Origin of the sequence: Paenibacillus ottowii, from assembly GCF_050516475.1 — a bacterium.
Lineage (GTDB): Bacteria > Bacillota > Bacilli > Paenibacillales > Paenibacillaceae > Paenibacillus > Paenibacillus ottowii.
The window spans coordinates 3,672,677-3,730,347 of sequence record NZ_CP191577.1 but is presented as its reverse complement, the minus strand read 5'-3'; the positions used below and the strand labels follow the sequence as shown (position 1 = coordinate 3,730,347).

Sequence of the window (57,671 nt, the reverse complement as noted above, 5' to 3'; positions counted from 1 at the left end):
TGCAGCCGTAGCTCGATACCGTTCACGTATTTCTGGTCCATTGCTGGACCGAATTGATCTTCAGCTAGAAGTATCACAACCAAAGGATTGGCGGGAGGAAAAAGAATCCCTATCGTCTGCTGACATGAGAAAGCAGGTGTTGGCTGCTCGAGCAATACAAATCCACAGATACAGCAAGCTTCCTTTTTCATGGAATAGTGAGCTGTCCGGTCAGATGCTGCGTAAATATGCGGTATTGGAACAAAATGCAGCAGAGCTGCTTGACCAGACGATGGATGCACTTGGTTTAAGCATGCGTGCGTATGATCGAATTCTTAAGCTGTCCCGCACTATTGCAGACTTACATGAGTCAGAGAAAATTACGACTTCACATGTGGCTGAAGCAATCCAATACCGTCATATGGACAGAGCGAATGCCAATTTTCCCGAAATGTAGAATATGGTAATAATATATTGAGCATAAGTTGTCTAGGTAAACAAGGGTATCATCTTTTATGTAAAGGAGAGGAGTATAGCTATGGTTAATAAAGAAATAAGGGGCATGATTGAAAATTATCTTGAAGCATACAATTCATTTGAAATTGAAAGAATGGTTGAACTATTGCATAAGGACATCATATTCAGGAATATTTCCAATGGAGAAACCACAACGGAGACCAGAGGAATACAAGCATTTAGGGAGCTGGCCGAACAGTCGTCAATGATGTTCTCCAGCCGTTGCCAGACAATTACCGATTATAGGATTATAAATGACAAAGTAGAGGTCGGAATTGATTATGAAGGTATTCTTGCCGTGGATTTTCCTAATGGATTAAAGAGTGGAGATAAGCTGCAATTAAAAGGAAAGTCCACATTCGAGATTAAGGAAGGAAAAATCTCATTGATTGAAGATTACAGTTGAGTACACCACGCGTATTTTAGCTAACGGAGAACGTTAGTTCATTAAACAGCGACAGTCTAGGACTTGATTTTCTCGTCCTTGGCTGTCGCTGTTTCAATTTTGTAGGTTCAGTTTAATACGTTATTTTCTAATGTCATTTCTAAGAAAAATATGCAAGAGAAAATGGAAAAACAGAAAAAAGGGCAAAAAAAAAGCTCCAGGCAAAAAGACCTGGAGAAGAAAAAAAGATTATGACAATATTGATTATACTATGAGTATATCACTTTCGTATATACGATTATGCATCATCTCCCATGTTACTTGATGGAAAAACAACAAGCCCCTCGACCAATACGGTTTAGGGGCTTCTCATGAAATTCATTCTAATGTTAAGTTACAAAACATTCAGTTTCACTTCAATATTACCGCGGGTAGCGCGGGAGTATGGACATTGCTCATGTGCGCCTTCCACCAGTTTTACCGCCGTTTCATGATCAACGCCTTTAACCAGCACGTCGAGGTTAACTCCGATACCGAAGCCGCCGTCTTCGACTTTGCCAAAATGAACGGTAGCTGTGACTTCTGTACCTTCATGTTTGACACGCTGCATGCGAGCAACCATATTTAGAGCACTGTCAAAGCAAGCAGAATAACCTGCTGCGAACAGTTGCTCTGGGTTTGTACCTGCACCGCCGGCGCCACCCATTTCTTTTGGAGTATCAATATCTAAACGAAGTTCAGGAGAAGAAGACTCGATATATCCGTTACGTCCGCCAACCGCTTTTACTGTTGTTTCATACATTTTTTGTTGAATGGTCATCATAATTAAATCACTGCCTCTCACTCATATTATATTTTACACAATTTAATTTAACAAAATAATTATCGGTTGTAAAGTATTTTAGGCAATTAGAATGTACTTTGTTATATAATATGCTAAAATAATGATGAAAGTAGGTGACTAGACAGCATGGAAAACAACTCTGATAAAGATGCAGCGTTGAAACTTGATAATCAGTTATGCTTTGCCATATATGCATGCTCCAGAGAGATTACAAAGTTGTACCAGCCCCATCTGGAAAAGCTTGGCGTAACGTACTCGCAGTATTTGGTGCTTATCGTGCTCTGGGAGCGTGAAGAATGTACAGTGAAGGAATTGGGTGAGGCGCTATATTTGGATTCCGGTACACTAACTCCCCTATTAAAGAGATTGCAGAATGCCGGGCTGATTGATCGAAAGAGATCTACTCAAGATGAGCGTAAGGTGTTGATTTCTTTGACGACAGAGGGGAGAGCGTTGCGAGATAAAGCCCTGCCTGTTCCAGGATGTATAAAGGAAAAAACAAGTATGACTCATGATCAATTTGGGTCACTTTTGCATCAGTTCAATGATCTGCTCGATCGTGTCCATCAAGCGAATGTACAAATTGAAAAATCATAGTGTGTACTTTCAGCTGCTCTTGCGAATTATCGCACGAAGTTGTTGTTCACTGAAAGAAAAAATTTGAAGTCTAATAAAATAAAGTGCCTCTCGTTGCGGATTAGGTAATCCCATTTTGCAGAGGTGCTTTTTTGTGTGAATTTGTATTAAAAATAAATACCCAGTAATATCCAAGTATTCGATTTTGGGAATGATAATGATATCAAAATACTGTAATTCATGAGGTTAAATTATAAGGAAAGCGTTTTAAAAACATGTTACAATGATGTAGGTTTAGTATAGATTTCCTTGTGAACCGCCCTTGTTGCAGTCATGTTGATAGGAGGATTCCAGAATGAATATCCATGAATATCAGGGTAAAGAAGTATTAAAGCAGTACGGAGTGGCTGTACCGAACGGTAAGGTTGCCTATACGGTGGAAGAAGCCGTTGCGGCGGCAGAATCGCTTGGAAGCGCTGTTACGGTCGTAAAAGCACAAATTCATGCGGGTGGACGCGGTAAAGCGGGTGGCGTAAAAGTGGCCAAAGGCTTGGATGAGGTGCGGACTTTTGCTTCAGAGATTTTGGGTAAGGGGCTAGTGACACATCAGACCGGACCTGAAGGTAAAGAGGTCAAACGCCTTTTGATTGAGGAAGGCTGTGATATTCGCAAAGAATATTACGTAGGCGTTGTCGTAGATCGTGCGACTGGACGTATCGTAATGATGGCCTCCGAAGAAGGCGGTACAGAAATCGAAGAAGTGGCTGCAGCTACTCCGGAGAAGATTTTTAAAGCAGTTGTTGATCCAGCAATTGGGCTGCAGGTGTATCAAGCTCGTAAGCTGGCGTATGAGATTAATATTCCCAATGAGCTGGTAAATAAAGCGGTCAAGTTTATGCTGGCGCTTTACGAAGCTTTTGTGGACAAGGACTGTTCAATTGCAGAAATTAATCCCCTAGTCGTTACGGGTGATGGGAATGTACTGGCGCTGGATGCCAAATTGAATTTTGATTCGAATGCGTTGTTCCGTCACAAGGATATTTTGGAACTGCGTGATTTGGATGAAGAGGATGAGAAGGAAATTGAGGCATCTAAATACGATTTAAGCTACATCGCTCTGGACGGCAATATTGGCTGTATGGTCAATGGTGCTGGGTTGGCGATGGCGACGATGGATATTATCAAATATTATGGTGGAGATCCGGCCAATTTCCTGGACGTTGGTGGCGGTGCAACGACGGAAAAGGTAACCGAAGCGTTCAAAATCATTTTGTCCGATCCGAAGGTAGAAGGTATCTTCGTCAACATTTTCGGCGGAATTATGCAGTGTGATATCATTGCGAACGGCGTCGTGGAGGCTGCCAAGCAGTTGGGGCTGACTCGCCCGCTGGTTGTCCGTCTTGAAGGAACGAATGTTGAGCTCGGCAAGCAGATTTTAGCGGAATCCGGTTTGAATATTGTGGCAGCTGATTCCATGGCGGATGGTGCCCAAAAAATCGTTGAACTTGTTCAATAGCTTGTTTGCATTCCGATATGCCGAATAAACGATAGGGGATGTGAAGATCGTGAGTATTTTGGTCGATAAGCATACAAAGGTGATTACACAGGGGATTACGGGAAAAACGGCGTTATTCCATGCCAAAGGTGCACTTGATTACGGTACACAGATGGTAGGTGGAACCTCTCCAGGTAAGGGAGGAACCGAGGTAGAAATTACACTGGAGAACGGACAACAGGTCAAGCTGCCAGTGTTTAACACAGTAAGCGAAGCCAAGGAAGCTACGGGCGCAACTGCTAGCGTCATTTATGTACCGCCAGCTTTCGCAGCGGATTCTATTTTGGAAGCTGTGGACGCGGAACTGGACCTCGTGATTTGTATCACAGAAGGGATTCCGGTTCTTGATATGATCAAGGTCAAACGTTTTATGGAAGGTAAAAAGACCGTTCTGATTGGCCCTAACTGTCCGGGTGTTATTACGCCAGGAGAGTGTAAAATTGGTATCATGCCAGGTTACATTCATCTCCCAGGTCATGTAGGCGTTGTGTCACGTAGTGGTACTTTGACCTATGAGGCAGTACATCAGCTAACCACTCGAGGTATCGGGCAATCTTCCGCGGTGGGTATTGGTGGTGACCCCGTTAAAGGCTCAGAATTCATTGATATTTTACATCGCTTCAATGAGGACCCCAATACTCATGCTGTCATTATGATTGGAGAAATCGGTGGCACAGCCGAGGAAGAGGCGGCCGAGTGGATCAGAGACAATATGACGAAGCCGGTCGTTGGCTTTATCGGGGGTGTGACTGCGCCTCCAGGCAAACGGATGGGGCATGCAGGAGCCATTATTTCTGGCGGAAAAGGGACGGCAAAAGAGAAGATTGCTACGCTTGAAGCATGTGGAATCAAGGTAGCACCTACTCCTTCCGAAATGGGCTCGACGCTGGTAAGTGTGTTGGAGGAACGTGGTATTTTGAATTTATGTACGACACATTAATTCGTGTTTCTTCATTAATATACATGCTGTAAAACAGCATCGAAATTTGCTGCAGGCTAGTGTATAATAAAGGAAAGGTAAGCAACCTTTTTATCTTCTGAAACAGGGGATGAAAAGGTTGCTTTTTTTGCGTTATGACAGGCTTATCAGGGAAACGCTTGCAAAATGATTCGTTGTGCCACAAAATAAGGAAGGGTTCACTCTTCCATGAATGGGGGAACCACAGTTTGGAAGAAAGATGGCTTTTATTAGGTCTACATGAGTTAGAGGGAATCGGAAGGAGAACAATTCAGCGTATTTGGTCGAGTGATTATCGATTGCATGAGCTACTGCATTTTAGCGAACGAAAGTGGATTGAGATAGGCTTAAGCCCTACTCAGGCACGCATTGCGGCACAGTGTTACGATGAAGAATGGGTACATGAACGATATCAGCGAATTCAATCCAGTGAGATTGACATGGTAACTTATGTGGACGAAGATTACCCCTTATTAATGAAGGAAACAGTTGACCCACCTTGGGTAATGTATACAAAAGGGGATAAATTACTTTTGCACACATGTTCTGTAGCTATGGTAGGAACTCGCGTTCCTACTGCGTATGGTCGTAGAGCAGCGGAGATACTAACTGAAGAATTGTGTAGTGCAGGGATAACAGTGGTTAGTGGATTGGCGAAAGGGATTGATAGTATTTGTCACGAAACGGCCCTGCGCCGGGGAGGCAACACGATTGGTGTACTTGGAACAGCGATTGATCAAATTTACCCTCCCCAAAATGCCTCTTTATTTACAGAGATGGTTAGTAAAGGTCTGATCGTATCGGAGTATCCTCCAGGTACGAAGTCCCATCCAGGGATGTTTCCACAACGTAATCGCATTATTGCCGGTTTGACGAAGGGGACGCTCGTCGTCGAAGCAGATGCTAGAAGTGGTTCCTTGATTACAGCTGATGCTGCTTTGGAGGCAAATCGAGATGTATTTGCTGTTCCTGGACCCATTACGTCACCGAAGAGTAAAGGCACGCTGAACTTAATTAAGCAAGGGGCCAAAACGGTCACCGAAGCTTCGGATATTATTGAGGAGTATGAAGCAGATTTGCGTTCAAGGCAGGTTTCTTCATACAATAGAGAACAGAGTCTTAATCTTAAGAAGGTCTCCAATACATCAGAAAGCGAGACTTCTGAGGAAAAACATGTGGTGCTATTGCTGGAACAAGGAACCATGACACTGGATGAACTGCTGAATGCTACGGCATGGGATTTTGGACTTTTACACGCAGTTCTGTTATCGTTAATCATAAAAAAAGGATCGCTCAGCTAGCGGGCACAAAATACAAGCTTATATAGTAGTTGTTTTTGCCAAGTCCTTAGTTAGTCATTGCGCAAAATTCAATTTTAAACATAGGTGGAGGGAAATATGGCGTTTGTCCGCATCGCGGATTCCTACTCCTTCCCCACTTCCTGAAATGTGTTGAATTTATAGCTCGTACTAACGAACTAAGCTCACCACATTTCAGGAAGACTATCATATTCATGTGTGTAATTGAGAGGAGGAAGAGCCTATGGCGGACTCACTCGTCATCGTGGAATCGCCTTCCAAGGCGAAGACGATCGGCAAATACTTAGGCAGCAAATATATCGTCAAGGCTTCCATGGGTCATATCAGGGATTTACCTAAGAGTCAGATTGGCGTAGAGGTCGAAAATGATTTTAATCCCAAATACATTACCATTCGAGGTAAAGGCTCAATTCTAAAAGAGTTAAAGGATGCCCGAAAAAAAGTAAAAAAAGTATATCTGGCGGCTGACCCGGATCGCGAAGGTGAGGCTATTGCTTGGCATCTGGCGCATGCGCTGGAACTGGACGATACGGCGGATTGTCGTGTTGTGTTTAATGAAATTACGAAGCAGGCTGTCAAAGATGCTTTTAAAACACCGCGCAAGATCAATATGGATTTGGTTAATGCCCAGCAGGCACGCCGGATATTGGATCGACTTGTCGGTTACAAAATTAGCCCGTTGCTCTGGAAAAAGGTGAAGAAGGGTCTGTCAGCTGGGCGTGTGCAGTCGGTTGCAGTGAAAATTATTCTAGACCGGGAAAACGAGATTAATGAGTTTGTACCGGAAGAATACTGGACGATCACAGCTAAGCTAGCCATTAAAGACAGCACCTTTGAAGCGAAATTCCATAAGCTGCGCGGCGAAAAGAAAGAGCTTTCCAGCGAAGCGGATGTACAAGAAGTGCTGGAAGCTATCGGAAAATCGTCTTACAAAGTGCGCGATGTGAAAGAGAAGGAGCGTTTACGCAATCCGTCTCCTCCATTCACAACAAGTTCCTTGCAGCAAGAGGCGGCTCGAAAGCTCAACTTCCGGGCATCTAAAACGATGTCGGTAGCACAGCAGCTGTATGAGGGTGTGGATTTAGGTAAAGAAGGGACTGTGGGTCTGATCACTTATATGCGTACGGATTCCACACGGGTCGCCACTTCGGCTCAAGAGGAAGCGAAAGAGGTCATCATTCAAAAATATGGCGAAGATTTTGTACCTGAAAGTCCTCGTCAGTATTCAAAAAAAGCGGCCAATGCTCAGGATGCGCATGAAGCGATTCGTCCAACCTCCGCCTTGCGTGATCCGGAAACCGTTAAGCCATTTATGAGTAGAGACCAGTTCCGGTTGTACAAACTGATATGGGAACGTTTTATGGCGAGTCAGATGGCTTCCGCTATTATGGATACTATGTCCGTAGATATTGAAGCAGGCGAGACGATATTCCGGGCAGCTGGTTCGAAGGTTCGCTTTCCAGGCTTCATGAAAGTGTATGTGGAGGGGAATGACGACGGTAAAACCGAAGAAGATAAGCTGTTGCCGCCACTTCAACCAGGCGATAAGCTGAAAAAGGAAGCGGTTGAACCCAAGCAGCATTTTACACAACCGCCTCCTCGCTATACGGAAGCACGTCTGGTAAAGACACTGGAGGAATTGGGTATAGGACGTCCGAGTACGTATGCACCGACTCTGGAAACCATTCAAAAGCGTGGATACGTTGCTATTGAGGAGAAGAAATTCTTCCCTACAGAGCTGGGAGAGTTGGTCATCGAGCAGATGGAGGAATTTTTTCCAGAGATTCTAAATGTAGAATTTACAGCCAATATGGAAGATGATCTTGACCACGTCGAAGAGGGCGAAGGTGATTGGGTTAAGGTGTTGAGTGACTTTTACGAGTCATTCGAGAAGCGTCTGGAAGTGGCTGAGGAAGAAATGAAAGAAATTGAAATCAAGGATGAAGTATCCGACGTTATCTGTGATAAGTGTGGTAGTCCAATGGTGTATAAGCTGGGCCGTTTTGGTAAATTCCTTGCTTGTTCTGCCTTCCCGGATTGCCGCAACACTAAGCCAATTGTCAAGGATATCGGGATGAATTGTCCTACATGCGGTGAGGGACATGTCGTCGAACGACGAAGTAAAAAAGGACGTGTCTTTTACGGATGTGACCGCTATCCGGAATGTGATTTTGTATCCTGGGATAAACCGTCCATCAAGCCTTGTCCAAGTTGCAGTGGCCTAATGGTCGAGAAACGTACTAAACAGGGAACGAAGCTCAACTGTACCGTTTGCGATCACAGTGAAATGCTGGAAGAGAGCGATGAGAGTGTGGAGACTTCTTAAGAACAAAGATAGCAGGGGGATTTAAAAAGTGAGTGAACTACAAAAGGTAACGGTCATCGGAGCAGGTTTGGCGGGTAGCGAAGCTGCCTGGCAAATTGCAAGCCGTGGAGTGCCAGTTAAGTTATATGAAATGAGACCGGTTGTAAAAACACCCGCACATCATACAGATAAATTTGCCGAATTAGTATGTAGTAATTCCTTACGAGCGAACGGTCTGACAAATGCAGTAGGCGTACTGAAGGAAGAGATGAGAATGCTAAACTCTTTGGTTCTGAGTGCGGCAGATCGTCATGCTGTTCCGGCGGGTGGAGCATTGGCAGTGGATCGTGATGGATTTTCCGGTCATATTACAGATACGCTTCATCAACATCCTTTGATCGAGGTCGTTAATGAAGAACTGCAGGAACTCCCGCAGGATGGTATCGTGGTCGTTGCAACGGGACCCTTAACTTCTCCAGCTTTGTCAGAACAGATCAAAACGCTGATGGGAGAGGAGTATTTTTATTTCTACGACGCGGCTGCTCCGATTGTAGAAAAGGACTCCATCGATATGAGCAAGGTTTATCTGGCTTCCCGTTATGATAAAGGAGAAGCAGCTTACTTGAATTGTCCGATGAGCGAAGCAGAATTTGATGCTTTTTATGAGGCTTTGATTACTGCTGAGGTGGCACAAGTCAAGGAGTTCGAAAAAGAAATTTACTTTGAAGGATGTATGCCGATCGAAGTGATGATGCAGCGTGGGAAACAAACGGCATTGTTCGGACCGATGAAACCTGTAGGTCTGGTAAATCCGCATACAGGAGAACTACCCTATGCAGTTGTTCAGCTTCGACAAGACAATGCTGCAGGTACGCTGTACAATCTGGTGGGTTTCCAGACTCACCTCAAATGGGGAGAGCAAAAGCGTGTGTTTTCAATGATTCCGGGTCTCGAAGAGGCAGAGTTTGTACGTTACGGCGTGATGCATCGCAATACCTTTATTAATTCTCCACAGCAGCTTCATCCAACTTATCAGTTCAAGGGAAGAAGTAATCTGTTCTTTGCCGGACAAATGACTGGTGTAGAGGGTTATGTAGAGTCTGCGGCTTCGGGACTGCTGGCTGGTATAAATGCGGCACGAGCAGCACGTGATCAGGAAATGTTTGTGTTTCCTGCGGAAACGACACTAGGTAGTATGGCACGATATATTACAACTGCTGATTTCAAACATTTCCAACCGATGAATGCAAACTTTGGTCTGCTTCCAAAGCTGGAGATACGCATCCGTAACAAAAAGGAAAAGAATGAAGCTCTTGCTAATCGTGCGTTGGAAAGTTTGCGTGCTTATATCAACCAAACGGGAGTTATGTCAGCAGAAGTACAGGCATAAGGATGAAGGAAAAGGAGGAGCGCGTTATGGATATGTCCTTTCATGCTACCACCATCTGTGCTGTACGCCATAATGGCAAAGGAGCTATTGCGGGTGATGGGCAGGTAACGTTCGGCAACAGTGTTGTGATGAAGCAGACGGCTAAAAAAGTACGTAGATTGTATCGTGGTCAGGTCGTGGCGGGATTTGCGGGTTCAGTGGCTGATGCTATCACATTGTTTGAAAAGTTTGAAAATAAGCTGGAGGAACATCATGGCAATCTTCAACGGGCTGCTGTAGAACTCGCCAAAGACTGGCGGCAGGATCGTGTCTTACGCAAGCTGGAAGCGCTGATGATTGTGATGGATACAACCGGGATGCTGCTCATTTCTGGAGGCGGAGAAATTATTGAACCAGACGATGATGTGCTGGCCATTGGCTCAGGTGGTAATTTTGCATTGGCAGCTGCCCGTGCTTTCAAACGTCATGGCGATGGTATGGAAGCAAAGGACATGGCACGGGAAGCGTTAGAGGTTGCTTCAGAAATATGTGTGTATACAAACAGTCAGATTATCGTGGAAGAATTGTAAGTCGGCTCTGAGTATTCAAGGGTGGAGGAATGCAAAATGAATAATCAATCGTTGACGCCCAGACAAGTGGTATCCGAGCTGGATAAGTATATTGTCGGACAAAAGGAAGCTAAAAAATCTGTGGCTGTTGCCTTACGCAACCGTTATCGTCGTAGTAAGCTACCGGATGATATTCGGGACGAAATTGTGCCTAAAAATATTTTGATGATCGGACCGACAGGTGTGGGTAAAACTGAAATTGCCCGCAGACTTGCGCGGCTTGTAGGGGCTCCTTTTGTCAAGGTGGAGGCGACCAAATTTACAGAAGTGGGTTACGTCGGTCGTGATGTGGAATCCATGGTGCGTGATCTGATGGAAACCTCTATCCGTATCGTCAAGTCGGAACGAACAGAGAATGTGAAAGACAAAGCGGAGGATATGGCCAATGAACGGATTGTCAATATCCTTGTACCTGCAGAAAAGTCGAATAAATCACAACGCAATCCCTTTGAAATGCTGTTTGGCAATAACACAGGCCCTTCGGTAGAAGAAGAACCAACACAACACGACGGAACCCTGGCAGAGAAGCGACGTAAGGTTAAATTTGATCTGTTGTCCGGTAAGCTTGAAGATGATGTTATAGAGATTGATGTGGAGGATACCGCACCCAATATGCTCGATATGTTTGCCGGGCAAGGGAATGAACAAATGGGTATGAATATGCAGGAGATGTTCGGAAGTTTTCTGCCCAAGCGGACGAAGAAGCGCAAGCTACCCATCAAGGAGGCTCGCAAGGTACTGATTCAAGATGAAGCAGCCAAGTTGATCGATATGGATGATGTGATTCAGGAGTCTGTAAAGCGTGCTGAGCAATCCGGTATTATTTTTATTGATGAAATAGATAAGATTGCCAGTCAAGGCAAGGGAAGTGGGCCAGATGTGTCGAGAGAAGGAGTCCAGCGCGATATTTTACCTATTGTCGAGGGCTCTACCATTATGACTAAATACGGCCCAGTAAGAACAGACTACATTCTGTTTATTGCTGCAGGGGCTTTTCATGTAGCTAAACCATCAGATCTGATCCCTGAGCTTCAAGGCCGTTTCCCAATCCGGGTGGAACTAAGTAGTTTGACCTTGGATGAATTTGTGTCGATATTGACGGAGCCTAAAAATGCGCTGACCAAGCAATACACCGAATTGCTCCGTACCGAGGAAATAGAAGTCGAATTTTCTGCGGAAGCGATCCGTGAGATTGCTAGTATAGCCGAGTCTGTTAACCGCAACACCGAAAATATTGGCGCCCGGCGTTTGCATACCATCTTAGAGAAGCTGCTGGAGGACCTGTCATTTGAGGCCCCGGAGCTTACATTGGACCGTATGATCATTACACCGGAGTATGTGCGTGAGAAGCTGGGAGATATTGCCCAAAACAGGGACCTTAGTCAGTATATTTTATGAACTGAGTGTCTAAAAATAGGGTGTGAGGTCCAGAATAACACTATCTTGCACCGTCATTTAGTCCTAGACGCAGGTTAAGTTGATGATTTTTCTGTCTATTCCAAAAGTAGGACGTATAATCTTTTACAGGTGTAAAGTGCTAAGAAAACATTCATTTCCTTGAAAAAAACCTGAAAAATTTAACAATTTATGCATCTAAAGCCCTCTTTTTTAAAAAAGATAGGGCTTTTTTCTTATTGTAATTAGGTCCCAACTCTACGAAACTTAGAATATATGACAGAAAGTTAAGATTTTCTACTTAAGACCTAAAAGAAATGTATAATTATGAAATTTTATTGTCGAAAAAAAGTGAAAAATCTTGTTTTATTGAATCTTACTTTGTAGTAGACGCTGGAGGGAGGAGCTAAATGAATCTGCTGGGTGATCTAAGCTTTCAAAAGCTTCAAGCAGGTGTACAAGCGGCCAATACGAGACAACGTGTGATGGCTGATAATATTTCCAATGCGGACACTCCGTATTTTAAGCGTTCGGAGGTTTCATTTGAAGAACTGCTTCAGCAGCAAATGGACGGTGATGTCACACCACTGCGTGGAAAGGTAACCAATTCAAGACATTTTCAAATAGGACCTATGAACTCCATTCCTGATGCCACGGTCATCAAAGATGGGTACTCAGTCATGAATAACAACATGAATAACGTAGATATAGACAGAGAAATGAGTCTTATGGCTGAAAATCAACTAAGATATAATACCTACATCCAAGAAATTAATGATCGAATCAAAATGATGAGAACAGCGGTAGAAGGGAGATAGGACCAGGTGAAGATCAACAACGGTTTTGATATAAGTGCGTCTGCTCTTACGGCCCAACGGTTGCGGATGGACGTTATATCGAGCAACATCGCCAACGCAGAGACAACTCGGGCGAAGGTGGAGAACGGACAAGCAATTCCATATCGAAGAAAAACGGTTGTTCTGGAGCCGAACCAATCTGGCTTTGCCGATGTTTTGAAGGCTCAAATGGAAGGAAGCAGTACAAGCGCTGCTGGCGTTAAGATTGCTCAAATTCAGGAAGATCAGTCACCTTTGAAGCCAGTGTACAATCCGGGTCACCCGGACGCTGATAAAGATGGCTATGTATATATGCCTAATGTAGACATTATGAAAGAAATGGTCGACATGATTTCCGCAACACGCTCATACGAAGCCAATGTAACAGCCCTGAATGCTTCAAAGGCGATGGTTTCCAAAGCGCTTGAAATTGGTCGCTAAGTTTTAGGACTACCAACTACTTAATAGGGAGAGTAAAACATGATTCAGAACGCCATGTTTAATGTACAGACACCGGTAATACAGCAGATTCAATCGCCTAACAATGAGTTGACGAAAGCGACGCCTTCCGAATCCTTGAAGGATTTTGGCTCCTTCCTAAAGGATGCTCTCAATGAAGTAGGGCAGCAGGAAGCCGCTACACACCAGATGTCCGACCAATTCATGGCAGGCAAAGTTGATGTGGATCAGGTCATGATCACTTCACAACAAGCGCTGCTTTCCCTGCAGCTTACTACACAGGTCCGAAACAAAGCGATCGAAGCCTATCAGGAGATCATGCGTACACAGATGTAAAGTGGGGGTTTAGCAAAGTTTCGGATGGGGTGACGGAGTGAACGAGAGAATCGCCCAATATCGGGATAAGATTTCCGGTTATTGGAATAATTTCAGCAAAAAACAGAAGATATTACTTGTTTCGACATTAGCATTCATCATAATCGCAATTGTAGTGCTAACGATGCAGTTTACCAAAACAGAGTATGAAGTGGCCTTCCGGGATTTAAATGCAAATGATGCTGCCGGAGTCATTAAATATCTCGATTCTGCGGGTATACCGTATCAGCTTAACGCTGGTGGAACACAAATTTCAGTCCCAACTGCAAACGCGGATAAGGCGAAAGTAGATGTTGGGTCTCAAGGCCTGATTCAGAAGGGGTCAATCGGCATGAGTGCCTTTGATCAGTCCTCATCGGCCATTGGCATGACGGAGAACGAGTTCAATGTGAAGTACAACAACGCATTGAACGGCGAAGTACAGCAACTGTTGGAACGGATGGATGGTGTCCAAAGCTCCAAAGTTGTCATTAATATGCCGAAGGAAAACATTTTTGCCGGACTTGAAGAAAAGGACAAAGCCTCTGCTTCGATTCAAATGGAATTCGAACCTGGTTTTACTCCCAATCAACAGGCAATCGACGGATATTTTAATCTGGTTAAAACGGCTGTACCGAACTTGCCAGTAGAAAACATTACGATCACCAATAAGGAATATGAGTTGATTCCAACGGCCAAGGGCGGCCAAGGTGGACTCACGAGTGATGTTCAGGAAAACATGGCTCTACAGAAGAAGTTTGAGAGCGATGTAAGGAACAATGTTCAACAATTTTTGTCGAAAATTGTTGGAGACGACAAGGTAAACGTGCTGGTTATGTCCCAACTGAATTTCGACAAAGTAACATCCAAGGAACAAATGGTCACGCCTGTTGACCAAACGAAAATGAAGGGTATTGAAATCAGTGCCCAACAAATTCAGGAAAGTTATACGGGTAGTAGTGGACAAACCGGAGGAGTTGCAGGGACAGGAACGCAGGATGTCCCGGGTTACCCTGGGGGAGCCAATTCCGGCAATACCAGCTCGGATAAGAGCTCAAGTACGATTAACTACGAAGTTAACCGCATTGCAAGGGATATAATCCAAAGTCCGTACACTGTAAAAGATTTAACCATTAATGTAGCAGTTGAACCACCAACAGGTCAGCAAACGTTGGATACTGCAACTCAGACAGCAATTCAAAATATTTTGGTTAATATTGTAAGAGCATCGCTGGCGAATTCCGGTACTACTTTTACAGACGCAGATTTGGCTAAAAAGGTTTCAGTATTCTCGCAAGTTGCTCCGGCGCCTACGAGTACCAATACATTCTTCTCAGCTTCCAACCCGTGGATGTGGGGCATCGGAGCTGCAGTTCTGGCACTGTTGGCGGGTGTAATCTTCTTCATCGTACGCAGTCGTCGTAAGCAGGAAGAAGAGTTGGATGAAGAATTGCAACTGATGCCAACGCCGACGGAATTCCCGTCCATTACGATGGAAAGTGTGACAAATGAAAGTCAAGTGCGTAAACAGCTTGAAAGTCTGGCGAAAAAGAAACCCGACGAATTCGTCAATCTGCTTCGTACATGGCTGGCTGACGAATAGAGGTGAGTTCATTGGCAAAGGCAAGCAGTCAAGGTTTAACGGGAAGACAGAAAGCAGCTATTCTTTTGATCACAATGGGGCCAGAAGTATCTGCTCAAATATTCAAGCATTTGCGTGATGAAGAGATCGAGCAACTTACATTGGAAATTGCTAATGTACGGAAGGTCGATGCCATTGAAAAAGACTCCATTATGGCCGAGTTTCATCAAATTTGTCTGGCTCAGGAGTACATTTCCCAAGGCGGTATTAATTACGCCAAAGAAATATTGGAAAAAGCGCTCGGATCGCAAAAAGCAGTTGAGGTCATTAACCGTTTGACAGCGACATTACAGGTGAGACCTTTCGATTTTGCTCGTAAGGCTGATCCGAACCAAATATTGAATTTTATACAGAATGAGAATCCGCAAACTATTGCTCTCGTGCTTTCATACTTGCAGTTTGAGCAAGCAGCGGCAATTCTATCGTCCCTGCCACAGGAAAAGCAGGCGGATGTGGCCCGGCGCGTTGCTGTCATGGACAGTACATCTCCGGAAGTCATCTCTCAAGTGGAACGAGTATTGGAGCAAAAGCTCTCGGCAACTGCGACGCAAGATTACACGAATGCAGGCGGTATCGAGTCTATCGTTCAGATTTTGAACGGTGTAGACCGTGGAACCGAGCGTACAATTCTCGACTCGCTTGAAATTCAAGATCCTGAACTGGCTGAGGAAATCAAGAAAAGAATGTTCGTATTCGAGGATATCGTCAATGTGGACAACCGGTCCATTCAACGCATTATCCGCGACATCGACAATGCAGACTTGCAATTGGCGCTTAAAGTGTCCAGTGAAGAAGTTCGCGATGTAATTTTCCGAAATATGTCGAAACGTATGGCAGAAACCTTCAAAGAGGAAATGGAGTACATGGGACCGGTGCGGCTGCGTGATGTGGAAGAAGCACAAACACGTATCGTATCAACGATCCGCAGATTGGAAGAGGCCGGTGAGATTATAATCGCACGCGGCGGAGGAGATGACATCATTGTCTAACTTGATTAAATCTTTCCAATATGTGCCTGTAGAGGCTTTGAAAACGATTGATGTGGCACATACGTATGTGCCAGAAACGACAGATGAAGAAATTTCAACCGAATATACGGAGCCAGAACCCAAGCGAGATTATGAGGCAGAACGGCTCCGAGATGAAATGCTGAATGATGCTAAGGACTTTGCCGAACGTCAGGTGCGCGAGGCGGCTGAAGAAGCGGAACGAATGCTTCAGGAAGCACAACAGCAGATTGAAGATTGGTGGCAGGAACGACGCGAGCATGACGATCAGTTGATTCAGTCGATAAAAGCAGATGGATTTCAACAAGGATATGAAGAAGGCCAGAAGCTGGCCGAAGCCGAGCTTCAGACGAAATCGGAGCAGATGATGGAAGAAGCACAAGATATTCTGCGTCAGGCCTATGAGATTAAGGAACAGCTGATTCAGGAAGCCGAGCCCTTTCTGGTTGAACTGAGCAGTGCAATTGCCGAGAAGGTTATTGAAAAACAGCTCAGTCTTGAGCCGGAATATACGATTGAGTTAATTCGAAAAAATTTGGCTCGTAAGCGAGAAAAAGGAATCATTACACTGTGTGTATCGCCTCAGCATTTCGCATTTGTGCAAGGTGCACGGGAAGAATTGTCATTATCTGTCGATTCGCAGGCAGAACTGCAAATTATTCCGGATGGTACCGTAAAAGATCGCGGTTGCGTCATCCGTTCTTCCTTTGGAAGCGTGGATGCGCGAATCGATACGCAATTAGCTGAGATTAAAAAAGAACTGCTTCGTCTAGCACATGAAAATGAGGAGCGAAGACATGAAGGGGCTTAATGCGCAGCGCTACATGGATCATTTGCGACAGCTGGACCCGGTTCGGGTGAATGGCAAGGTTACACAGGTTATCGGCTTGATGGTTGAATCGGAAGGTCCTGACGCCAGTATCGGGGATGTTTGTTATATTTATCCCGGCAAAGCGGCCAAGCCATTGCAGGCAGAGGTTGTTGGCTTCAGAGACAATAAAGTGCTTCTGATGCCACTTGGGGAACTACAATCCATTGGTCCTGGTTGTGATGTTGTAGGAACAGGGAAGCCGCTGAATGTACAGGTTGGATCGGAGCTGCTAGGCAAAGTGCTGGATGGTTTGGGTCAGCCTTTGGACGGTTCACTGATTCCCTCGCGAATGGCGAGATATTCAACTTTCAATATCCCGTCCAATCCGCTGAATCGTCCACGTGTGCAGGAACCCATTAGTATCGGAGTACGTGCAATTGACGGATTGCTTACGATTGGTAAAGGACAACGGGTTGGTATTTTTGCAGGTTCGGGTGTAGGTAAGAGTACTTTGATGGGTATGATTGCCCGTAATACGGAAGCAGATGTGAACGTAATTGCCTTAATCGGAGAACGTGGACGCGAGGTGCTGGACTTTATAGAACGGGATTTGGGTCCAGAGGGACTAGAACGCTCTGTAGTTATTGTGGCCACTTCCGACCAACCGGCGTTGATCCGCATTAAGGGCGCACTTATTGCAACGACGATAGCGGAATATTTCCGGGATCGCGGGTTGAATGTCATGCTGATGATGGATTCAGTTACCCGGTATGCGATGGCCCAGCGTGAAGTCGGTTTAGCGGTAGGGGAGCCGCCAGCAATGAGAGGATACACACCTTCAGTGTTTGCTAGTCTGCCTAAGCTTCTGGAACGTGCAGGAACAGGTCCTACTGGCTCCATAACCGCATTTTATACAGTGCTGGTTGATGGTGACGACATGAACGAGCCGATCGCGGATGCGGTGCGTGGGATATTGGATGGACACATTGTCTTGAACCGTGGGATTGCAAACAAAGGACATTTTCCTGCGATTGATGTGTTAGCAAGTATTAGTCGGGTCATGAAGGACATTGCACCAAGAGATCAGATAGAAGCGGCCGAAAATATTAAGCGCTTGATGGCCATTTACAAAGATTCAGAGGACCTCATTAATATTGGGGCTTATCAACAGGGCTCGAATGCAGAAATTGACGAATCTATGGAGCGCATACGGGATATATGGGATTTTACAAGACAAAGAACAGATGAAAAGGCCGAACTGGACGAAGTACGGGAACGTTTGATTTCTGAATTTACGAGGAGATGAAGGTTGAACGATGAGATTTCAGTATTCCTTTCAAAAAGTTGTAGACTTGAAAACGAACGAAAAGTCACAGGCTGAATGGATGCTTTCCAGTGCAGTTGGACAATTGCAGGCTGAGGAGCAGACATTAACACAGCTTATAGGCGAAAGGAATCGGGTCATATCAGCCATTCAAAAGGCTGCCGAAGATTGCGCGCCACTCTCTAGCATTCAGGAATTACAGGCTTATGTCAATCATCTGGACCAATGTATTACACGCAAGCATAGGGATGTTCAATATGCGCAGCAAAATGTGCAAAGCAAACAAACCGTTTTGACCGATAAAATGCTGGATGAACAAGTTTGGCTGAAAGCAAGAGAGAAGGCCAACGTGAAATTCCAACAGGAAATGCTCCTGCGCGAGCAGAATGAGCTGGATGAAATGGCTTCCGTGCGATTTGCCATGAAAGCCCGGTAAGCGGAACGTCATAGGATACGCATATCAGCTGCCTGAGGAGGAAGACGATGGCACAGAAGTTAGCAGATAATGAACTGGATATGGATTTAGAAAAAGAATCAGGCGGTGGATTTGAACGGTTTTTGTTTTTCCTGATTCCGATTGTTTTCACAATTGTTCTGGTCGGGGTCCTGCTTACATTGTTCAATATGGACTTCAGAAGTGAAATGATTTCGTTAGGGAGTAAAATTCCAGTTGTTAAAAATTGGATACCTGAACCAAAGGACAAAGCGACCCAAACAAAAGAGGCTGATCAGAAGGCACAGTCTGAAAGTTCTGAAGCAACCATTCAGCAGTTAAAAGCAGATTTGGCCAAGCAGACGGAAGAACTCAAAAAGGCGACTGCGGCTAAGACGACACAGGATAAGAAGGTTACTGAACTTCAGAATCAGGTTAACACGCTTCAAACGCAACAGGGACAACAGTCGCAGACGGGTCAACAGGGACAGGTCAGCCAGCAAGCGCAAGTAGGTATGCAAACTACAGATGGAACAACAAATGAAGATCCTTATGTAAAACAGACCAGAGAACTTGCCAGCATGTATGAAGGAATGACGGCAAGTAAAGCGGCACCGATCATGGAGAACCTGACTACGGAAGAGACTGTGCAGCTATTAAGCTACATGGACCCTGCGAACAGTGCGAAGATTTTGCAAAAGATGGATGCTAAAAAAGCAGCGGATATTACGATGGCTCTGAAAAACGTAACGCCATCTACGGATTTATCGGTAGCTGCGTTGCAGTCCCGTCTGAAAAAGGATCAAGGAACTACAGCCGGAACGACGGGTAAAAGTCTGCAAAGCACTCAAATCAGCAGTACATTTGCGTCGATGGACAAGAAAAGTGGTGCCGAACTTATTTTACAAACTTACAAAATCAGTCCGGATAAGGCATTACACATATTAAATACAGTAGATGATTCGACGCGTGCTTCTTTACTGCAATATATGTCTGCCAAGGATGCAGGCCAGACCGCGAAGATTTTGAATAAACTGATGGGCAATAAGTAGTTTGAATTGAAGGGAGGTGAAAAAAATATGACTCTGATTTCTCAAAGTGTATCTCTTAGCTCTAGTCAAACAGCTAGCGGTACGACAGCATCAACAGCGAGTGCAACCACGGCTGCTGGAGCAACCACGGGTGCCTTTAATCAAACACTGACACAAATGATGACAGGCGGGCAAACGGGCTCAGCAGGAACAGATTCAAATGGTTCTCCATTAGTTATGGTGCTACCACTTATTGCAAACGGAGAATCTGCGGAAGCTCCAACTGAGCCGCTGGTTGAAACATTGGCTCCTCTGCTGCAAAATCTCGAAAAGTTGGATGATCAGGTAGTGGCTGATCCTGCTCTGCTTGCAACTTTGCAATCGTGGATTCAGCAAGTGCAGCAGTTTTTGCAAGGCAGTGGAATAAATCAACAAGCAGACGGCGTGGAAACAACAGAGGCTACAGGCTTGACAGCCTTGGCAGCTAATCCTGCAACTCTTCGGTTTGCACTACAGGACGCTTTATCACAACTTGCAAATGTAGCAGAGCAGGCTTCGGGCGATCAAAAGTCTAAGGTGACACAGTTACTACAATCGCTTCAAAGCGCAACGGCTGGGACGGGGGCTATTCCCGATGAACAGTGGAATGGGGTAATGAAAGCTGTGGAACTTGCTGATCGTGGGGATTCACAAGCGGTTCAGCCTTCTGCACAACGGGCAAATGGTGCTCAGACATTAACTGCAACTCCTACAAATAAACAGGTTGCTCCTCAGCAGCAAGCAAGTCAAGGTGAAACGAATCAGCAAGGCGCAGAAGGACAACGTTCATCAACGAATCTTCTCGTTCAGTCCGCAGTTAAAACGACTGCAGCAGATGAAGCAGGTACATTCGTAGATGCAGCTGAGCAAGCGGATCCGGCGACAACTGATAATCAGACTCCGGTGATCACGACTGCAGGGCAGCTTTCAGTGCAAACACAAGGAACCACACCTTCGGCTCCAGCTCAACCCGTCGTACATGTAAGGCAATTTGCCAAGGAAATGACTGAGTTTGTGGTGCAGAAACTTGATATTGTAAAGCACACGGGTTTGACAGAAGCGACTATCATGCTTCGTCCAGATCATCTGGGCCAGCTGGAGGTTAAGCTGACAATGCAAAACGGACATTTGGTTGCACAGTTCATGACTGAGCACAGTGGGGCGAAGGACTTGCTGGAACAGCAAATGTCGCAGTTGCGTGCAAGCCTTCAAAACCAAGGCATCCAGGTAGATAAAGTAGAAGTAACACACAATGAGTCGCTATCCTCTCATATGTATCAGGATGGCCGCGGTTCTGGAGCTAATCAGCAGCAGCAATCTAACCAACGTTCAAAAGCTCGAGGCAGAGAAGAGAGCGAGGATGCTCTGAAGGTAGCTGAAATGACAGAAGAGCTTCGTAACTGGACAGCAGAACAACGTGCAGATGACATGAATCGGACAGGCTCCTTTACAGCACAAGCGTAATGATGGAGGTGAGAACACAATGACGACTACAGACAACAATGTATCCACCAGTAACGTCTGGCCGAATTACAATGTAAATAATGTTAAAACAGCAAGTGCCAAGGATACGAAAACGATGGGTAAAGATCAATTTCTAAAAATTTTGATCACTCAGCTACAAAATCAGGATCCCATGCAGCCTTTGGAGGATAAAGAATTTGTCGCCCAAATGGCACAGTTTTCCTCGGTGGAACAACTGATGAACATTTCTACGCAGTTGACTGCTTTGGGACAGTCTTTGGGTACAGCTTCCGGTTTGATCGGAAAAGAAGTCAGCTGGATTGAGCCAGGTAAAAAGGATCCTCTTACAGGTGAAGCAGGCGCAGGTACTGTAAAAAGTGGAATCGTAGATTCCATCGTTGTTCGCGACGGTGTGCAGTATGCCAAAATGGGGGCGGCTGAGGTGGCATTAAAAGATGTAACATCGGTAAGCCAGGCCAACACAACGGCTCCTGCTACAGAGACGTCAGGTACTTCAGATACTTCATCTTCTTCCTCCACTGGAAGCGGTGAGAATTCATGAATGACAGGATAACGGTCGGACGCCTTTTTCCTACCAACGTTCCTCCGGCAGCGGTCACTCAAAACCGAGTAAATTCGGTAACAAAGGATACCAAACCGTTCGGTCAGGTATTGCAGGAACAGGTGCTCAAGCTCAGCAATCATGCTGCCAAGCGGCTGGAACAGCGGGGAATAGAGTTAAAAAGTGACCAAATGGAAAAAATCAACTCTGCTGTGGATAAGGCTGCTGCCAAAGGTGCCAAAGAATCTTTGATTTTAATGCAAGATATGGCTTTGATTGTTAGTGTGCCTAATCGAACAGTTGTTACTGCGATGGACAAGCAGTCCATGGAGGATAACGTATTTACGCAGATAGATAGTGCTGTAATTATTTCATAAAAATATACGAAATGGCTGGCCCGAATTAGGAAAGCCATCATAAAAGCCGCGGATCGACTGATGCGGTCAACTAAGCAACCAATCAGAGGAGGATTTATACTCAATGTTGAGATCAATGTATTCAGGTGTATCGGGCATGAAGGGCTTTCAAACAAAGCTGGACGTTATCGGTAACAACATTGCAAACGTAAATACTACAGGCTTCAAGTCCAGCCGAGTGATGTTCAAGGATATTTTGAGCCAAACCAGCTCGGGCGCAAGTGCACCTGATGCTACGACAACCGCAGGTCAAAATGCCAAGCAAGTTGGTCTAGGGGTGTCCGTCAGCTCAATTGATACGATGCATCTTCCAGGTAGTGCAATGACTACGAACAATCCAACGGATTTACGGATTAACGGTGACGGCTTCTTCCTGGTGAAAATGAGTGATGCACAGGATGTCCCTTATCTGACTCGTGCGGGTGATTTCCACGTAGACGCTAACCGGAATCTGGTTACTTCCGATGGATTTTTCGTAACAGGTTTAGGTGGCGATCCAATCACACTTGCTGACAATGTGACATCGTTCTCCATTCAACAGAATGGCACAATTGTACAACAATTGGATGACGGAACAGTTGACAACGGCACGCAAATTGCATTAGCAAAAGTCACAAACCCAGAGGGATTGGAAAAAATCGGTGGAAGCTTGTACCGTACTACGGTCAACTCAAATATCGATGCAATTGAGCCAGGAGTAGCGAATGAAAATGGCCTTGGTGCTATCATCTCTGGTCAGCTGGAAATGTCCAACGTTGATCTGACTGGGGAATTTACCGAAATGATCGTAGCTCAGCGCGGATTCCAAGCGAACTCACGTATCATTACGACTTCGGATGAAGTGCTTCAGGAAGTTGTAAACTTGAAACGATAATCTCATTTAAACGCGGAGGAGTAGAGGCTCCTCCGCACCTATCAGGAGGTTGGTGTTACGATGATCCCGTTAACGCGGCTGAACGGCTCGCCTATGTGGCTTAATGCGCTGCTCATTGAGACTGTGGAGGAAACACCGGATACATACGTCACTTTGGTGACGGGGAAACGGTTGATTGTATTGGAAAAAGCGGCAGATGTCGTCTCCTTGATCAAGGATTACAGCCGTGAAATCGGCATCCATGCCGCCACGATAAAAGTGCAACAAATGGAGGAAGACGAATGAAGAAGATGCTGCCATGGCTCATTACAATTTTACTCGCGATTACTTTGATTGCAGGCGCGGCCTTTGTACTTATACCAGCGCTTAGCGGGAAGAAGTCGGAAGTCATACCAAATGCGCAAGCCGCTCAAGCAGAACAACTTCCAAGATTGTCAGCAGATGAATTGGTGGAAGTAAGCTCTGAAATTACCGGTATCAAAACAAATTTGGCAGATGCAGATTACATTGTGCAGATGAATCTTGCTTTTCAATTGAACGACGCCAAAGCAAAAGAAGCGTTTGAAAAAATCAAGGACATTAGTATTAAACCGATCGTTATTCAATTACTTGCAGACACCAAACCTGATGAGCTCAGAACGGCTAAAGGCCGGGATCAGTTCAGTGACAAGCTGACGGATCTCATCAACAAGTCGCTCCCTGAAGGTCACCTGGGGAACGCCAAAATTACAGACTTTTTGCTGGCAGCCATTTGATTCCAGGTGATTTTGTCAGGAACACGTAAGGGGGTGAATAACATTGGTGGATGTACTGTCACAAGGGGAAATTGATGCCCTTTTAGCAGCTCTCTCGTCCGGTGAAATGGATGCGGAAGAACTCAAAAAGGAAGAGACCCAAAAGAAAGTTCGCGCTTATGATTTTAAAAGAGCGCTTAGGTTTTCCAAGGACCATATACGAAGTCTGACACGGATACACGAGAACTTTGCACGGTATCTGACCACTTATTTTTCAGCACAACTTCGTACTTTTGTCCAGATTAATGTCGTTCAGGTGGAGCAGCTTCCATATGATGAATTCATTCGCTCCATTCCGAAAATGACCATACTAAACATTTTTGAAGCTGAACCACTGGAAGGCCGAATGGTGCTTGAGGTTCACCCGAATGTAGCTTATGCCATGCTGGACAGGCTTCTCGGAGGAACAGGTTCGGCACCAACCAAGGTTACCGCATTGACCGAAATCGAGACGACGATCATGGAGCGAATTTTCAGCCGTACCTTTGATAGCCTGCAAGAGGCTTGGAAAACGGTACTGGACATTGAACCACGCCTAGAGGCTATGGAAACGAATCCGCAGTTCATGCAGATTGTTTCGCCGAATGAGACGATTGCTCTGATTTCGCTTAGCACCAAAATTGGTGATACCACAGGGATGATTAACCTCTGTATCCCGCACGTGGTATTGGAACCTATTATGGCCAGACTGTCCACGCACCAGTGGTTTACATCCGAAAAGAAATCAAGGGCGCCTGAAGAGATCGACGCCTTGAGATTACGGGTCACCAAAGCAGAGCTCCCTATTATTGCGGAGTTGGGTGAATCCCGGATAAATGTAGCCGAGTTTTTGGGCCTTTCGGTAGGAGATGTCATTTCATTGAACAAGCCTGTCAAAGAAGGACTATCCATCCGGGTAGGCGAGAAATTGAAGTTTATGGGAAGTCCCGGCATGGTAAGAGATCGTGTTGCCGTACAAATTGATGAAATTGTCAACGAAGGAGTTGAAGAAATTGACGAGTAAAGACTATTTGTCCCAGGAGGAAATTGATGCCTTGCTGAAACAGTCTGAAGCGGGGACGGATTCTACTCCCGCAGGCAAGACCGTTGACGATTTTCTGACTTCTCTAGAGCAGGATGCTCTCGGGGAAATCGGTAATATAACGTTCGGCAGCGCAGCTACGGCTCTTTCCACACTGCTCGGTCAAAAGGTGGATATTACGACACCTAAGGTTTCAATTATTACACGTTCTGAATTTGAAACTGCATTTCCAAAGCCGCATGTAGCCGTACATGTGAATTATGTCGATGGATTTGAAGGCATTAACTCGCTCGTAATTAAAAAGCGTGATGCGCAGGTTATAGCAGATTTAATGCTTGGCGGTGGAGGAAACCCGGCAGATGAAGAATTGAATGAAATTCACATCAGTGCTGTGCAGGAAGCGATGAACCAGATGATGGGATCATCTGCGACCTCCATGTCTACTATGTTTAATCGTTTTGTTAATATCTCACCACCAGGGATAGATATATTGGACCCTCTGCACGGCGATGGAGTATCCAGCCTGCCAGATGAAGAGACGTTGATTACCGTATCCTTCCGGTTATTGATTGGAGATTTGATTGACTCCACGTTGATGCAACTGTTACCTGTTAATTTCGCCAAAAAGATGGTGAGCATCTTAATGAATGGCGGAGAGGATGATGAGCAACCGCAAGCGTCCGCACAGCAGGCAGCTGCAACGGCTGCTCCCGAAGCGCCGAAACAAGCTAGCACTCCGCAGCCGCCGTCTGCACCAGCCTACCAACAGCCGCCTGCAGCCGCGCAGGCGCCGCAAGATGCAGGCTATGGACAACAACCGCCAATGTATCCTCAAGACCCGGGATACGGGCAGCAGGGCGCTCCAGGGTATGGAACGCCGGGTTATGGAATGCCAGCAGGTGTACCGCCGCAAGCGCCTTATGGAACGCCTCATCATTACGGAGCCGTACCGCCGGGACGTAATGTAAATGTGCAGCCTGTGCAATTCTCTAACTTGCAGTCCGGTGGATTTCCGCAGGTGGATGAAAACAATTTAAATTTATTGATGGACATTCCCCTTAGAGTCACCGTAGAATTAGGAAGGACCCAAAAGCAAATTAAAGATATTCTGGAGCTCTCACAAGGTTCAATTATTGAATTGGACAAGCTTGCCGGGGAGCCGGTAGACATTATGGTTAACAACAAACTGATTGCCAAGGGCGAGGTTGTCGTAATTGACGAGAACTTTGGCGTGCGTGTAACGGATATTGTAAGCCAATGGGACCGAATTCAAAAAATACAATAAAAGGATAATTTAGGGAGGATTTATTTCAGATGGCAAACCGTATTTTGATCGTGGACGATGCTGCATTTATGAGAATGATGATTCGGGACATCCTGTCCAAAAATGGATTTGAAGTAGTAGGAGAGGCCCAGGATGGATCACAGGCCATTGAAAAATTCAAGGAGCTTCGTCCGGACCTGATTACGATGGATATCACGATGCCTGAAATGGACGGCATTGCCGCTCTGAAGGAAATCAAACAAATTGACCCGAATGCCAAGGTTATCATGTGTTCCGCGATGGGTCAGCAAGCTATGGTTATTGATGCCATTCAAGCTGGAGCAAAAGATTTTATCGTTAAGCCATTCCAATCGGATCGGGTTATCGAAGCCATCAACAAAACACTGGGTGTGTAAGGCGCATTCAGTATGGATACACAACAGGGTGCCTCTGACGCTTTGAGTACATCCAGCAATATAGGAAACATTGCCTGGGTCCTTTTCGTGCTAATCTTTATCATCGTACTGATCGTGTACTTGATACGGTTTTTGAGTAAAAGAAATCAGAGCTGGTTCAGCAACCGCTCCGTTCGCATACTGGGAGGCGTGGGGCTTGGCCCCAATAAATCCCTTCAGCTTGTTGAAGTTGGTAGCAGTGTGTACCTCATTGGTGTGGGAGAAGATATCCGGCTTGTTGACAAAGTGTCCGATCCTGAAGAAGTGGAGCAAATTTTGGCCGCACTGGAGCAGGAAGCTTCCCTGCAGCGCGGCCCGATTGCCCCGCTATTCGCTAAAATTGCGGATAAGCTTCGCCGGAACAACGCGGCACAGCAGCAGCAACCTGAAGAGGAGACGTCTTTTCATGAGATGTTTGAATCCAAGCTTCGGCAGATGCCGAACCGCAAGGACAAACTTGAAAAGCTGCGCAATGAGGAGAATACTACAGATCGGTCGGGAGATTCATGAGAAAAAAGATTATACTAGCATGTTTGCTGCTTGTCTTGTTCAGCTTCATTTCGGTGACGGCGGCCTCTGCGGAACCGATTCCGAACATTGATATTCAAGTCGGCAATTCGGACAAAGGACAGCCCGGTGCCACCTCGCTGTCTATTATTTTACTTATTACTGTCATTAGTGTAGCGCCCGCATTGCTGGTACTGATGACAAGTTTTACGCGTATCGTGATTGTGCTTGGCTTTGTGCGAACTTCACTGGGAACTCAGCAGATGCCGCCCAATCAGGTGCTTGTTGGACTGGCCTTGTTTCTCACCTTATTTATTATGGCACCGACCTTCTCAGCTATGAACGAAACTGCGCTCCAGCCGTATCTCAAGGGGGATATAACACAGTCTCAGGCACTGGATAAGGCATCGGTACCAATGAAGACTTTTATGTTCTCTCATACACGTGAGAAGGATCTACTACTTTTTATGAAATACACCAAGATGGAAAAGCCAAAGAATTATCAAGATATTCCCTTAACGGTGATGGTTCCGGCTTATGCAATCAGTGAGTTGAAAACGGCATTTCAGATGGGCTTTATGGTTTTCATACCCTTTTTAGTTATAGACATAGTAGTGTCCAGTACACTTATGGCTATGGGGATGATGATGCTACCGCCGGTAATGATTTCGCTTCCTTTCAAAATACTGCTTTTTGTACTTGTAGACGGTTGGTATTTGGTCGTCAAATCATTACTTCTAAGTTTTAATACATGAATACTTTCTGCAAGGACAGCAATCAAGGAGGACGGCAATGACTTCGGAGTTTATTATTTCCCTGGCTGGGCAAGCGGTGTACACTGTACTCAAGGTGAGTGCTCCGATGCTGATTTTGGGACTAGTCGTGGGTTTGATCATCAGTATTTTTCAAGCGACAACTCAGATTCAGGAGCAGACACTAGCCTTTGTTCCGAAGATTGTCGCCGTATTGCTGGCATTGCTTTTGTTTGGGCCCTGGATATTGACCACATTAGTAGACTTTACGTATAACATTCTGGACAATTTGTACAAATATATAGGTTAGGCTGAAAGTTATGAACATATTGTTGCAGAGTTTTCCTGTTTTTTTGTTGATTTTTTGTCGGATTACCTCGTTTTTTGTAGTAGCGCCTATTTTTTCAACCCGAGGGGTACCTAATATCTTTAAGGTCGGAATTTCAGGTTTTCTGGCTTTGGTCGTGTACCTTACTTATGGTACGCATCAACAGGTGCCGACAGATGAAGCGTATGTGCTGTTAGTAGGCCGTGAGGTGCTGATTGGGTTGTTGCTAGGGTTTACTGCATATCTGTTCATGACAGCGATCCAAACCGCAGGTTCATTTATTGACCTACAGGTGGGGTTCGGAATGGCCAGTGTATTTGATCCGATGACAGGGGCCTCAACGCCTCTAACGGGTAATTTCAAATTCGCTATAGCTGTTTTGTTCTTTTTGAGCATCAACGGGCACCATCATCTGCTAAATGCTATCTTATACAGTTATGATTGGATACCACTGACAAATGATTTTTTTATAAAGCTGTATGGTGGCAGTGTAACTGAATTCCTGGTACGTTCCTTTGCGGAATCTTTTATGCTGGCCTTTCAAATTGCTGCTCCTATTGTAGTAGCTACCTTTTTAACGGATGTGGGACTTGGATTTTTAGCTAAAACAGCACCGCAATTTAATATTTTTGTCATTGGTGTGCCGCTTAAAATTATTGTGGGATTGTTCATGTTAATGCTTCTCATGCCAGGTTTTGCTTTTATATTCGAAAGATTGTTTTCTGTGATGTTCGAATCCATGCGCAACTTGTTGGATATTATGGGTAATCGTCCTTAATGTCTGGTCTGGAGGAACGTAGTTTGTCATTTAAATATGCTATGAACCTGCAGTTGTTCTCAGGGGAAAAAACGGAAAAAGCTACACCCAAAAAGAAACAGGATGCAAGACAAAAAGGGCAGGTTGCCAAGAGCATGGAGTTGCCCGCTGCTGGTGTCCTGCTGGTTACGTTTTTTTGCCTCATGATTTTCGGCGGGTATTTTAAGGATCATGCGGTCCGCTTGTTTCGGGATATTTTCATGAATCGCCTTTCTATGGAAGTAACACCGAACACAACGCTACTGATGATGGGTGAATATGGCGTGCAAATCTTGATTATGCTGGCTCCCATTTTTGTTGGTGCCATTGTCATTGGGATCGCAGCGAATTACATGCAAATCGGTTTTTTATTAACCGGTGAGGGCATTACACCCAAGTTTAGCAAGATTGACCCGATTAAAGGCTTTAAAAACATTTTTTCCATGAGGTCATTGGTTGAATTCCTAAAATCTGTTTTAAAAATGACCGTAATTGGTTATCTGGTGTACAGCGTACTTTGGAAAACAAAGGCCGACCTCCCCAAACTAGCTGAGATGTCCGGCGATCAGATGTTGAGTTTTACAGCTTCATTAACAATGGAACTAGGGCTCAAAATTGGTGTGGTGCTGTTCATTTTAGCGATATTGGATTATATGTATCAACGTTTTGAGCACGAGAAAAATCTGAAAATGTCCAAACAGGACATTAAGGATGAGTACAAAAAAATGGAGGGTGACCCGCTGATCAAAGGGAAAATCCGCGAGCGCCAGCGCCGTATGGCTATGCAGCGCATGATGCAGGAGGTTCCTAATGCAGATGTCATCATCACCAACCCTACGCACTTTGCTGTGGCTTTGAAATATGATGGTTCGGAGATGGAAGCGCCGCAGATTATTGCAAAAGGACAAGACTATGTCGCGCTCCGAATTAAGGAAATTGCCAAGCAAAACGGCGTTATTACGATGGAAAACAAGCCGCTGGCGCGGGCGCTGTTTCAAAGAGCCGAAATCGGGGATGCGATACCAGCTGATCTTTTTCAGGCCGTTGCCGAAGTGCTGGCGTATGTATATAAATTAAAAGGTAAAGTGAAATAAAGGGATCGGAGGCCAAGAGACCCGTGAAAATAAAAGAAATAACCGTCCTTGCAGGCGTCATCGGTATCGTTCTTATGATGATTCTCCCGATCCCTTCATGGCTGCTGGATGTTCTACTCGTCATTAATATTTCTATTGCTTTAATGATTTTGCTCGTATCAATGAACACGAAGGAAGCTTTGCAATTCTCTATCTTTCCTTCATTACTGCTCATTACAACGTTATTTCGTTTGGCGCTCAACATATCTACGACCAAACTTATTTTAGGTGAAGGCCATGCCGGCGAAGTAGTTGCCACGTTTGGTAGCTGGATTGCAGGCGGTCAAATTGCCGTCGGCTTTGTTGTCTTTCTCATTCTAGTGGTCGTACAGTTCATTGTGATCACCAAGGGATCTGAGCGGGTAGCTGAGGTGGGCGCCCGGTTTACATTGGATGCGATGCCAGGTAAACAAATGAGTATTGATGCTGATTTGAATGCAGGTCTGATTAATGAGCAGCAAGCCCGTGAGCGACGCAGTAAAATCGAACGAGAAGCGGATTTTTACGGAGCTATGGATGGTGCGAGTAAATTCGTTAAAGGTGATGCGATTGCCAGTATTATCATTTTGGTCATTAACCTGGTGGGCGGATTTATTATTGGTATGGCCGTTCAGGGAAAAGGATTTCAAGAAGCACTGTCTACGTATTCTGTTCTCACGATCGGTGATGGATTGGTCAGCCAGATTCCTGCGTTGCTCATATCCACGGCGTCAGGTTTGATTGTTACGCGGGCTACGTCGGATGGCAACTTGGCAGAGGATTTAACCGGACAGCTCTTTTCTTATCCAAAATTGATATACATTGTAGCTGCCACCATTGCATTATTGGGCCTTTTCACGCCTATTCATATTATTACAACTCTTCCACTGGCAATTCTATTGTTTTTCGCAGCCCGAAGAATGCAGGGCAATATGGAACGCAAGCAAATAGCTGAAGAGCAGTTGGAGGAGGAGCAACAAATCGAAGAGGTGCGCAGTCCGGAAAGTGTTATTAATTTGCTTCAAGTAGATCCGATTGAATTTGAGTTTGGGTACGGTTTGATTCCGTTAGCGGATACACAGCAAGGCGGTGATCTATTGGATCGGATCATTATGATTCGCCGTCAATGTGCTTTGGAGCTCGGGTTGGTTGTGCCAGTCATTCGTATTCGGGACAACATTCAGCTCAAGCCAAACGAATATGTAATTAAAATTAAAGGCAATACGGTAGGCGGCGGAGAGCTGTTGTTGAATCATTATCTGGCTATGAGTCCGGGATACGACGACGATTCTATTACAGGGATTGAAACGACAGAACCTGCCTTCGGCTTGCCTGCGCTCTGGATAGACGAGAACACCAAGGATGTTGCTGAACTGTCAGGTTATACGGTAGTTGACCCACCTTCAGTTGTAGCTACTCATCTAACAGAGACGATTAAGAAACATGCCCATGAGTTGCTTGGCAGACAGGAAACACGGTCACTGGTTGATAATCTCAAGGAGAATTATCCAGTGCTGGTGGACGACCTTATTCCTTCTGTACTGGCGATTGGCGATGTACAAAAAGTGCTGGCCAAGCTGTTGAAAGAAAAAATTTCTATTCGCGATATGGTGACTATATTCGAGACACTGGCTGACTATGGTACTTATACAAAAGATCCAGACGTGCTGACAGAATATGTTCGTCAAGCGTTATCACGCCAGATTACGCAGCAATTTGCACAGCAAGGAGAAACGTTGCGTGTTATTACCGTGGGACCAGGATTGGAGAAGAAAATTGCTGAGAGCGTGCAGCAGTCGGAGCAAGGCAGCTATTTGGCTCTTGATCCGGTGTCAACGCAAACGGTGTATCAAAAAATGATGGAACAAATCAACCGTCTTATTCAATCTGGACAACAGCCTATTGTGTTAACGTCACCGACAATACGTATGTATTTGCGGCAAGTGATGGAGCGGACGATGCAGGATGTCCCGGTGCTGTCGTACAGTGAGCTGGAGCCGAACGTTGAAATTCAAAGTGTCGGGGTGGTGAACTTATGAGAGTGAAACGATATGTAGTGGATACCATGCCAGAGGCCATGCTGCAAATCAGGGGTGACTTAGGAACAGATGCCGTCATTTTGAGTACAAAGGAAGTAAAGGTCGGCGGTTTTATGGGGATGTTTAGTAAAAAGAAAATTGAAGTGGTTGCTGCAGTTGAGGAGCAGCAACCACCAAAGCCTCGGCGGGCTGAACGATCGTCACAGCAGCTTGCCCAAGCTGCTTTTCCTCTAATGGACGTCCCTGAGCAACCGGAAAAGTCATTAGTCCCTGTAGTCCCAAGACAGGTAGCTCCAGAAGCCTATCGACGGGTTACACAACAGATAACTGGCAATTCCAAAGAAGGACAAGCTGAATTAACGGTTAATACAGAACAAGCTGCATCAGGGACTGAGCCTTTGTCGCTTAAGCCTGCTAATAACCTGGAGACTACATCTCAGACACTTGATCACGAAGTAGTGACTTCGAACATGAAATCATCCAGTGAACTTTATAAACGGCCAACCGAAGCAAGTGTTCCAGACAAGAGCGGAGCAGAGGAAAATCAGGCATTACTTAATGAATTGCGGGAAATGAAGGCGATGATGACTCGATTTTCCAGAAACGCTTCAATGGAAAGTACTTGGCCGGAGGCGCTGCAAGAGATTTGTGAGCATGTGTTGGAACAGGAAGTAGAACGTGATTTACTGGAATATTGGATCGAACAGGTATATGTGCGTCGAAGTGAGCACCCTCTTGCGCCTGAAACTTTTGATTGGGAACAAGCCTTTCGCGAGGAAGTCACCGGTTTTATACAGACAAGACTGGATAAAGGGATCTCCCAAGATACCAAAATTGTGTATGTTGCAGGTCCGACCGGGGTGGGAAAAACGACAACCATTGCTAAATTGGCAGCGGAACAATTGTTCAAGCACCATCGCAAAGTTGGATTTATTACTTCAGACACGTACCGGATTTCAGCCGTCGAGCAACTGCGTACATATGCTACGATTTTGAATGTACCGCTTGAAGTTGTGCAATCTCCCGGCGACGTCCAAAGAGCTATTCAACGCTTGGAGCATTGTGACTTGATCCTCATGGATACTGCGGGGCGGAATTATCGTAATGAACTGCTTGTATCAGAACTGCAAAGTCTGCTTTCACCTGTTAATGAAAGTGAGACGTATCTGGTACTCAGCCTGACATCCAAAAGCAGAGATATGCTCAATATAACTGGACATTTTAGTAAGTTTGGTCTTAGTAAGGTTGTATTTACCAAGATGGATGAGACAGGCAGTTGTGGCGGGATGTTTAATCTTTTGCACCAGTTTCCGATGCAGCTGGCCTATATTACCAATGGGCAAAATGTTCCTGACGACCTGCTTCATCCCGATGCAGAAATGGTGACGAGTATGCTGCTTGGAGCCAAAGGATCGCCGGGAGTTAATGGAGATTCCATATGAGTGATCAAGCCCAATCACTTAGACAAATGGCTTCATCCTTGGATAAGTATCGATTGCCTCCACGTAATCGTCACGCAAAAATTATAACGATTACCAGTGGCAAAGGCGGGGTAGGCAAATCTAATTTTACGCTGAACTTTGCTTTGGCCCTGCAATCTCTTGGCCGAAAGGTACTTGTGTTTGATGCAGATATCGGTATGGCCAATATTGATGTATTGATGGGGGCCCATTCCCAATACAATCTTCTTCACCTATTAAAACGTGAAAAGTCAATTGATGAGATTATTCAAATGGGTATAGGTGGTTTGCCTTATATTGCCGGAGGATCAGGCTTGAGCGAACTGTTTGCGTTATCGGATGAGAATCTGAATTATTTTGCCGAAGAAGTAGAAAAAATGGCAGCAGACATGGATTATATTCTTTTTGATACAGGTGCAGGTTTATCCAAGGAAAACCTTAAGTTCATCACTTCAGCTGACGAATGTATGGTAGTAACCACCCCAGAACCGACGTCCTTAACAGATGCATATGCACTAATTAAAGTCGTCAACGGGTTGCAGAAGGATACGGTATTCAAAATTATAGTCAATCGTGCCGATAACGATAATGAGGCCCGTCAAGTTGCCGATAAAATCGCACTTGTTGCGAAACGATTTTTGGAGATCGAAATCCCGCTGCTTGGACATATCAGTGATGATACTCATGTCATGCAGGCAGTCAAAAGACAAGTACCTTTTATGGTTGCTTTTCCGGGATGTGCGGCTTCAAGAGATGTACTAAATCTGGCACACCGTTTTGCAGCAACGCCACAGGTTCCACAATCAGGTGCACTGAGTGGAATTAAAGGATTTATGCAAAAATGGTTGCGGCGTTCTATGCATTGATTTTTGATGAGAGGAAACAGGGGTGTTAAACATGTGTGCTTACCGGGTGCTGGTTGTAGATGATTCAGCCTTTATGCGCAAAATTATTACAGACTTAATTGTAAGGGATGAGTCGTTCAACATCGTAGGTACAGCCGCCAACGGCAGAGAGGCTGTAGAGAAAGTGAAAGAGTTGCAGCCTGATTTGGTCACCATGGATGTCGAAATGCCTGAAATGAATGGTCTTGAAGCGTTGCCACTGATTATGGCAGCCCATCCACTACCTGTCATTATGTTGTCAGGCATTAATGAACAAGGCATGAAGGAGACCATTATGGCTCTGGAGGCAGGGGCTTTCGATTTTATAAGAAAGCCTTCCATTGCTCATGCACAAGATATTGAGCAGGTGAGCAAGGCGTTGCTTGAACAGATGCATACTGCTATGCAAGCAGTACGTAGCCGCTTGGAGCGCAAAGAAGCTAATGAGCGCAAAGCTGCATTGGAACAAGCGAAAAAAACGCCAATGGAAAAGCCGCCTGGACAGGCTATGACTGAGAAACGAGCTGGAAGTCAAGCTTCGCTAGACAAGCCTCCTGTTGTTCCGCTTGCTCCTCCACCAGCTGCATCAGCTCAGCCAAAGCGAGATACTGGAAAGTCCGTCGCGCCAGCTGCTAAACAGGAAAGCAAAAAACAGCTGTCTGGCACATCTGCCACGGGTAGCCGCGTTGACCAGCCAGCAGTTCAGCCAAGGAAACCAGTGCAAGCGCCGAATGCCCAGAAGAAGGAGAACTTATCCTTGGGTACGGGAAGAACGCCAGGACAAGCGAAAAGTTCCGATCCGGCCGCTGGAAAAGCGATGCAGAGTAAGGACAAAGCAGGACTGGTTAAGCCGGAGTCACGCAAGACGGTAACTTCATCAGCTTCTTCCACTCCTGCGGCTACAACGCCTCCAGTAACGGCACCTACAGCGCCAGCAGCACCAAATGGATTTTCACTTAAAAAAGGTGTGCATTCGTCCAGCTTTCGAAAACTGGTGGCGGTCGGATGTTCTACAGGCGGACCGCGCGCGCTCAAGACGCTGTTGGAGCGCATTCCTGGAGATTTTCCAGCTCCCATCGTTATTGTTCAGCATATGCCGCCAAACTTCACTCGTTCGCTAGCACAACGTTTGAATACGTTGAGTCCATTACGAGTTGTGGAGGCTGAGCAGGGAATGACACTGGAGACAGGAACAGCCTACATTGCTCCAGGGGGATATCAGCTCAGAATTGTGTCTGGAGCTGGTGGTAAATACACGGTGTCACTGAAGATGGAGGAGGCACGCAATGGTCACCGACCTTCCGTAGATACGATGTTCGAATCGCTGCTCTCTCTAACCTCGCTGGAAAGACATCTAGTATTGCTTACTGGAATGGGGAGCGACGGGGCTAAAATGATGAAAAAGCTTTATGATGCTGGGGTTCAATCCACATTTGCTGAAAATGAGGAGACTTGTGTAGTGTACGGAATGCCCCGCTCAGCAGTTGAATTAAAATGTGTGCGTCACCTTCTGCCTATGCAGGAGATCGCCCCTAAGCTTGTACAAGTTGTGAAATAATCGGAGTGTAACTCATGGAGGAGGTGTCTCACAATGGACATGAACCAATATTTAAACATGTTTATTGATGAGTCGAATGATCATCTGCAATCTCTTAACGAAAATATGCTTCAACTGGAAAGCAACCCAACCGATCTAGGCATCGTTCAGGTGATTTTCCGTTCTGCCCATACCCTCAAGGGAATGGCTGCTACAATGGGGTTTGAAGACCTGGCATCGCTCACTCACCAAATGGAAAACGTTCTTGATCTGGTACGTAACAACAAGCTGGCGATGCATGAATTTATATTCGATACCTTATTTAAGGGATTGGATGCGCTGGAGTCCATGGTGCAGCACATTACAGAGGGAGGCGATGGAAAAGCGGATGTCTCCTCTATTGTATCCTCACTGCAATCCATCGTAAGCGGGGATTTCCTAAAGTCCGGCTCAAACGCCGCCACCCAAGAGTCTCCTGCTACAAAAGCGGGCACTAACGATAGTGCTGGACTTGTCTTGGACCAGTTCCAATATTCTGTACTGGAGCAGTCGATTTCAGAAGGACATCGTGTTCACTATATACAGGTAACAATCAGTTCAGAGAGCCAGCTGAAGGCTGCGCGTGCCTTTATGGTATTCAACACACTGGAAAACTCCGGTGAAATCGTCAAGGCCTATCCGTCCGTACAGGATATCGAGCAGGAAAAATTCGAACAAAGCTTCTCGTTATATTACATAACGCAGAAAGAAGTTGCGGAGCTGGAAAAGGAAATCGCGGGTATCTCTGAAATCGACACGGTCTCAGTGGTACAACTGGATCAGGAATCGCTTAAACAAATGAGCGAAGTTACTGCTGGGCTCGCTGAGACAGCGGCGGTACAGGAAGCACCTGTTGCCGTGCAGCCACTCGCTCCATCCCAGCCGCAGTCTCCAGCTGCAGCCTCTGTCGCCAAGCCAGCCGCTGGTAAAGCACCAGCAGCCAAGGCGGCTGCCCCTACACACAATCGTACGATTCGTGTAGATATTGAACGTCTGGACGTACTTATGAATTTATTCAGCGAGTTGCTCATTGACCGTGTGCGGTTAGAACAATTAGCCAGTGAGGCTTCTAATCCAGCACTGACAGAAACGGTTGAACATATGAGTCGTGTGAGCAGTGATTTGCAAAACGTTGTTCTTAAATTGCGGATGGTACCTGTAGATACTGTTTTCAACCGTTTCCCGCGTATGGTTCGTGATCTGGCCAAGTCACTGGATAAAAAACTGGAATTGGTGATTACTGGAGCAGAGACTGAAATGGATCGGACTGTGATCGACGAGATTGGCGATCCTTTGGTGCATTTGCTTCGTAACTCTGTGGATCATGGCATCGAGTCGGTAGCTGACCGAATTGCAGCTGGCAAACCAGAGACAGGAACGGTTCAACTGCGTGCTTTTCATAGCGGTAATAACGTATTTATCGAAATTGAGGATGATGGGAACGGAATTAACCGTGAGAAAGTACTGAACAGTGCTATTTCCAAAGGAATTTTGACAGCAGAACAAGCCGCTTCCATGACTGACGAAGAAGCCTATCAGGTATTGTTTGCTCCGGGCTTTAGTACAGCTGCGGTCATCTCAGACGTATCGGGACGCGGTGTCGGTCTGGATGTTGTTAAATCCAAAATTACCGCTTTAGGTGGTAATGTTACGGTTCACTCCACATTGGGACAGGGCACGAATTTCTCAGTACAATTGCCGCTGACCCTATCCATTATTGCAGCCATGATGATACAGATCGGTTCTGAAAAATATGCGATTCCTTTGTCTTCGATTGTGGAAACTGCGATCGTCAAACGTACGCAAATCCGTTCTGTGCATGGCAATAAAATGATTGCTTTCCGCGATTCTCATATCCCGCTTATCTCCTTGAGTCAGCTGTTTGAGGTACCGGACTTCAACGAAGATGAAGAAGAAGAGACAGAGGTTGTGGTCATCCGTAAGGGAGACCGTCTGGCAGCCCTTTCTGTACAGGACTTTTTGGGACAAAGTGAAATCGTCCTTAAAAATCTGGGCAAGTATCTTCCAAACATCCAAGGGATTTCGGGTGCCACGATTCTGGGTGACGGTCAGGTTGCCTTGATCATTGACCCAAATGTTTTCATTAAATAATGTCTCTATTAAAAATGAAAGAAATGTGAGATTGCTGACATCAATAAGGAGGGTTTTTAGACATGGGAGAAGAAATTAAAGTTATCGTATTTAAGCTAGGTGAAGAGGAATACGGTGTTGAAGTAGAAAAAGTCCAATCTATTGAACGCATGGTGCCGATTACACGAGTTCCGAGAACTTACGATTTTGTAAAAGGCGTATTCAACATGAGAGGCGTGGTTATTCCGGTTATTGATCTTCGTGGCCGTTTTGGATTACCTGAAGCTGAATATACCGATCAAACCCGCATTATTATCGTTGCTGTGGGCGAGATGCAAGTCGGCTTTATCGTGGATTCAGCGAATGACGTGATTGACCTGAATACTGACAACATTGAGACACCACCGGAAGTAGTTGGCGGAGTTAAGGCTAAATACCTTCGCGGAGTTGCTAAAATTGGTGAAGAACGTCTGCTGATTATGCTCAACTTGTCCGAAGTTTTGAACCGTAGCGAGATGAACCAACTGGAAGGCTTAGAGGATTAACATATGGAAAATCTGGGAAATCTTGAAGACTTCAAGTTGGATGTATTGAAAGAAGTCGGCAACATTGGCTCGGGAAACGCTGCTACAGCGCTCTCCCGGCTTCTCAATAAACCGATCGATATGGGTGTGCCCAAAGTGCAAATGCTGCCCTTTGAGGAAATTGCGGACAAAGTCGGCGGAAATGAACAGCTTGTTGTTGCAATATTTTTTAGGGTCGAAGGGGAAGCACCTGGTAATCTATTCTTCATATTGCAACCTCAGGCGGCAAAAAGCTTACTATCCCGTTTGGCGAATATTCCTTCGGATGACGAAGATAGCTTTAACGAAATGGAGCATTCAGCCCTGTCGGAGATCGGTAATATTTTAGCCGGCTCTTATCTTTCTTCGTTGGCGGATTTCACACGTTTATCCATGTACCCGACAGTCCCTGCGCTCGCACTGGATATGGCAGGAGCTATTCTCAGCTACGGACTGCTGCAGTTTGGGCAGATGGGAGATGCTGCTTTATTGATTGACACATCGTTTCTGGAAGGGCAGAATCAGATTGAGGGTCAATTTTTCCTGATTCCTGATCCAGAATCGTTCGGGAAAATCTTTAGGTCGTTAGGAGTCCCGATGAACGATGATTGAGGATAAAAGCATCATTAAAGTCGGCATGGCAGATTTAAATGTTACTAGCAACCCGAACTCGATTCGCACGACAGGACTTGGCTCCTGCGTCGGATTGACCCTCTATGATCCTCATTTGAAGCTGGCAGGCATGGCACATGTGATGTTACCGTCCTCGGATATTGCCCGTGAAGGGCAGCTGAATATTGCCAAATATGCGGATACCGCGTTGCCAGAGTTGTTGGAGCGAATGTTGAAACTGGGTGCTGAGCGGCGCAGACTGATTGCCAAAATGGCAGGAGGAGCGCAGATGTTTGCCTTTGCCGGTAGTGGAGACACCATGCGGATTGGCCCGCGCAATGTAGAATCCTGTAAGGAAATGCTTGTAGATCTGGGCATTCCTTTGATTGCGGAAGATACAGGTGGCAATTATGGACGAACGATTGAGTTGGACTCTGAAACTGGCGTTTTGAATATTCGAAGCGTACAAAAAGGTGTAAAGGAATTATAAACATGTTATTTGGTAGCTTACGCATTAATCTTTGGTCTGGAGTAGTCGGATTTATTCTGACTTTTGTGTTGTCCGTTGGCAGCAATCTGCTGACCACGAGCTTAATTCGTGGCTTAATCGCCTTCGTTTTTTGGTTCCTACTTGCATTTGTGCTGCGCTGGACACTGGGTGTAGTGGCGCGGCCAGATCTGGGGAATGCCCAAGACCGGGCAAGCTCTCAGGTAGACGGCGTAGGGGGAAATCTGGACCTGACGACACCAGACGAAAATGAAAACCTGAATGAATTGCTAAAACCGAAACCAGAGCAGACGGACGAGGGAAATAATGGTTTCGCACCTTTAAACCCACCTAAACTGGTTTCCAACAAGGACCCTGAAGAATTGGCCAAGGCCGTTCGTCACCTGACAGACAAATAAGGAGGGTGAAGCCGATGAACGAGCGAAAAGCCGCTCATTTGAACCATTCCGAGCTGTGGGAGCAATGGAAAGAACACGGTGACAAGGAAGCGAAAAAGCAGTTAATTGAGAAGTATCTCCATATTGTGGAATATGTGTCGGGTCGTCTTGCAGTAGGCCTACCTAAAAATGTATCCAAGGATGATCTGGCGAGCAACGGCGTTATGGGTTTGATTGATGCTTTAGAGAAATTTGATTATGAGCGTGGTTTGCAGTTTGAGACTTATGCTTCTTGGCGTGTTCGTGGAGCAATTTTGGATGGTCTTCGTCAAGGAGATTGGGTTCCTCGTTCAGTCAGGGAAAAAGCGAAAAAAATCGAAGACGCCTACCAGCATTTAGAACAGAGATATTTACGCACAGTAAGCGATGAAGAGATGAGTCATTATTTGGACGTATCCGAAAAAGAATTTCAAAGTATGATCCAGGAGGTCGCCGTGATGTCGATTGTCTCACTGGAAGACCCGATCCGTGAAGAAGAGTCGGAAACAAGGCTTTCCCTGTTGGTGGACGAAAAGGCGAAAAATCCGGATCATAAGGTTAATGAATTCACACTTCGTGACGCCTTGGCACAAGGCATTGATAAGTTAACTGAAAAAGAGCGTATCGTTGTTTCTTTATTGTATTACGAGGATTTGTCACTCAGCGAAATTGCTGAGGTCATGTCACTTTCTCCTTCGCGAATTTCTCAGTTGCATTCCAAAGCAATATTACGTCTGAGAGCGACACTGGACAAACAACGGGATTTGCTAATGCGTAAAGATTAACGTACGGGAGGTTACAGTAACAGTTAGACGGAAGGAGCACCCATGTGGAGAAGCAGTATGCTTTGGATCAGTTTTTAAAAGTGGTTGTCTCACCTGACAAACAATCCGCCTACTTGGAGTTTGCCAAACGTGAAGAAGGCTTTGCCTGTTCTGTAGAAGAAATAGAACGTTTTCTAAGCAACCAAAAAATAACCTACGGTCTAATTACCGATGCAATTCACACATTTGCGGCAAATCCGGAAGATCATTTCTTCGGGAAATTACTGATTGCTCAGGGAAAGCCGCCGATCCACGGTACAGACGGAAAAATTAATCTGGCCGATATTGTGACCGGTGAAGATGCACATAAGCCACTTGAAACGGTCGATGGACGGGTGGATTATAAGGAATTAACTCGTTTAAGAAATGTGAAACGTGGACAACTGATTGCCGAACGGGTGGACCCTCTGCCAGGTGTACCGGGAATTGCTGTAACCGGAGAGGAAATCCCTTTTCTTCCAGGCAAAGAGGCGCGTTTTAAAGTTGGAAAAAATGTAGTGATCCATCCGGAAGGCGTTGCGATGTACGCAGCTATTGATGGCTTAGTGACTACAACTGAAAAAGGCAAGCTTAATGTGTTCCCGGTGTATGAAGTGAACGGAGACATTGATTACAGCGTCGGTAACATTGATTTTGTTGGAACCGTCGTCATTCGTGGCAATGTTTTGACAGGTTTTCGTGTTCGGGCGGCTGGCGATATTCGTGTCATTGGCGGTGTAGAAGGCGCTGAAATAGAGGCGGATGGTTCAGTGGAAATTAGCGGTGGTATTATCGGATACCATAAAGGATTCGTAAAAGCTGCACAAAATGTGAAATGCTCGTTTATACAAGATGGTAACGTAATTGCGGGAGGCGATGTACTTGTATCCCAAAGCATCATGCATTCCCAGATCAAAGCGAGTAATAATGTAATCTGCGAAGGGACAAAAGGACTTATCGTAGGTGGCAGTGTACAAGCTGGTAAAAAGGTAGTGGCACGTACCATCGGTAATACGATGTCTACAGCTACTAATATCGAAGTGGGCGTGCTTCCCGAACTGCGTGATGAACTGACAGAACTCCGTGCACGGTTGAAGCAGCAGACAGACAGCCAGGATAAAACGAACAAGGCTCTTACAATATTGGATCAGCTCGCGGCTGCCGGACAACTCGCACCTGATAGAATGGCTATGCGAATCAAGCTGACATCTACGAAAAAATCAAATGAACAAGAACTATTGGAAACAAAGTCCAGAATGCTTGAAATTGAACGAACATTAGAAGATACGAGCCGCGCCCGGGTAGAAGTAAAAAATGTGATTTACGGTGGCTCTAAAATAGTTATCGGCAGATATACAAAATTTATTAAAGATTCTTTGGAAAGAATGGCGTTTTATTATCATGAGGGAGATATCAGCATGTCCTCCTACATGTAATTCAATATACTGATAATAATACAATTTATTATATTTCTCGGTAGTCTGATACGGATGCCCAATCGGAAAGGGTGTGGTCCAATGAGCTTGAAGGCTGTTGAATTGCAAATTGCTGTACCTCGTACCAGTGAAGTGGGGAAATACCATAGCGAGTCCCAGCAGCGGCCGATGAATGACCAGGCATTACTTGGACAAAAGGCTGCGCTGGAGACGGAGAACATGCGTCAGCGAAGCAGTGCCATAGATCAATCTGCGGAAACATTTGTTGGTGAGAGGCAAACAGGTGAGCAGAGTAGAGATTCTTCCCAGCAGAGCCGCTCCCGCTCAGATGAGGCTGAGCTGCCTAAGGAGCATCCGGCAGAGCATCCGTATAAGGGACATCATATTGATTTTTCGCTCTGATCCGATGGGCAGAGAAGCGTAATTAAAGGAGACGATGGGCAGTGGATCAACCATGGATTTATATTGTTCTGCTGGGAGCCGCAGCTGTTGTCTACGCCTGGCTTCTGCCAAAGCGCCAGCCAAGCCGGGGAACAGAAGAGGCCGTCGTTCAAAAGGTTGAGGCTACATTGGAGCAATACATGGCCGATATTGAAAATGACAATGACGAGCTGATTGAGCTTGTATCTGGTATGAAGCAGGAGCATGCGGTTAAGCAGGCAGCGTTACAGGAGCAAGTAGCTGAGCTTCGGAGCCGTATTGTGGAGCTGGAGCGTCAGGCAATGCTTGCCGCCGTATCTGTGCCAGTTTTAGATTCAGAAGAAGCTCCTTTTGTGACTATGGAGGAGCAGACCGCATTGCAGGAGCCTCAAACTGAGCAGGAACCAGAGTCCATCCGGGATCGTTATCAAGAGTTGTTCGCAATGCATGAGCAAGGCAAGTCGGTGGATTATATAGCCAAGCAATCAGGCATCCAGCGGGGCGAAGTGCAGCTCATATTACAACTCGCAGAACGGGAGGATGTGACGTGATCAAAAATCGCTCATTTATGTTAGGCATGGGTACGGGTCTTATCATGGGGGCATTGCTGTTGCAGCTGGCGATAATTGGGCAAGGGCAGTCGCGCCAGTCTTCAGTAGACCCGAAAGACATGACGCGAGAACAACTAGAAAAGGCAGCAGCGGAGTTAAATCTTCAGATCAGTGACAGTTCTGATCCAAAAATGACAGAAGAGGAATGGCGGAATAAGCTGATCAAAGAAGGCAACAAAACTCCTGTTGCACCTCAAAAGGCTAAGCCAGCCCAAACACCATCAACACCAAAGGTACCTGCAAACAGTACATCCTCGGCTGCTTCTAAGCCTTCGATCAGCATGTCGGTACCACAAAGTCCAAACAAGCCGCAAACTCAAAGGGCTGAGACTACAACCACTCCCAATATTCCCAAGCAGCCAGCCACCCCACAAGTGCAATATAGCATTGCATCGGGTAGCAATTTGAGGAGTGTAGCGTCAGGATTGGAACGGGCAGGAGTTGTATCGGATGCCAATGCGTTTGAGGCGGCCGCTAAGGCTCAAAAAATCAATACTAAAATTCGTACAGGCACCTATCAGTTTGCTAAAGGTGAGGATTTCAGTTCTATTATTACTAAAATAACGAAGAAGCCGTCCAACTGACCTAATCGGGCAGAGGACGGCTTTTATTTTACGTACAGGGTGAATAAGTGTCTTGTTAAAACTTTCTCAATCCATATCAGTGTTCAGTACTACCAAAGGACAATAAAAAATAAATTGAACGCAAAACGCCGCTATGATAAAATCGATAGCGGTATTGACAAATTAAATCATTAGATATATTCAATATTATTCCTAGTATAATTGTACATCTGGAGATTTGATTTGTCAATGCTCTTTTTTACGCCCCAAAAAAACGGAAAAAGGAGTGTGTTCAAAAAACATGGAAGCGAAAGATTGGCGACAAGAACAGGAGCGGTTGGAACGAGTCAGGCACAAGCTGCAGGAGAGAATCGCCGAACTGGAGCCGAAGGTTACCGGACTGTGGGAGCAAGCTACGGACATCCGTAAGCGATTTTGGGAAGAAGTTACGGTTAACACAAGCACATACGAAGATTTCGAAGAAACCTTCTATACGATAAACCAGCAGTCTGCGGTATTGGCCGAACGGGAGCGTGGTCACAAGCTGTTGATACAGCAATGGAAAAGTATGAATCGTCTACTCCCGTCTCCTTATTTCGGGCGTCTCGACTTTCAAGAGGATGGTCTGGGTTTCAACGAGCAGATCTATATCGGTGTATCTTCCTTCGTCGACGAAGATGGATTGAGCTTTCTGATCTATGACTGGCGTACGCCAATCGCGAGCCTGTACTACGATTGCACCCCAGGCCTGGCGTCTTATGTCGCGCCGGTCGGACGAATCGAAGGGACGATGGAGCTCAAACGACAATTCCAGATTCAAAACGGGCAAATCCGCAACATGTTTGACGCCAGTGAAACGATCGGAGACAAAGTCCTGCAGCAAGTGCTTGGCAAAGGTGCGGACTCGCAAATGAAGAGTATCGTGGCCACGATCCAGAAGGAACAAAACGCCATTATCCGCAATGACAAGAGCCGGATGCTTATCGTGCAGGGGGCGGCTGGCAGCGGTAAGACTTCCGTGGCATTGCAGCGGGTGGCGTATTTGCTATACAAACACCGACAGACGATCAAGGCCGATCAGGTCGTTCTTTTCTCACCGAATCCGATGTTTTCCAGCTATATCTCCACCGTGCTTCCGGAGCTCGGTGAAGAGAATATGCAGCAGACGACTTTTCAGGAATATCTCGACTATTGGTTAGGTTCCTCGTTACAGTCCGAGGGCCCCTTTGATCAGATCGAATATGTACTAACCGCACAAGGAGCGCCGGGATATGAGGCCCGCCTTCAGGGGATCGAGTATAAAGCTTCCGATGCTTTCCTGCAAGCTCTGCAGAACTATGGAATATGGTTGGGACAGGAAGGCATGCAATTCAACGATATTCGGTTTCGGAACCGTGATTTAATTACCGCTGAGCGAATGAGAGCAAAGTTTTACGATTATGACCGCTCATTGCCATTGTACAATCGTGTCGTCCTTTTGCAAGAATGGCTGCTGAATGAACTGGCCTCGCTGGAACACATGGAACGTGATGCGCTTTGGGTTGAGGAAGAGTTGAATTATCTCGACGCTGAGCAGTATGCCGAAGTTTTCAGAATGCTGCATAAAGAGAGGGGAGTATTCGACGTTGCGGAACAATACGCTGCAGTTCGTGAGAAAATGAAAAGCAAGCGTCGGGAAGATGAAGGCGACTTTGACTTCGCCCGGAGGGAGGAAGAATTGCTCCGTCGTAGGATCGTGAAAGAAAGCTTTAAACCACTAAGGAAAATCGTGAAAAAACTTTTGTTTGTAGATATCAAAGGCATATATAGCCAATTGTTTGTTGACGAAGCCACTTATTTGGAGAGAACAAATGGGATCGGTATCCCTTCACTATGGCCTGAAATATGCAGGCAAACCATGGAAATGCTGCACCGGAACGAGTTGTTCAACGAGGATGCGACTCCATATTTGTACGTAAAAGAACTGATCGAAGGTGTGCGGACGAACACGGAAATACGGTATGTTTTCGTTGATGAGGGACAGGATTATTCGCCGTTTCAATATGAATATCTAAAAAAGCTGTTCCCTCGTGCCCGAATGACGGTGCTCGGCGATTTTGGGCAAGCAATCTTTATGCAGGCCACCAGTCTGGATGCATCTGATTCGCCGCTTGTTCGCCTTTTCGGCGAAGCTGAAACAACCCTTTTCCGCTTGGTACGAAGTTATCGTTCAACGAAAGAAATCGTTGAATTTACGAGATTGATGCTTCCAGGCGGAGAAGAAATTGCACCGTTTGAAAGAGGAGGCCTAAAACCACTTCTCACGAGACTAGGCGGTAGGGAGAAACGTAATGTGCAGATCCTGGCAGACATTGCAGCACTCAAAGCCGAGGGCTTCGATTCCATTGCTGTCATTACGAAGACCGGAGTCGAAAGTCGCGAGGCCTATGAATCGTTACGGATTCATGGAGGTGAAGCTCTGCAGCTCATTACAAAGGAGACGTTAGAATTTGAAAAAGGAGTAATGGTTATTCCGGTGTATCTTGCCAAAGGTGTCGAGTTCGATGCAGTTTTGGTCTACGATGCATCGTCCGAAGCTTACAGCCGGGTCAACGAACGCAAGCTTCTTTATACAGCATGTACGCGAGCCATGCATCGACTTCATCTTTACACGACGGGGAATTGGACGCCGTTCGTGCAGGCGTTGCCTGCGCATTTGTACGAGGAAGCGACATATTGAACGAGTCGGAGGTGATGTGGATCGCGATAAGCTACAGCTTATGACTCAGCAAGTCTTCGATATCATCCTGTGGTCCCTCACTAAGACCGATTGTGAGCAATAATCCTGCGTGACTCTCAAATTCCCAATGTCCGGAGTTAGATAGATGAAAGTGTACAGGACCTTTTTACACGGTTTCAACTATTGTCGAAAAGCTGGTTGCAACGCTGCAAGTGTTATGGTATATTAATTGACGGTGTTAAAAACGCACGTCGGTTAATTTTATAAAGGGTGCTTTCAATTAGAGAGTCTTTATAAAAAATGATATCGGCGGAGGACACACAAAAAACCAAACTTAGGAGGTGCGTGAAGATGGCAGTAATCTCCATGAAACAGCTTTTGGAAGCTGGGGTTCACTTTGGTCACCAAACACGTCGCTGGAACCCGAAAATGGATCGTTATATCTTCACTGAAAGAAACGGTATTTACATCATTGACTTGCAAAAGACAGTGAAAAAGGTTGAGGAAGCTTACAACTTCGTAAAAAGCATTGCAGCTGAGAATGGTACAATTCTATTCGTAGGCACGAAGAAACAAGCACAAGATTCCGTTAAAGAAGAAGCAGCACGCGCTGGTCAATTCTACATCAACCAACGTTGGTTGGGTGGTACACTGACTAACTTCCAAACTATTCAAAAACGTATTGATCGTTTGAAGCAATTGGAAGCTTGGGAAGAAGACGGTACATTTGCTGTTCTTCCTAAAAAAGAAGTTATCATTCTTCGCAAAGAAAAAGATCGTCTTGAAAAATTCTTGGGCGGTATCAAAAACATGAAGGGCCTTCCAAGTGCTCTGTTCATCATTGATCCACGCAAAGAACGTATCGCGGTTGCTGAAGCTCGCAAATTGGGTATCCCAATCGTGGGTATCGTTGATACAAACTGCGATCCAGACGAAATCGACTATGTTATCCCAGGTAATGATGACGCGATCCGCGCTGTTAAATTGCTGACAGGTAAAATGGCTGATGCAGTTATGGAAGCTAACCAAGGCGAAGAAACTACAGCATAATATTTCCAATTGGAAATACCTATACGAATTAAATGAAAAGGGTGGTTGGTAGGTGGAAAACCTCTCACTACCCTTTTTTTAAGGAATAAATCTCGTATATACCACTGAAAATCAAATTTGGAGGGAAATAATATGGCAGTTAATGCTAGCGCAGTAAAAGAGCTTCGTGAAAAAACAGGCGCAGGAATGCTGGATTGCAAAAAAGCGCTTGAAGAAGCAAATGGTGATTTGACAAAAGCGGTTGAAGTTCTGCGAGAAAAAGGACTTGCAGCTGCAGCCAACAAAGCAGGCCGTATCGCTACTGAAGGCGTTGTTGAATCTTACATCCATGCTGGCGGCCGTATCGGCGTACTGGTAGAAGTAAACTGCGAAACAGACTTCGTGGCGAAAACTGACCAGTTCAAAGATTTTGTTCGTGACATTGCAATGCACATCGCTGCATCGAACCCTCGTTATGTTCGTCGTGAAGAAGTGCCACAGGAAGAGATCGAAAAAGAAAAAGAAATCCTGAAAGCACAAGCTCTCAACGAAGGCAAACCAGAAAAAATCGTTGAAAAAATGGTTGAAGGCCGCATCGGTAAATTCTACGAAGAATTCTGTTTGCTGGAGCAATCTTTCATTAAAGATCCAGACAAAACAATCTCCACATTGATTAACGAGAAAATCAGTACAATTGGTGAAAACATCTCCGTACGTCGCTTTGTTCGTTTCGAACTGGGTGAAGGTCTGGAGAAAAAAGAAGACAACTTCTACGAAGAAGTTATGTCTCAAGTGAAACAATAATTACCAGCGATCGGTAATTGCATATGAAAAAACAGAAATGGAACACATCAGTGTTCCTTTTCTTGCAACAGGACACCTATCCTGTTACATAAAAAATATATGAAATTGGAGGGTGATCATTTGGAAAAACCTGTGTTTAAGCGTGTTGTTCTGAAAGTTAGTGGGGAATCGCTGTCAGGTCCTAACGGTTATGGTATTGATGCGGATACAATTGCGTCGATTGCCCAGCAAGTCAAAGACGTGGTGGAACTGGGAGTAGAAGTTGCTATTGTGTGCGGAGGCGGTAATATCTGGCGTGGTATTGCCGGAAGTGCCAATGGGATCGACCGGGCAACAGCAGACTACATGGGTATGCTTGCAACCGTGATGAACTCACTGGCCTTACAGGATGCTTTGGAACAAATTGAAGTGCCTACGCGTGTACAAACATCTATCGCGATGCAACAGATTGCTGAGCCTTATATCCGCCGTAGAGCCATCCGTCATCTAGAAAAAGGTCGGGTCGTTATTTTTGCTGCAGGCACGGGCAATCCGTTCTTTTCGACTGATACTACAGCTGCTTTGCGTGCCGCTGAGATTGAAGCTGAAGTCATTCTAATGGCTAAAAATAAAGTGGATGGTGTATACTCCGCCGATCCGTTTAAAGATAGCACAGCTGAAAAATATGAGCAGCTTACGTATTTGGATGTGCTTAACAAAAATCTCGGTGTCATGGATTCTACAGCTTCCTCGCTGTGCATGGATAACAATATTCCGTTGATTGTCTTTGCTATTACAGAGCAAGGTAACATTAAACGTGTCGTACTGGGTGAAAAAATTGGTACGATCGTCAAAGGGAGTGTAAATTAATGCCACAATCTGTGAAAAAGAGCGCTGAAGAGCGCATGCAAAAAGCCATCCAGGCATTGCAACGTGATCTTGCATCTTTGCGTGCAGGACGGGCAACACCAGCATTACTGGACCGTGTGCAGGTTGAATATTACGGCGCAATGACTCCAGTTAATCAGCTGGCGAATATCAATACACCTGATAGTCGGACTCTGATGATTCAGCCTTGGGACAAATCTTCTTTGGCTGATATCGAACGCGCTATCCAAAAATCCGATCTAGGTTTGACACCTTCAAATGACGGTAACACCATTCGTCTGAGTATTCCTGCTTTAACGGAAGAGCGTAGAACTGACTTGGTGAAGCTGACGAAAAAAAGCGGTGAAGAAGCAAAAATCGCTATCCGTAACATTCGTCGTGATGCAAATGATGATATCAAAAAAATGGAAAAAAGTGATATTTCCGAGGACGAATCTCGTAAACATCAGGAAGATATCCAGAAGACGACGGATAAGTTTATCGCTGAAGTAGATAAAGTTTTAGCTGCAAAAGAAAAAGAAATCATGGAAGTTTAAAAAGATTGGCAGCCCCTCCCTTACGGTGGGGTTTGTCTCTTTTCAAGCCTGAGGCACATTTTCAGAGAATGCTGGAGGAACTGGAATGATCAAACGGGTTCGGTCTTGGTGGAACGGGGAACAAAAACAGCAAACACCGGCCATTTCAAAGGACAATATTCCGCAGCATGTTGCTGTCATCATGGATGGGAACGGCAGATGGGCCAAACGGATTGGAATGCCGCGGATTGTAGGGCATCAAAATGGAATGAAGGCAGTGAAGCGCACAGCAATTGCAGCGGATGAACTGGGTATCAAATATTTAACAATGTTTGCTTTTTCAACTGAGAATTGGACGCGTCCCAAGGACGAAGTTGATTTTCTAATGAAACTACCTCAAGAATTTTTGGCAATTGAGTTGGATGAGCTAATCGAAAAAAATGTGCAAGTACGTATGATGGGAAACAAGGAACATTTACCTTCCCATACCGTTGAAGCGTTGACTGAAGCGACTCGACGTACTGAAAATAATACTGGACTTGTACTTAATTTTGCATTAAATTATGGCAGTCGGCTGGAAATCACAGAATGCATGCAAGCATTGGGTCGCCAAATTGAAACTGGGGAGCTTAAGCCGGAAGATATAACATCTGATCTAATCGGCAACACATTGCTCTCTACGGGTATGCCGGATCCTGATTTGTTAATTCGAACGAGCGGGGAACTTAGACTTAGTAACTTTATGCTTTGGCAGCTTGCATATAGTGAGTTGTGGTTTACTGATATTTATTGGCCCGAGTTTAAGAAAGAGCACTTATACGAAGCAGTGATTGAATATCAGAAAAGATCACGGCGGTATGGCGGACTGAAGTAAATGGAGGATGAAAGCCGTTGAGACAGAGATTAATTACCGGTATTCTGGCAGGCATATTCTTTTTGGCAATGGTCCTGTGGGGCGGCTTGGCCTACCATTTGCTTATATTGCTGATGGCCCTAATCGGATTTTATGAGTTCGCACGAATGACGCAGGTATCTCCTTTTGGAGGTACAGCAATGTTTGGCTATGTAAGCATATTAGCATTTGTATTCCCGTATCAACCTCTGGGGTTGCACTCACCATTATCCCTTGCCAGTTTGCTATGGCTGGTAATGATCGTATTTATGATGATTACGGTAGGAACGAAAAATAAAATCCCGATTCAAACGGTAGCTATTTTATTTTTGGGTACTGTATATATAGGTTTTGGATTTTCGTATATTGCGGAATCACGTCATATGGAACATGGCCTATTATGGACTTTTTTGCTATTGGCTTGTATTTGGGCAAGTGATGCAGGAGCATATTTTGTAGGCAAAATGGCAGGGAAAACGAAGCTATGGCCTGCAATTAGTCCAAACAAAACGGTTGAAGGGTCCATTGGCGGAGTTATTTTAGCGCTGGTTATAGCTCTGGTATTCGCTGGATTATCAGGTGGGCTGCTGCCATGGGGTAAAGCCTTAGGCATCGGCTTGTCATGCGCTGTTGTGGGACAACTGGGTGATTTGGTACAATCTGCATACAAACGAGTGTACGGCATTAAAGATTCGGGTAATCTGTTGCCTGGACACGGTGGTATACTAGACCGCTGCGACAGCTGGATTGTTGTTTTTCCATTTGTACATATGCTGATGCTGCTTCCATGAGCCTGGTGATTATAACTTATGCTCAGGATCAATCTCTATGCTGTTCACCCTGCGCTATTAGTAGGATGGAACCAGTTGCATAGTTGCCTGGATAACTAACAATGAGCTCCTGATAAGCGTGATTTTCTGGATAGGAAGGTGCATCATGAAAAGAATTACGGTACTTGGTTCAACCGGATCTATTGGAACTCAAACGCTGGATGTGGTGTCTATGCACCCAGATCAGTTCACTGTTGAGGCTTTAGCGGGCGGCTCGAATATCAAGTTGCTTGCTGAGCAAGCACATCTCTATCATCCTAAAAAGGTGTCTGTCGGTACTCGGCAGTTAGCGGATGAAATCCGTCCTTTACTGCCTTCTGGAATCGAACTACACTATGGAAATGAAGGGCTCGTTGAGCTGGCTGCAAACACAGAGGCAGATATGGTTGTGACGGCTGTAATGGGCAGTGTCGGATTGCACTCCACGCTGGCCGCGATTGAGGCTGGAAAACAGATCGGTTTGGCCAATAAGGAAACACTGGTTACGGCTGGTCATCTGGTCACAGCGCGGGCTCGGGCGAAAGGAGTGCCGTTGCTGCCGATTGACAGTGAGCATTCAGCTATTTTCCAATGCTTGAATGGTGAGCATATGAAAGATGTGGCACATATTACCCTCACAGCATCAGGCGGTTCTTTTCGAGATTTGACAAGAGAACAACTTCGTGAAGTCACCGTGGAAGATGCACTTAAGCATCCTAATTGGTCAATGGGGGCCAAAATTACAATTGATTCAGCAACGATGGTGAACAAAGGGCTGGAAGTTATTGAGGCACATTGGCTGTTCGGGCTTAGCTATGAGCAGATTCATGTGCTGCTTCATCCGGAAAGCATTATTCACTCCTACGTCGAGTTTCAGGATACAAGCATTGTTGCTCAACTTGGGAACCCGGACATGAGAGTACCCATTCAATATGCTTTAACTTACCCTGAGCGGATGAAGTCTCCGGCGAAACCTCTGTCACTGGCTGAAGTGGGAAAACTCCATTTTAAGGAAATGGATTTTAATCGTTTTCCATGTTTAAGGCTTGCCTTCGAATGTGGTAAAATGGGTGGTACAGCACCAACCGCATTTAATGCTGCTAATGAGATTGCTGTTGCCCGTTTCTTGCGTGGAGAAATTTCTTTTCTGCATATCGAAGCTATTATTGAACAGGTGCTCGAACAACATGTCAATATAGCGAATCCTGATTTGTCTACGATTGAAACATGTGACCGCGAGGCTCGTATCATAGCTGCGAAATTGTAGGCTAATGTTGGGGTTAAGAAAGGAATTGTGATTCTCTTGTGCGAGTTCGGAGAATAATGATAATCTAGGAAGACAAACTCGATCTCATTGAAAGGGGAACGGAAACGATTGGAAACGATTCAAATAGTGTTGATGACGGTGCTCATGTTTTTCGTCATAGTGACGGTGCATGAATGGGGGCATTATTATTTCGCCAAACGCGCCGGGATTCTGGTACGGGAGTTTGCGATCGGTTTCGGTCCGAAACTGTTCTCTTATAAAAGAAACGAGACACGATTTACGTTGCGACTGCTGCCGTTTGGTGGTTTTGCCCGCATGGCGGGAGAGGATCCGGAGGTCAACGAAATTGAAACTGGACAAACGATTGCTGTACGCGTAACAGATGGCGTCGTTAAGACCATTTATTTGGATCAATTGGATAACCGCAAAAATGTAGTACGTGGTGAAGTGTTGGATATTGATCTGGAACAAGCGCTAACGATAAAATTGGATGTAGATGGCGAAGATCAGCAATATACTGTACACCCGCAAGCCATGATGGTAACCAAAGGGCAATCCATCCAAATCGCACCGAAGGATAGACAGTATGGGAGCAAAACAGTAGGACAGCGTGCGATGGCTATATTTGCTGGACCACTAATGAATTTTATTCTTGCCTTTATTCTGTTTGGTCTGCATATCCAGATGGTTGGCATACAGGTGGACAACCCGACGTATGTCCAAATTAGTGAAATTACAGCAGGTATGCCTGCTGCGGAAGCTGATTTGCATAAGGGAGATATCATTGAATCGGTGAACGGAATTGCAATTGGTGCGAATGTTGAAAACATGATCAAGCTGATTGCGGATTCTCAAGACAAGCCGATGACGTGGACAGTTCGTCGTGGTGATAAGACTTTTGATCTTACTATCACTCCTCGTGCAATGGAAGGACAAAAGGGTGGCAAGGTGGGCATTGTGCCTGAGCTTCCAAAACGCCAAGCAGGTGTTGGGGAAACGTTCAAATTTGCCGGACAATCCATGGTGAGAACGACAGACCTTATTTTCCAAGGGTTTAGCCAGCTTATTCAACGTTTTTCTATCAATGACCTGGGAGGCCCCGTACGTACTTTTGAAGTGACGGGACAAATTGCTAAGCAAGGCATTGAGCAGTTGACATATTGGACTGCGATTATGAGTCTTTATCTGGGGATATTCAATCTGTTGCCTATCCCGGCGTTGGATGGAAGTAGACTTGTTTTCCTTGGTGTTGAGGCGGTAAGAGGACGTCCTGTTGATCCGAGCAGGGAAGGAATGGTTCATTTCGTTGGTTTTGCTATGCTATTCCTGCTTATGATTGCGGTCACGTATAATGATATTTTACGCTTAATTAATGGTTAATTAGAGACGGACATTATAAAAATGGTCTGTATGGGAGGACATGCATTTCTATGTCGAACGATAAACAGTTTGTCGAGGAAATCACGCCACAAAGCGAAGATTTTTCCCGATGGTATATTGATGTTATTAAAAAAGCAGAACTGATGGATTACTCGCCGGTTCGCGGATGTATTGTATTCCGTCCCGATGGTTTTGAGATTTGGGAGCATATTAAGGAAGCTATGGATGTGCGTTTCAGAGAAACAGGGCACCGCAATGCGTATTTTCCAATGTTTATCCCAGAGAGCTTTTTCCAAAAAGAAAAAGAGCATGTAGAGGGATTTAATCCTGAACTGCCATGGGTGACTGAGGCTGGTGGAGAAAAGCTGGAAGAACGCCTTGCAATCCGTCCAACATCAGAAACCATGATCGGTCATATGTACTCGAAATGGATTCAATCCTATCGTGATCTGCCTGTGCTTATTAACCAATGGGCTAACGTGGTGCGTTGGGAAAAACGTACGCTGCCTTTCTTGCGGACAAGTGAGTTTTTGTGGCAAGAGGGTCACACAGCCCATGAAACAGAAGAAGAAGCACGGGAAGAAACGATGAAAATGCTGGAAGTTTATCGCGAGGTCATCGAGGAAGTTCTAGCTATTCCGGTTATTACTGGACAGAAGACGCCTTCTGAAAAGTTCGCAGGTGCGAAGGATACATTTTCACTGGAAGCGATGATGAGAGATGGACGTGCGGTACAAGCTGGAACATCCCACTATATGGGGACTAACTTTGCCGTAGCATTTGACATTAAATATTTGAGTCGTGAAAACAACCTGGAATTCGCGCATACGACATCTTGGGGAACAAGTACACGTTTGATCGGTGCATTGATTATGGTCCATGGAGATGACCGTGGTCTCGCACTGCCTCCTAAAGTGGCACCTACACAGGTGATTATGGTTCCTATTGGACCACCTAAGAAACGTGATGCAGTTATCGCACGTGCAGATGAATTGTTCGCCGAGTTGAAACAAGCAGATGTCCGTGTTAAAATGGACGACCGCAGCGATGTAAGTCCAGGCTGGAAATTTAATGAATACGAAATGCGCGGTGTACCGGTTCGTCTGGAAATAGGACCTCGTGATATGGAAAACGGTGTCTGTGTGCTCGTATCTCGTATCAGTGGTGAGAAAAAAATTGTACAACAGGATAATCTGGTTGAAGAAGTACACGCGATGCTCGCACAGGTACAGCAGGAGATGTATGACCGTGCGAAAAATTTCATGGAAGAAAACTTCTATTCTGTCGACACGTTGGATGAAATGAAGACTCTCATGGAAGAAAAACGTGGCTTTACTTTGGCTGGATGGTGCGGATCTGAAGAATGTGAAGACAAAGTTAAAGAAGTGACAGGCGCTACAAGCCGTAACATACCGTTTAAAACAACTGAGCAAAAAACCACATGTTTGTGCTGTGGCAAACCAGCCAAGCATACAGTAGTGTTCGCACGGGCGTACTAATAAAGAAGGGCAATACCCTATACTCACTTCATTCTCTTCGCCAACAGGATAGCTGTTCCGGGATAATGTTCAGGACTATCTATGTTGTTGTGATGAGATTGAAGAAGGCTACGAAAAGCTTTTGCGGTCGGAGATGTTTTAGACGCAGAAGCTTTTCATGTTTTCAGAATGGTAAATGGAAATTGGGGGGAGAGCCATGGGCGGAGCTGAAGAAAAGAGAAAGCGGCTAGAGCTGCTAATGAAGCAGGTTGTAATGCCGGCGGGAGTGGTTGATCCTTATTTTTTGGACGGTTGGATCGATCAGGTTGAGATAAGCCGTGCTAATAAGGATTGGAAGATCACCATTGCCAAGGAGACGCTGGTCCCCGCTCAGGTATATCGTACGTTCTGTATTCAAGTACAGGAAAAAATGAGTCATATCGCTAAAATTACATTCCGCTTTCAGTACGGTGAGCAGGTTCAACCTAGTGATATTATCGGTGAATACTGGAAGCTTTTTTTAGAGTGGGTGCATCGTGAAATTCCATCTGTTAACGGTTGGATGAACCGGGCTGTGCATGAATGGGAAGACGGTCTATTACTACTAACCATGAGCGATAGTATGTCATTAGAGCTGGCACGTAAAAAGCAGATAGATCAAGCTATTATTAAATTTTATGATAAATATTTTGGGCTCTCTATGCGTATTAAGGTCCAGGTGGGTGAAAGTAACCAAGAGGCACTACAGGAATTCCAGGAAAAGAAGATGCAGGAAGAACGCGAAGTTATCCAGCAGATGATGGAAAGTATGGAAGCTGAAATGCCGCCTTTGGAAGAAGAAGAAGGAGATGTACGGCTTCAATTTGGCTATGACATCAAAGAACCAGCTATTCCAATGCAAGAGATTCAAGATGAAGAGAAGAAAGTCACCCTACAAGGAACAATCTTCGGTCTGGACAGTAAAGAATTGCGCAATGGCAGTACGTTATTTACGTATTATTTGACAGACTTTAGTGATTCACTACAAATGAAAATGTTTGCTAAAACGAAAGAAGATCTAAAAATTCTCAGCTTGTTGGCTAACGGTAAATGGGTTAAAGTGCGGGGACGAGTTGAATACGACCGTTTTATGCAAATTCCCGAGCTGGTAATGATTCCTTCCGATCTAGTTGAAGTACAAGCTCCACCTGGACGCAAGGATAATGCAGAGGAAAAACGGGTTGAGTTCCACCTGCACACAAAGATGAGTGCAATGGATGCTGTGACCTCGATTGATCAATATGTCAAAACAGCCGCCAAATGGGGACACAAAGCGATTGCGGTCACCGATCATGGTGGGGTTCAATGCTACCCTGATGCTGCTAAGGCTGCAAAGAAAAACGGTATTAAAATGATCTACGGCATTGAGGCCAATGTGGTTAATGATGCAGTTGAGGTTGTAATGCAGGCGCAGCCTTTAAATCTGAAAACAGCGACTTATGTCGTTTTTGATATTGAAACCACCGGTTTGTCGGTTACACAGAATAAAATTATTGAGATTGCCGCTGTGAAAATGCATGAGGGCAAGGAAATTGATCGTTATGCAACCTTTGTCAATCCGCATGAACGCATACCTTACAACATTCAGCAACTGACCAACATTAACGATGAAATGGTCAAGGATGCGCCGGATGTCGAACCTGTTATGAAGGAGTTCGTAGCTTTTGCTGGCGATGCTGTATTAGTTGCACATAATGCGCGGTTTGATGTCGGCTTTATCCAGGCCACTCTTCGAAAGATGGGCTTGCCTGAAATGACCAATCCGGTGCTGGATACGCT

Annotated in this window: 58 protein-coding genes and 1 pseudogene (2 of these 59 running past the window's edge); 58 read left to right on the top strand and 1 reads right to left on the bottom strand. The window is 45.4% G+C overall.

Annotated elements, in window-relative coordinates:
- Together ACQQ6X_RS17305 and ACQQ6X_RS17300 are read left to right on the top strand one after the other, a co-directional pair.
- On the top strand, positions 1–436 hold the final stretch of the coding sequence (locus tag ACQQ6X_RS17305) for a YifB family Mg chelatase-like AAA ATPase (protein ID WP_305166329.1). Its footprint begins 1,184 nt before the window's first position; only the last 436 of its 1,620 coding nucleotides appear in the window; the start codon falls outside the window, past its left edge; the stop codon is at positions 434–436.
- 81 nt (positions 437–517) lie between these two features.
- Positions 518–901: a nuclear transport factor 2 family protein gene (locus ACQQ6X_RS17300; protein ID WP_305166328.1), complete on the top strand. Its 384-nt coding sequence runs from the start codon at positions 518–520 to the stop codon at positions 899–901.
- A gap of 373 nt (positions 902–1,274) precedes the next feature.
- Here the strand turns inward: ACQQ6X_RS17300 and ACQQ6X_RS17295 are convergent, their stop codons facing one another.
- Complete coding sequence (locus tag ACQQ6X_RS17295) at positions 1,275–1,703, bottom strand: organic hydroperoxide resistance protein (RefSeq protein ID WP_013309874.1); 429 nt, start codon at positions 1,701–1,703, stop codon at positions 1,275–1,277.
- 147 nt (positions 1,704–1,850) lie between these two features.
- Here ACQQ6X_RS17295 and ACQQ6X_RS17290 point away from each other — a divergent pair, with 147 nt between their 5' ends.
- From ACQQ6X_RS17290 to ACQQ6X_RS17015, 56 genes and pseudogenes are all read left to right on the top strand, one after another.
- Positions 1,851–2,321, top strand: coding sequence for a MarR family winged helix-turn-helix transcriptional regulator (locus ACQQ6X_RS17290; RefSeq protein ID WP_149032757.1), 471 nt, complete (start codon positions 1,851–1,853; stop codon positions 2,319–2,321).
- Positions 2,322–2,655: 334 nt separating this feature from the next.
- Positions 2,656–3,816, top strand: coding sequence for an ADP-forming succinate--CoA ligase subunit beta (sucC, locus tag ACQQ6X_RS17285; RefSeq protein ID WP_305166327.1), 1,161 nt, complete (start codon positions 2,656–2,658; stop codon positions 3,814–3,816).
- A gap of 49 nt (positions 3,817–3,865) precedes the next feature.
- A complete protein-coding gene (gene sucD, locus ACQQ6X_RS17280) occupies positions 3,866–4,795 on the top strand; it encodes a succinate--CoA ligase subunit alpha (protein WP_063208974.1) in 930 nt (309 codons plus the stop codon).
- Between the two features lie 227 nt (positions 4,796–5,022).
- A pseudogene (gene dprA, locus ACQQ6X_RS17275) lies at positions 5,023–6,140 on the top strand (DNA-processing protein DprA).
- A gap of 215 nt (positions 6,141–6,355) precedes the next feature.
- Positions 6,356–8,458: a type I DNA topoisomerase gene (gene topA / locus ACQQ6X_RS17270; RefSeq protein WP_305166326.1), complete on the top strand. Its 2,103-nt coding sequence runs from the start codon at positions 6,356–6,358 to the stop codon at positions 8,456–8,458.
- Positions 8,459–8,486: 28 nt separating this feature from the next.
- On the top strand, positions 8,487–9,827 hold the full coding sequence (gene trmFO, locus ACQQ6X_RS17265; RefSeq protein WP_305166325.1) for an FADH(2)-oxidizing methylenetetrahydrofolate--tRNA-(uracil(54)-C(5))-methyltransferase TrmFO: 1,341 nt from the start codon (positions 8,487–8,489) through the stop codon (positions 9,825–9,827).
- Between the two features lie 26 nt (positions 9,828–9,853).
- A complete protein-coding gene (gene hslV / locus ACQQ6X_RS17260) occupies positions 9,854–10,396 on the top strand; it encodes an ATP-dependent protease subunit HslV (protein WP_063208966.1) in 543 nt (180 codons plus the stop codon).
- 36 nt (positions 10,397–10,432) lie between these two features.
- Positions 10,433–11,833 carry an ATP-dependent protease ATPase subunit HslU gene (gene hslU / locus ACQQ6X_RS17255; protein ID WP_149032763.1) on the top strand — a complete coding sequence of 467 codons (1,401 nt, stop codon included), beginning with the start codon at positions 10,433–10,435 and terminating at the stop codon, positions 11,831–11,833.
- Positions 11,834–12,240: 407 nt separating this feature from the next.
- Positions 12,241–12,648, top strand: coding sequence for a flagellar basal body rod protein FlgB (gene flgB, locus ACQQ6X_RS17250; RefSeq protein WP_149032764.1), 408 nt, complete (start codon positions 12,241–12,243; stop codon positions 12,646–12,648).
- 6 nt (positions 12,649–12,654) lie between these two features.
- The gene (gene flgC, locus ACQQ6X_RS17245; RefSeq protein ID WP_305166324.1) at positions 12,655–13,107 is read left to right on the top strand and encodes a flagellar basal body rod protein FlgC; all 453 of its coding nucleotides are present in this window, start codon (positions 12,655–12,657) and stop codon (positions 13,105–13,107) included.
- Between the two features lie 39 nt (positions 13,108–13,146).
- Positions 13,147–13,461 (top strand): flagellar hook-basal body complex protein FliE, encoded by a 315-nt coding sequence (gene fliE / locus ACQQ6X_RS17240; RefSeq protein ID WP_007430020.1) that lies wholly within the window; start codon positions 13,147–13,149, stop codon positions 13,459–13,461.
- A 37-nt stretch (positions 13,462–13,498) separates the two neighbouring features.
- Positions 13,499–15,082 carry a flagellar basal-body MS-ring/collar protein FliF gene (fliF, locus tag ACQQ6X_RS17235; protein WP_305166323.1) on the top strand — a complete coding sequence of 528 codons (1,584 nt, stop codon included), beginning with the start codon at positions 13,499–13,501 and terminating at the stop codon, positions 15,080–15,082.
- A gap of 11 nt (positions 15,083–15,093) precedes the next feature.
- Complete coding sequence (fliG, locus tag ACQQ6X_RS17230; protein WP_013370674.1) at positions 15,094–16,110, top strand: flagellar motor switch protein FliG; 1,017 nt, start codon at positions 15,094–15,096, stop codon at positions 16,108–16,110.
- Positions 16,103–16,939, top strand: coding sequence for a FliH/SctL family protein (locus tag ACQQ6X_RS17225; RefSeq protein ID WP_063208948.1), 837 nt, complete (start codon positions 16,103–16,105; stop codon positions 16,937–16,939). Before fliG ends, ACQQ6X_RS17225 begins: the two co-directional genes overlap by 8 nt.
- Positions 16,926–18,245 carry a flagellar protein export ATPase FliI gene (gene fliI / locus ACQQ6X_RS17220; RefSeq protein WP_149032766.1) on the top strand — a complete coding sequence of 440 codons (1,320 nt, stop codon included), beginning with the start codon at positions 16,926–16,928 and terminating at the stop codon, positions 18,243–18,245. Before ACQQ6X_RS17225 ends, fliI begins: the two co-directional genes overlap by 14 nt.
- A gap of 10 nt (positions 18,246–18,255) precedes the next feature.
- Positions 18,256–18,699 carry a flagellar export protein FliJ gene (fliJ, locus tag ACQQ6X_RS17215; protein WP_063208944.1) on the top strand — a complete coding sequence of 148 codons (444 nt, stop codon included), beginning with the start codon at positions 18,256–18,258 and terminating at the stop codon, positions 18,697–18,699.
- Positions 18,700–18,746: 47 nt separating this feature from the next.
- Positions 18,747–19,748 carry a MotE family protein gene (locus ACQQ6X_RS17210; RefSeq protein WP_305166322.1) on the top strand — a complete coding sequence of 334 codons (1,002 nt, stop codon included), beginning with the start codon at positions 18,747–18,749 and terminating at the stop codon, positions 19,746–19,748.
- A gap of 27 nt (positions 19,749–19,775) precedes the next feature.
- On the top strand, positions 19,776–21,230 hold the full coding sequence (locus tag ACQQ6X_RS17205; RefSeq protein ID WP_305166321.1) for a flagellar hook-length control protein FliK: 1,455 nt from the start codon (positions 19,776–19,778) through the stop codon (positions 21,228–21,230).
- Positions 21,231–21,249: 19 nt separating this feature from the next.
- The gene (locus ACQQ6X_RS17200; protein ID WP_149032770.1) at positions 21,250–21,792 is read left to right on the top strand and encodes a flagellar hook capping FlgD N-terminal domain-containing protein; all 543 of its coding nucleotides are present in this window, start codon (positions 21,250–21,252) and stop codon (positions 21,790–21,792) included.
- Positions 21,789–22,169 carry a TIGR02530 family flagellar biosynthesis protein gene (locus ACQQ6X_RS17195; RefSeq protein WP_064798104.1) on the top strand — a complete coding sequence of 127 codons (381 nt, stop codon included), beginning with the start codon at positions 21,789–21,791 and terminating at the stop codon, positions 22,167–22,169. The genes ACQQ6X_RS17200 and ACQQ6X_RS17195 overlap by 4 nt, the downstream gene beginning before the upstream one ends.
- A 103-nt stretch (positions 22,170–22,272) precedes the next feature.
- Positions 22,273–23,082 (top strand): flagellar basal body rod protein FlgG, encoded by an 810-nt coding sequence (gene flgG / locus ACQQ6X_RS17190; RefSeq protein WP_305166320.1) that lies wholly within the window; start codon positions 22,273–22,275, stop codon positions 23,080–23,082.
- A 60-nt stretch (positions 23,083–23,142) separates the two neighbouring features.
- Positions 23,143–23,367, top strand: coding sequence for a flagellar FlbD family protein (locus ACQQ6X_RS17185; protein ID WP_007430031.1), 225 nt, complete (start codon positions 23,143–23,145; stop codon positions 23,365–23,367).
- A complete protein-coding gene (locus ACQQ6X_RS17180) occupies positions 23,364–23,837 on the top strand; it encodes a flagellar basal body-associated FliL family protein (RefSeq protein ID WP_013370684.1) in 474 nt (157 codons plus the stop codon). Before ACQQ6X_RS17185 ends, ACQQ6X_RS17180 begins: the two co-directional genes overlap by 4 nt.
- 43 nt (positions 23,838–23,880) lie before the next feature.
- Positions 23,881–24,879, top strand: a complete 999-nt coding sequence (fliM, locus tag ACQQ6X_RS17175) for a flagellar motor switch protein FliM (protein WP_013370685.1) — start codon at positions 23,881–23,883, stop codon at positions 24,877–24,879.
- Positions 24,869–26,182 carry a flagellar motor switch phosphatase FliY gene (gene fliY, locus ACQQ6X_RS17170; protein WP_063208932.1) on the top strand — a complete coding sequence of 438 codons (1,314 nt, stop codon included), beginning with the start codon at positions 24,869–24,871 and terminating at the stop codon, positions 26,180–26,182. The genes fliM and fliY overlap by 11 nt, the downstream gene beginning before the upstream one ends.
- A 29-nt stretch (positions 26,183–26,211) precedes the next feature.
- A complete protein-coding gene (locus ACQQ6X_RS17165) occupies positions 26,212–26,577 on the top strand; it encodes a response regulator (protein WP_013370687.1) in 366 nt (121 codons plus the stop codon).
- 12 nt (positions 26,578–26,589) lie between these two features.
- Positions 26,590–27,126, top strand: a complete 537-nt coding sequence (locus ACQQ6X_RS17160) for a flagellar biosynthetic protein FliO (protein WP_013370688.1) — start codon at positions 26,590–26,592, stop codon at positions 27,124–27,126.
- A complete protein-coding gene (gene fliP, locus ACQQ6X_RS17155; protein ID WP_063208929.1) occupies positions 27,123–27,878 on the top strand; it encodes a flagellar type III secretion system pore protein FliP in 756 nt (251 codons plus the stop codon). The genes ACQQ6X_RS17160 and fliP overlap by 4 nt, the downstream gene beginning before the upstream one ends.
- Before the next feature lie 37 nt (positions 27,879–27,915).
- Positions 27,916–28,185 (top strand): flagellar biosynthesis protein FliQ, encoded by a 270-nt coding sequence (gene fliQ, locus ACQQ6X_RS17150; protein WP_010346369.1) that lies wholly within the window; start codon positions 27,916–27,918, stop codon positions 28,183–28,185.
- A gap of 10 nt (positions 28,186–28,195) precedes the next feature.
- Positions 28,196–28,981, top strand: coding sequence for a flagellar biosynthetic protein FliR (fliR, locus tag ACQQ6X_RS17145; protein ID WP_305166319.1), 786 nt, complete (start codon positions 28,196–28,198; stop codon positions 28,979–28,981).
- Positions 28,981–30,093 (top strand): flagellar biosynthesis protein FlhB, encoded by a 1,113-nt coding sequence (gene flhB / locus ACQQ6X_RS17140; protein ID WP_064798101.1) that lies wholly within the window; start codon positions 28,981–28,983, stop codon positions 30,091–30,093. The genes fliR and flhB overlap by 1 nt, the downstream gene beginning before the upstream one ends.
- Before the next feature lie 23 nt (positions 30,094–30,116).
- Complete coding sequence (flhA, locus tag ACQQ6X_RS17135) at positions 30,117–32,150, top strand: flagellar biosynthesis protein FlhA (protein ID WP_305166318.1); 2,034 nt, start codon at positions 30,117–30,119, stop codon at positions 32,148–32,150.
- On the top strand, positions 32,147–33,592 hold the full coding sequence (gene flhF / locus ACQQ6X_RS17130) for a flagellar biosynthesis protein FlhF (protein ID WP_305166317.1): 1,446 nt from the start codon (positions 32,147–32,149) through the stop codon (positions 33,590–33,592). Before flhA ends, flhF begins: the two co-directional genes overlap by 4 nt.
- Entirely contained in the window at positions 33,589–34,476 is an 888-nt protein-coding gene (locus ACQQ6X_RS17125; RefSeq protein WP_305166316.1) for a MinD/ParA family protein, read from the top strand. Before flhF ends, ACQQ6X_RS17125 begins: the two co-directional genes overlap by 4 nt.
- A 31-nt stretch (positions 34,477–34,507) precedes the next feature.
- Positions 34,508–36,052 (top strand): chemotaxis protein CheB, encoded by a 1,545-nt coding sequence (locus ACQQ6X_RS17120; protein WP_305166315.1) that lies wholly within the window; start codon positions 34,508–34,510, stop codon positions 36,050–36,052.
- 33 nt (positions 36,053–36,085) lie between these two features.
- Entirely contained in the window at positions 36,086–38,182 is a 2,097-nt protein-coding gene (locus ACQQ6X_RS17115; protein WP_305166314.1) for a chemotaxis protein CheA, read from the top strand.
- Between the two features lie 62 nt (positions 38,183–38,244).
- The gene (locus ACQQ6X_RS17110) at positions 38,245–38,706 is read left to right on the top strand and encodes a chemotaxis protein CheW (protein ID WP_013370696.1); all 462 of its coding nucleotides are present in this window, start codon (positions 38,245–38,247) and stop codon (positions 38,704–38,706) included.
- 3 nt (positions 38,707–38,709) lie between these two features.
- Complete coding sequence (locus ACQQ6X_RS17105; protein ID WP_040101562.1) at positions 38,710–39,336, top strand: chemotaxis protein CheC; 627 nt, start codon at positions 38,710–38,712, stop codon at positions 39,334–39,336.
- Positions 39,329–39,826 carry a chemotaxis protein CheD gene (locus ACQQ6X_RS17100; RefSeq protein ID WP_040101561.1) on the top strand — a complete coding sequence of 166 codons (498 nt, stop codon included), beginning with the start codon at positions 39,329–39,331 and terminating at the stop codon, positions 39,824–39,826. The genes ACQQ6X_RS17105 and ACQQ6X_RS17100 overlap by 8 nt, the downstream gene beginning before the upstream one ends.
- A gap of 2 nt (positions 39,827–39,828) precedes the next feature.
- Positions 39,829–40,242: a hypothetical protein gene (locus tag ACQQ6X_RS17095; RefSeq protein ID WP_013370699.1), complete on the top strand. Its 414-nt coding sequence runs from the start codon at positions 39,829–39,831 to the stop codon at positions 40,240–40,242.
- Positions 40,243–40,256: 14 nt separating this feature from the next.
- A complete protein-coding gene (locus tag ACQQ6X_RS17090) occupies positions 40,257–41,045 on the top strand; it encodes a FliA/WhiG family RNA polymerase sigma factor (protein ID WP_016820968.1) in 789 nt (262 codons plus the stop codon).
- A 44-nt stretch (positions 41,046–41,089) separates the two neighbouring features.
- Positions 41,090–42,499, top strand: coding sequence for a DUF342 domain-containing protein (locus ACQQ6X_RS17085; RefSeq protein ID WP_305166313.1), 1,410 nt, complete (start codon positions 41,090–41,092; stop codon positions 42,497–42,499).
- Between the two features lie 81 nt (positions 42,500–42,580).
- Positions 42,581–42,901 (top strand): hypothetical protein, encoded by a 321-nt coding sequence (locus ACQQ6X_RS17080; protein ID WP_063208911.1) that lies wholly within the window; start codon positions 42,581–42,583, stop codon positions 42,899–42,901.
- Positions 42,902–42,942: 41 nt separating this feature from the next.
- Positions 42,943–43,470: a DUF6115 domain-containing protein gene (locus ACQQ6X_RS17075; RefSeq protein ID WP_305166312.1), complete on the top strand. Its 528-nt coding sequence runs from the start codon at positions 42,943–42,945 to the stop codon at positions 43,468–43,470.
- Entirely contained in the window at positions 43,467–44,114 is a 648-nt protein-coding gene (locus ACQQ6X_RS17070) for an endolytic transglycosylase MltG (protein WP_305166311.1), read from the top strand. The genes ACQQ6X_RS17075 and ACQQ6X_RS17070 overlap by 4 nt, the downstream gene beginning before the upstream one ends.
- Before the next feature lie 280 nt (positions 44,115–44,394).
- Positions 44,395–46,812: an RNA polymerase recycling motor HelD gene (gene helD / locus ACQQ6X_RS17065; RefSeq protein WP_305166310.1), complete on the top strand. Its 2,418-nt coding sequence runs from the start codon at positions 44,395–44,397 to the stop codon at positions 46,810–46,812.
- 351 nt (positions 46,813–47,163) lie between these two features.
- Positions 47,164–47,862, top strand: coding sequence for a 30S ribosomal protein S2 (rpsB, locus tag ACQQ6X_RS17060; RefSeq protein ID WP_013309916.1), 699 nt, complete (start codon positions 47,164–47,166; stop codon positions 47,860–47,862).
- 132 nt (positions 47,863–47,994) lie between these two features.
- Positions 47,995–48,645, top strand: a complete 651-nt coding sequence (gene tsf, locus ACQQ6X_RS17055; protein ID WP_013370709.1) for a translation elongation factor Ts — start codon at positions 47,995–47,997, stop codon at positions 48,643–48,645.
- A 120-nt stretch (positions 48,646–48,765) separates the two neighbouring features.
- A complete protein-coding gene (gene pyrH, locus ACQQ6X_RS17050) occupies positions 48,766–49,494 on the top strand; it encodes a UMP kinase (protein ID WP_063208903.1) in 729 nt (242 codons plus the stop codon).
- Complete coding sequence (gene frr / locus ACQQ6X_RS17045) at positions 49,494–50,048, top strand: ribosome recycling factor (RefSeq protein WP_014599669.1); 555 nt, start codon at positions 49,494–49,496, stop codon at positions 50,046–50,048. Before pyrH ends, frr begins: the two co-directional genes overlap by 1 nt.
- An 85-nt stretch (positions 50,049–50,133) precedes the next feature.
- A complete protein-coding gene (locus tag ACQQ6X_RS17040; RefSeq protein WP_305166309.1) occupies positions 50,134–50,901 on the top strand; it encodes an isoprenyl transferase in 768 nt (255 codons plus the stop codon).
- A gap of 17 nt (positions 50,902–50,918) precedes the next feature.
- On the top strand, positions 50,919–51,710 hold the full coding sequence (locus tag ACQQ6X_RS17035) for a phosphatidate cytidylyltransferase (protein WP_305166308.1): 792 nt from the start codon (positions 50,919–50,921) through the stop codon (positions 51,708–51,710).
- A gap of 145 nt (positions 51,711–51,855) precedes the next feature.
- Positions 51,856–52,995, top strand: a complete 1,140-nt coding sequence (locus tag ACQQ6X_RS17030; protein WP_305166307.1) for a 1-deoxy-D-xylulose-5-phosphate reductoisomerase — start codon at positions 51,856–51,858, stop codon at positions 52,993–52,995.
- Between the two features lie 108 nt (positions 52,996–53,103).
- Positions 53,104–54,375, top strand: coding sequence for an RIP metalloprotease RseP (rseP, locus tag ACQQ6X_RS17025; protein ID WP_305166306.1), 1,272 nt, complete (start codon positions 53,104–53,106; stop codon positions 54,373–54,375).
- Between the two features lie 50 nt (positions 54,376–54,425).
- Positions 54,426–55,874 carry a proline--tRNA ligase gene (proS, locus tag ACQQ6X_RS17020; RefSeq protein ID WP_305166305.1) on the top strand — a complete coding sequence of 483 codons (1,449 nt, stop codon included), beginning with the start codon at positions 54,426–54,428 and terminating at the stop codon, positions 55,872–55,874.
- A gap of 196 nt (positions 55,875–56,070) precedes the next feature.
- Positions 56,071–57,671, top strand: the 5' portion of a protein-coding gene (locus ACQQ6X_RS17015) for a PolC-type DNA polymerase III (RefSeq protein ID WP_305166304.1). It continues 2,716 nt past the right edge of the window; 1,601 of the gene's 4,317 nt are visible here — the first part of the coding sequence; the start codon lies at positions 56,071–56,073; its stop codon lies beyond the right edge, outside the window.

Coding starts and splice junctions, on each gene's coding strand:
- ACQQ6X_RS17300 (WP_305166328.1), top strand. CDS start 518: ATGGTTAATAAAGAAATAAGGGGCATGATTGAAAATTATCTTGAAGCA.
- ACQQ6X_RS17295 (WP_013309874.1), bottom strand. CDS start 1,703: ATGATGACCATTCAACAAAAAATGTATGAAACAACAGTAAAAGCGGTT.
- ACQQ6X_RS17290 (WP_149032757.1), top strand. CDS start 1,851: ATGGAAAACAACTCTGATAAAGATGCAGCGTTGAAACTTGATAATCAG.
- sucC (WP_305166327.1), top strand. CDS start 2,656: ATGAATATCCATGAATATCAGGGTAAAGAAGTATTAAAGCAGTACGGA.
- topA (WP_305166326.1), top strand. CDS start 6,356: ATGGCGGACTCACTCGTCATCGTGGAATCGCCTTCCAAGGCGAAGACG.
- hslV (WP_063208966.1), top strand. CDS start 9,854: ATGGATATGTCCTTTCATGCTACCACCATCTGTGCTGTACGCCATAAT.
- hslU (WP_149032763.1), top strand. CDS start 10,433: ATGAATAATCAATCGTTGACGCCCAGACAAGTGGTATCCGAGCTGGAT.
- flgB (WP_149032764.1), top strand. CDS start 12,241: ATGAATCTGCTGGGTGATCTAAGCTTTCAAAAGCTTCAAGCAGGTGTA.
- fliE (WP_007430020.1), top strand. CDS start 13,147: ATGATTCAGAACGCCATGTTTAATGTACAGACACCGGTAATACAGCAG.
- fliI (WP_149032766.1), top strand. CDS start 16,926: ATGAAGGGGCTTAATGCGCAGCGCTACATGGATCATTTGCGACAGCTG.
- fliJ (WP_063208944.1), top strand. CDS start 18,256: ATGAGATTTCAGTATTCCTTTCAAAAAGTTGTAGACTTGAAAACGAAC.
- ACQQ6X_RS17210 (WP_305166322.1), top strand. CDS start 18,747: ATGGCACAGAAGTTAGCAGATAATGAACTGGATATGGATTTAGAAAAA.
- ACQQ6X_RS17205 (WP_305166321.1), top strand. CDS start 19,776: ATGACTCTGATTTCTCAAAGTGTATCTCTTAGCTCTAGTCAAACAGCT.
- ACQQ6X_RS17200 (WP_149032770.1), top strand. CDS start 21,250: ATGACGACTACAGACAACAATGTATCCACCAGTAACGTCTGGCCGAAT.
- ACQQ6X_RS17195 (WP_064798104.1), top strand. CDS start 21,789: ATGAATGACAGGATAACGGTCGGACGCCTTTTTCCTACCAACGTTCCT.
- flgG (WP_305166320.1), top strand. CDS start 22,273: ATGTTGAGATCAATGTATTCAGGTGTATCGGGCATGAAGGGCTTTCAA.
- ACQQ6X_RS17185 (WP_007430031.1), top strand. CDS start 23,143: ATGATCCCGTTAACGCGGCTGAACGGCTCGCCTATGTGGCTTAATGCG.
- ACQQ6X_RS17180 (WP_013370684.1), top strand. CDS start 23,364: ATGAAGAAGATGCTGCCATGGCTCATTACAATTTTACTCGCGATTACT.
- ACQQ6X_RS17165 (WP_013370687.1), top strand. CDS start 26,212: ATGGCAAACCGTATTTTGATCGTGGACGATGCTGCATTTATGAGAATG.
- ACQQ6X_RS17160 (WP_013370688.1), top strand. CDS start 26,590: ATGGATACACAACAGGGTGCCTCTGACGCTTTGAGTACATCCAGCAAT.
- fliP (WP_063208929.1), top strand. CDS start 27,123: ATGAGAAAAAAGATTATACTAGCATGTTTGCTGCTTGTCTTGTTCAGC.
- fliQ (WP_010346369.1), top strand. CDS start 27,916: ATGACTTCGGAGTTTATTATTTCCCTGGCTGGGCAAGCGGTGTACACT.
- fliR (WP_305166319.1), top strand. CDS start 28,196: ATGAACATATTGTTGCAGAGTTTTCCTGTTTTTTTGTTGATTTTTTGT.
- flhB (WP_064798101.1), top strand. CDS start 28,981: ATGTCTGGTCTGGAGGAACGTAGTTTGTCATTTAAATATGCTATGAAC.
- flhF (WP_305166317.1), top strand. CDS start 32,147: ATGAGAGTGAAACGATATGTAGTGGATACCATGCCAGAGGCCATGCTG.
- ACQQ6X_RS17125 (WP_305166316.1), top strand. CDS start 33,589: ATGAGTGATCAAGCCCAATCACTTAGACAAATGGCTTCATCCTTGGAT.
- ACQQ6X_RS17120 (WP_305166315.1), top strand. CDS start 34,508: ATGTGTGCTTACCGGGTGCTGGTTGTAGATGATTCAGCCTTTATGCGC.
- ACQQ6X_RS17115 (WP_305166314.1), top strand. CDS start 36,086: ATGGACATGAACCAATATTTAAACATGTTTATTGATGAGTCGAATGAT.
- ACQQ6X_RS17110 (WP_013370696.1), top strand. CDS start 38,245: ATGGGAGAAGAAATTAAAGTTATCGTATTTAAGCTAGGTGAAGAGGAA.
- ACQQ6X_RS17105 (WP_040101562.1), top strand. CDS start 38,710: ATGGAAAATCTGGGAAATCTTGAAGACTTCAAGTTGGATGTATTGAAA.
- ACQQ6X_RS17100 (WP_040101561.1), top strand. CDS start 39,329: ATGATTGAGGATAAAAGCATCATTAAAGTCGGCATGGCAGATTTAAAT.
- ACQQ6X_RS17095 (WP_013370699.1), top strand. CDS start 39,829: ATGTTATTTGGTAGCTTACGCATTAATCTTTGGTCTGGAGTAGTCGGA.
- ACQQ6X_RS17090 (WP_016820968.1), top strand. CDS start 40,257: ATGAACGAGCGAAAAGCCGCTCATTTGAACCATTCCGAGCTGTGGGAG.
- ACQQ6X_RS17080 (WP_063208911.1), top strand. CDS start 42,581: ATGAGCTTGAAGGCTGTTGAATTGCAAATTGCTGTACCTCGTACCAGT.
- helD (WP_305166310.1), top strand. CDS start 44,395: ATGGAAGCGAAAGATTGGCGACAAGAACAGGAGCGGTTGGAACGAGTC.
- rpsB (WP_013309916.1), top strand. CDS start 47,164: ATGGCAGTAATCTCCATGAAACAGCTTTTGGAAGCTGGGGTTCACTTT.
- tsf (WP_013370709.1), top strand. CDS start 47,995: ATGGCAGTTAATGCTAGCGCAGTAAAAGAGCTTCGTGAAAAAACAGGC.
- frr (WP_014599669.1), top strand. CDS start 49,494: ATGCCACAATCTGTGAAAAAGAGCGCTGAAGAGCGCATGCAAAAAGCC.
- ACQQ6X_RS17040 (WP_305166309.1), top strand. CDS start 50,134: ATGATCAAACGGGTTCGGTCTTGGTGGAACGGGGAACAAAAACAGCAA.
- ACQQ6X_RS17030 (WP_305166307.1), top strand. CDS start 51,856: ATGAAAAGAATTACGGTACTTGGTTCAACCGGATCTATTGGAACTCAA.
- proS (WP_305166305.1), top strand. CDS start 54,426: ATGTCGAACGATAAACAGTTTGTCGAGGAAATCACGCCACAAAGCGAA.